Below are 57671 nucleotides of genomic sequence, written 5' to 3'. Positions count from 1 at the left end.
GCCTGCGCGATGATGGTTTGGCTGACCCGCACTTCCTGAAAGTCGAAATCCAACAAATCACCTTCGGTATCCAGGGCAGAGCATCCAATGATCGCATGGTCGAACTTGAACTGCTCTATCGTCGAAATGGTCAGGTTGCCGACCAAACCCCCATCCGAGCGGCGCAGAACACCGCCAGCCACAACGATCTGGCAGTTTGGGTTTTCGAGCAGAATATTGGCGACGTTCATATTATTGGTCACCACCATCAGGTCCTTGTGGGACAACAATTGCCGAGCGACGGCTTCGGTCGATGTGCCGATATTCATGAACACTGACGCCCCGTCAGGAATATCCCGCGCGCATTTTTGAGCAATCAGCGCCTTGGTTTCCGCGTTCAGGGCGCGGCGGTCTTCGTAGCCGATGTTGGACACGCCAGACCGCAGAACAGCACCACCATGCACACGATCAAGCTTACCCATATCCGCCAGTTCTGACAGGTCACGGCGAATGGTTTGGACCGTCACGTCGAACCGCGTCGCCAAACCGTCGACCGTCACACGACCGTCCTGCTTGGCGATGCTTAGGATGTCAGACTGGCGAAAGGATAGGGACACTGTTGGCTCCAACCGGGTTGTATTCGTTTTTGTTCTATTTTTCAGGTTTTGCAAGTGATCCATGCCGAATTCAGCAAAACAGTCATAACAAATGTGTTCCTCGGATGCAAAAAGCGAAAATAAACGAAAACAGACATTGACGAAACGAGGGGTCGCGCGGTTAATGAGCGCGCGTTTTCCACAACGGGGAATCACTGGGATATGGACCAGAAGAACACGCAGGTCACAGACCTGTTCATCATAGGCGGCGGGATCAACGGATGCGGTATCGCACGTGACGCAGCGGGGCGTGGTTTGACTGTCACGCTGGCTGAAATGCATGACCTTGCCTCGGCAACGTCCTCTTCCTCGACCAAACTGTTTCACGGCGGCCTTCGCTATCTTGAATATTTCGAATTCCGCCTTGTCCGCGAAGCGCTGATCGAGCGTGAGACGTTGTTGCGCGCAATGCCCCATATCAGCTGGCCCATGCGCTTTGTGCTGCCCTATCACAAAGATATGCGGTTCGATTCCGAAACGCCGACGTCGCGTTTGCTAAGCTTCTTCATGCCGTGGATGCGCGGTCGTCGCCCTGCGTGGCTTATCCGTCTGGGGTTGTTTCTGTACGACAACCTGGGCGGCCGCAAAATCCTGCCGGGAACGTCGTCGTTGAACCTTGCATCCTCGCCCGAAGGTACGCCTCTGCAGGACAAGTTTCAGACGGCCTATGAATACTCCGACTGTTGGGTTGAAGACTCCCGTCTGGTCGTTCTCAATGCCCGTGACGCCGAGGCGCGCGGGGCCAATATTCTGGTGCAGACCGAAGTGCTGTCCGCCAAGCGTATTGAAGGGTTGTGGGAGGTCACGATCCGTGACCGAGAGTCCGACGAAACCCGGGTTGTGTGGTCAAAGATGCTGATCAATGCGGGCGGTCCCTGGGTGGGCGATATCATCCAGACCAAAATTCATGTGAACTCACGCGAGGGCGTGCGGTTGGTGCGGGGCAGTCATATCGTGACCCCCCGGCTGTTCGATCATGAAAAATGCTATTTCTTTCAGGGTGAAGACGGGCGCATCATCTTTGCCATCCCGTACGAGCGCGATTACACCCTGATCGGCACAACGGACCTGGAACACGCCGACCCGTCCGAACCCCCGATCTGTACAGAGGCCGAGCAGGATTATCTGTGCGCCTTTGCGTCGAAGTATTTCAAAAAGCCCGTGACGCGGGACCAGATCGTTTGGACCTATTCCGGTGTGCGCCCTCTGTACGATGACGGAGCCAGCAGCGCGACAGCCGCGACCCGGGATTACACGTTGAAAGTAGATTCTACCGACGGGGCACCGGTGCTGAACGTCTTTGGCGGTAAGATCACCACATACCGCCGGCTTGCAGAACACGCGCTGGAGAAAGTTGCCAATCACTTCCCTGACCTTCACGGCCCGTGGACGGCTGGCGTTGCTTTACCCGGCGGTGATTTCCCGGTCGACGGTGTGCAGGATCTGGTGGCGGGATTGGAGGCTGACTATGCCTTCTTGGATCGTGCCTGGGCCGAAAGGCTTGTTCGCGCCTATGGTACCGAAGCGCGCGTTATTCTGGGCGATGCGAATTCTGACAAGGCGTTGGGTGAGAACTTTGGCGCGTCTCTGACTGCGCGGGAGCTTGAATGGCTGATGGACAAGGAGTATGCGCGCAAGGCCGAGGATGTCGTCTGGCGCCGTAACAAACTGGGACTGAAGCTGAGCGCCGAGCAGATCGCCCACATTGACGCGTGGATGGATCAGCGTCGATCGTAGGCAGCAGCTTGACCGGGTAAAAACAAAGCCCCGCCATTGAGGCGGGGCTTTTTGATTCAGACGGGTTCTTCGGTAGGTCCAGGATCGTTTTTTGTTCCCTTGATCCACTCTCTAAGACTTTGCATCAGCGCATAGAGCACTGGCACCAGAATGACGCCAACCAGTGTGGCTGCCAGCATCCCGCCAAAGACGGCCACACCAATGGCTTTCTGACTGGCCGCGCCCGCACCATTCGCGGCCAACAGCGGCACAACACCCAGCAAGAAGGACAGGGCGGTCATCATCACAGCGCGGAACCGCTGAAACGCGGCTTCGGCAGCGGCATCTTTGATCGACAGTCCATTGGCCCTTTGCTCCATCGCAAATTCAACGATCAGAATGCCGTTTTTCGAGGCCAGCCCCACGAGCATGATCATCCCGATCTGCGTATACAGATTGATATCACTACCCACGATGGCCACGGCGGCCACCGCCCCGAACAGGGCAACAACCACCGAAAGCAGGATGGAAACCGGCAGTGACCAGCTTTCGTATTGCCCAACAAGGAACAAGTAGCCGAACAGAATTGCCAACCCAAGGATCACAACCACCAGGCTGCCCGAGGCCAGCTGCTGCTGTGCTGTGCCGGTCCATTCAAACGCATAGCCCGGGGGCAGGGCGTTTGCGGACTCTTCGGTCATGACATTGATCGCGTCTCCGCTGGACAGGCCCGGCGCAGGCACAGCGGTCACGGTCGCCGACCGGAACAGGTTGTGCCGTTTCAGCAAAACCGGACCCAGCACGTTTTCGACATCGATCAGCGTTCCCAGCGGCACCATATCGCCCTGCGTAGACCGCACATAGAGGTTCGAAATGTCTTCGACGTTGTCGCGATAAGTGCCGTCGGCCTGGATCATCACGCGGTAGACCCGACCGAACAGGTTGAAGTCGTTTACGTAATACGAGCCCAGCTGCGCCTGCATGGTTTGGAAAATCTCGGCCACGGACACTTGCAACGTCTTGGCCTTTTCCCGATCCAGATCGACAAACAGCTGCGGGACGTTGGCGCGGAAGGTGGTATAGGCCTGACCGATCTCGGGCCGCTGGTTCGCTGCATAGACAAACGATCCCACGGCCGAGGCCAGATCCTGTGGCGTACCGCCTCCGGTTTGCTGGACCTCCATTTCAACCCCGGCAGACAGGCCGAGACCCTGAATGGGCGGCGGGTTGAAAGCCACGATCGAGGCCGCGGATTCACCATTGGCGATGGCAAGGACCTTGGCCAGAATGGCATTCGCGCTCAGATTCTCTTCCTGGCGATCATCCCAGTTTTCCAGGTTCACAAAAACCGTAGCGCCGTTGGTGGTCGTGCCGTTGAGAATAGAAAACCCATTGACCAGAACCGTGCTGGCCACGCCCGGAATCTCTCGTATTTGATCATCAACCCGTGCGGAAACCGTTTCTGTCCGTTCAAGGGTTGCGGCATCGGGCAGTTGAATGTCAACGAACAGGTATCCGTTATCCTCAAGCGGAATAAACCCGCTGGACGTATTGGACATGATCGTGCCGGTTCCCATGGCGAGGGCCACGATGATCCCCAGTGCAACCACCGGCAGGATCAGCATCTTGCGCACGATCGCGACATACCCGCTGCGCACTGTTCCGATGAGGTTTTCGAACATGGCCAGCACCCCTTTGGGAGGGCCAGAGCGCGCGCGCAGCACCAGCCCACACAGGGCGGGTGACAAGGTCAGCGCGTTGATCGACGAGATCACCACAGCGGTTGAGATGGTAACAGCGAACTGCGAATATAATCGCCCGGAAATACCGGGCATGAAGGTTACCGGCACGAACACCGCCAGCAGAACCAGTGTGGTTGCGATGACAGGGCCGGTGATTTGTCCCATCGCTTTGCGAGTCGCCTCGGCTGGGGGAAGGCCTTCGTCCGCGATGATGCGTTCAACGTTTTCAACAACCACAATGGCGTCGTCCACCACGATCCCGATAGCCAGCACAAGCGCGAACAATGAGATCGTGTTCAGGGACATCCCAAACGCCAGCAAAAAGGCAAACGTTCCGATCAGGGATACCGGAATCGCAACGGCAGGAATGATCGTGGCTCGCCAGCTGCCCAGAAAGACAAACACAACCGAGATCACCAAAATGAAGGTTAGCATCAGGGTTGTGACCACGTCATTCAGGGATTGCTCGACAAAGTCGGTGGTGTTGAATGGTACCTGGAATTCGACATCCGTCGGGAAGGAACGGGACAGGCGGTCCAACTCTGCCTGAACCCGTTCGGACACGGCCAGCGCGTTCGCGCCAGGGGCCTGATAGATGCCCAGAACCGTTGCCGGAACGGCTTGGAAATAGCCCGATGCGGAATAGAACTCGGCGCCCAGTTCAACGCGCGCGATATCCTTGACCCGCACGATTGATCCCGCGTCACCGGTCCGTATGACGATGTCGCCAAATTCGGCGGCCGAGGTCAGACGGCCTTTGGTCTTGATAGTATATTGAAACGTCTGCCCCTCTGGCACAGGTGGCGAACCGATAGAGCCGGCGGAAACTTCGATGTTCTGCTCTTGGATCGCGCTGATGACGTCACCGGGCGTGATGGACAAAGCCGCCATCTGATCCGGGTCCATCCAGATCCGCATGGCGTATTCCAGATTGGTCAGAACTTCGGCTTTACCAACACCCTGAACCCGGGCCAGCGCGTCTTTCAGGTTGATTGACGCGTAGTTGGACAGAAACACGCTGTCATACGTGCCTTCAGGTGAGGTCAGCGTCACCAGCAGCAGCATGTTGGTTGACGCTTTTTGCGTGACCACGCCGGACGATGTCACTTCGGCGGGCAGTGACGACATGGCCTGCGCCACACGGTTTTGCACGTTGACCGAGGCAATATCAGGATCAGTGCCGACCTCGAATGTAATGTTCAGCGAATATGAACCGTTATCTGACGACGTTGACGTCATATAGATCATATCGTCCACACCGTTTACCTGCGCCTCAATGGGCGCGGCGACGGTGTTTTCCACCGTCTCGGCATTGGCACCGGTATAGGTGGCCGTGACGCTTACAACCGGCGGCGTGATATCCGGGAATTGGGCCACTGGCAGAACCAGATAGCCGATGCCGCCCATGATGGTCAGGACAAGCGAAATGACAAGCGCCAGCTTGGGCCGGCTAATGAACAGGGCGGAGAACATCAGTTATTCTCCCGGCTGTTCAGATGCGACGACCGCATCTACGGCAACACCCGGACGCACGCGTTGCAGACCCTCGACGATGACACTTTCGCCTTCGCGCAGGCCATCTTTGACGATGATGGCAGTATCTACGGTATCTCCGGTGGTGATATAGCGCTGTTCGACCATTTGCTGGTCGTTAACCACTAAGACGAACTCGCCCCGCTGATCCCGCTGAAGCGCGGCTTGAGGGATAAGCACCTCTAGCGTCGGCTCCAGCGCTTCGATGCGCACGTTCAGAAACGCCCCGTCGATGATCAGTCGGTCTGTGTTATCGAACTCGGCGCGCATTGTGATGGTACCAGTCAGGGGATCAATCCGGTTGTCGACAAAGACGATGGTCCCGGACTCGTCCAGTTCTGTTCCGTTGGGCAATGTCACGCGAACAACCGGGCTCTTGTCGCTTTCGGACAGCGACGAAGCACTTTCGCCAATGGTTTCAAGAACGGTCGTAAACTGTTTCTCGTTCAGGGAAAAATTGACGTAGATCGGTGCCTCGCTGACGATATTGACCAGCGGAGGGTTGGTTGGACCGACAATATCCCCGACACTAATTGCGACCCGCCCGATACGACCCGTGAAAGGGGCGTGGATTTCAGTATAGCTAAGGTCCAATTCGGCCTGCTGGATCGCTGCTTTGGCGGCCTTGACCTCAGCTTCAGCCACCAGTTCGTTGGCGCGCGCGATATCACGCTCAGATTCTGGCGTGGCGTCGCGTTTATAGAGCTCTTCCTTTCGGGCCAGATCAACCTTGGCCAGTTCCAAATTGGCTTCGGCCCGATCCAAATCGGCGTTTCTCGCCTCTAGCGTCGCCTGATATAGGTCAGGTTCGATGGTGAACAGCACGTCGCCTTCTTTTACCAACGCACCGTCTTCAACGTTCTGGGTTTCCAGGAAACCGCTAACGCGGGCCACGATATCGACCTTGTCCAGCGCTTCGGCCCGTCCGATGAACACGGCCTCTTCGGTGATTTCCTGCGAATAGGCGGCTGCGATGGAAACTTTTGGCGGCGGCGCGTCGCTTTGGTCCTGGGCTGAGGCGGTTTGTGTCAGTCCCATGCAGAATACTGCGGCAGCAGGCCAAAGAAACCGGGTGACCGAGGGGCTGTGACGGAAGCAGGAAAACGTCGATGCAAGGGACATAGAAATTGCCTCGTTGAAGTAAATTTTACCCGGCCCAGACCACCGATCGAGACCCGAGTCGCCGGAACTTTGGATCAGGATGGCGGGTTTAGACGTGTTTCTCAACCTTGTTTACACTGTAGGCCTGAATACGAAGGCTGAAATTATTCTGACATCGCGCAGGTTTATCCACGTATCCGCGCAAGATGAGTGTGCGAATTGGAACCAGACGGCGATTGAGATTCAACCGGATGGTGCTACAAAAAAGGGGGGCAAACTGCCCCCCGAATTTCGACTGTAAAGCGGTGTGTCAGTCGCGTGTGCCTGCGAACCGCGTCTGCCAATCCTCACGCTGGTCATCGGTGATCTTGGCGAACAGAACCTCTGGCACTGAAAATTCATGACCAGAGGGCAGGGCGTCCAGCGCAGCGGCGACGTCCTCGGGCCAGCTGGTGTCCAGCGTGTTCATTGCGCTCAGCATCCGGGCCGAGGTTTCCGGGATGAACGGCGCACTGAGCACTGCATAAAGCCGGATCAGGTTCAGGCCCAGACGTACCTGAGCCGCTGCCTGTTCGGGGTCTTCCTTGAATACCGACCACGGTGCTGCGGCTTGCAGGTATTCGTTGCCCGCAACCCAGATCGCCCGCAGTTCCTGAGCGGATTTGCGGACTTCCATCGCCTCCATGTGGCCTTCATAGGCGCGGACGCGTTTGGTCAACTCGTCGATCAGTGCCTGTTCGCGTTCGCCATAGGTGCCGCCTTGAGGTACGGCCTCAGAGAATTTCGAACGACAGAACTTGGTGATCCGGCTGACAAAGTTGCCCAGAACATCAGCCAGGTCCTTGTTCACCGATTGCTGGAAGTTCTCCCACGTGAATTCGCTGTCACTGCTTTCGGGCGCGTGGCTCAGAAGCCACCACCGCCAGTAGTCAGCGGGCAGGATGTCCAGCGCCTGATCCATGAACACGCCGCGCCCCTGAGAGGTCGAGAACTGGCCGCCATCATAGTTCAGGTAGTTAAACGATTTCAGGTGGTCGACCATCTTCCACGGCTCGCCCGAGCCCAGAATGGTCGCTGGGAAGCTGAGTGTATGGAACGGCACGTTGTCCTTGCCCATGAACTGCACATAGCGCACGTCTTCGGCACCCTTGTCGGTGCGCCACCAGCGTTCCCACTCGGTATCGGGCTTGCCGGAGGCGTCGGCCCATTCCTTGGCGCAGGCGATGTATTCAATCGGAGCGTCGAACCAGACGTAAAAGACCTTGCCCTCCATGCCCGGCCAGTCCTGATCGCCTTTCTTGACTGGCACACCCCAATCCAGATCACGGGTGATGCCGCGATCCTGCAGCCCGTCACCGTCATGCAGCCACTTCTTGGCAATTGATGTGGTTAGGATCGGCCAATCGGTTTTGCTGTCGATCCAGGCATCCAGCTGATCCTTCATCGAAGACTGGCGCAGATACAGGTGCTTGGTCTCGCGTACTTCCAAATCTGTTGAGCCCGAAATAGCCGAGCGCGGCTCAATCAGGTCGGTTGGGTCCAGCTGTTTGGTACAGTTTTCGCATTGATCGCCACGAGCGCGGTCATATCCGCAATTGGGGCAAGTCCCTTCGATATAGCGGTCCGGCAGAAAGCGGCCATCGGCGTGGGAATAGACCTGCTTCTCGCTGACTTCTCGGATCAGGTCCGCCTCGTCCAGCCTGCCAGCAAAGTGCTGCGTCAAGGCTTTGTTCTGGTCGCTGGACGAGCGGCCAAAATGATCAAAGCTCAGGCCAAAGCGTTTTGCGATATCCGCCTGCACGCCGTGCATTTCGGTGCAATATTCAGCGACGGGTTTGCCCGCCTTGGCCGCCGCAAGCTCGGCCGGGGTGCCGTGTTCGTCAGTGGCACACAGGAACATGACCTCATTCCCCCGGCCACGCTGATAACGTGCGTACAAATCAGCAGGCAATTGCGAGCCGATCAGATTGCCGAGGTGCTTGATCCCATTGATATAGGGGATCGCCGAGGTGATGAGAATCCGAGCCATTTTGCGTTTCCACGTATCTGTCTGCGCGCCCATCTACCTTATGTCACGGGCCAGCAAAAGCCCGGCTTTTATCGGGATGTCATTTTAGACACGCAAAGACCCAAAACGCGTCGCGACGCAGGGTCGTGGATTGCAGGCGTCTTCTGCGCTGCAATACCCTTGGGTTGTATTTTGGGATCACAACCACTTGAATATTTGGGACGACTTCCCATATTGAATGTATACCAATGTATACTAAAATGAGGGCCGCTATTTGATGTTCAACTTCTTACTCGAGGGTGCATTTGCGCCTTTTACCCTGGCGCTTGCGCTTCTGTTCGGCCTCTTGGCGCTGGAACTGATCGCTTTGGTCCTGGGAGGCAGCCTTTTGGCTGGCGAGGGAGAGGTTGATCTGGATGTGATGGATGCCCCCGATCTGGACATTGGTGATTTGGGTCTGGACATAGACGCAGATGTCGATCTGGGCGATTTTGAGCTGGCCGAAGTTGAAAGCGACGTGCCTGACGCGGCAGCGGCGGGACCATTGGCGTGGCTGGGGATTGGCAAAATCCCTTTCATGATCTGGCTGGTGGTGCTGCTTGCGGGGTTCGGCCTGTCGGGTATGGGCTTGCAAATGGCGCTGCGCGATTTGCTGGGCTTTGACCTGACGCCCTGGATGGCTGCAATCCCCGCCGGTGCCTTTGGCCTGTGGTTTGCCCGTGGCTTTGGCAGTGTCTTTACCCGCCTGTTGCCCAAGACCGAAACCGAGGCGATTTCCGAACGGATGCTGGCCCGCCGCCGGGGTGTAATCACCCAAGGCACTGCCTCACGCGGTCGCCCGGCCGAGGTTCGGGTCATGGATCGCTTTGGCAATACCCATTACCTGCGCGCGGAACCGCTGCAGGACAAGGATGCGCTGAATCAGGGCACAGATGTGCTGGTTCTGCGCGACCGACGACGCGACCGGTTCGTTCTGGTCGGCCTGTCAAACTAACCAAAACTAACCCCAATTCGGAGGAATTTGCATGGAACTTACATTCCTGATCACTGCAGTTGTGACCATTTTAGCGGTAATTGTGTTCATCGGCCTTGTGCTTGGCCGTCTATACCGCCGCGCGACCCGAGAGGTCAGCCTGGTGAAGACCGGCGCAGGCGGCAAGAAAATCATCATGGATGGTGGTGTCATCATTGTGCCCCTGTTGCACGAGGTAAGCCCTGTCAACATGAAGACCCTGCGCCTTGAAGTGCAGCGCAGTGACGAGGCTGCCCTGATCACCAAAGACCGGATGCGTGTGGACGTTGGCGTGGAATTCTACGTCTCGGTCATGGCCACGGACGAGGGCATCGCACGTGCGGCGCAAACGCTGGGTGATCGCACCTTTGATGTCGAGCAACTGCGTGAAATGATCGAAGGCAAGCTGATCGACGGTCTGCGCGCCGTGGCCGCCCAGATGACCATGGATGGTCTGCATGAAAACCGCGCCGATTTTGTGCAAGAGGTGCAGAATGCCGTGTCCGAGGACCTGCTGAAAAACGGCCTGTCGCTGGAATCGGTGTCGCTGACCGCGCTGGACCAGACACCGTTTGAGGCTCTGGACGAAAACAATGCGTTTAACGCCGTGGGTATGCGCAAGCTGGCCGAAGTGATCGCGGTGTCCAAAAAAGAACGCGCGCAGATAGATGCCGAGGCAGAAGTTGAAGTGCGTCGGGCTGCAATGGAGGCCCAACTTCAGAAACTGCTGATCGAGCAGGACGAGGCTCAGGCACGCATTGAACAGACGCAAAAAGTGGAAACCTTGCGTGTGGCGCAAGAGGCCGAGATCGCTGCGCGGACCGAGGACTCAGTGCGTGAAACCGAGCGTGCACGTATAGCGCGTGAAGAAGCCATCCGCGCCGCCGAAATTGAGCGCGAGCGCAAGATCCGCGACGCGGAGATTTCGAAAGAGCGTGAGCTAGAAGTGGCGGAACAAGAGCGCCAGATCATCATCGCGCAGAAATCCGAGGAGGAAAGCCGTGCGCGTGCATCAGCCGACCTGGCCCGGGCCGAGGCGACCAAAGCCACCGAGGCCGTCGTAACTGCGCGTGAAGTGTCCGAGGCTGAGCGTCAGAAGCAGATCGTTCTGATCGAAGCCACCCGTGAGGCCGAGCGTCAGGCAACCGCGATCCGGCTGTCTGCGCAGGCCGAGAAGGAGGCCGCCGCTGACCGTGCCGAAGCCCGCCGAGAAGAGGCGCAGGCCGAGGCAGACGCGCTGAACATCCGCGCAGAGGCCAAGAAGAACGACATGCTGGCCGAAGCCGAAGGTAAGCGCGCGATTGTCGAGGCCGACAACGCTCTGTCCGCGGCGCAAATCCGCATGAAGGTCGATATGGCGCGGATTGAGACCATGCCGTCGATCATTTCGGAAATGGTCAAGCCGGCCGAAAAGATCGAATCGATCAAGATCCATCAGGTGGGTGGCATCGGGGGTGGTGCAGGTGGCACCGCGTCAAACGGCGACAAGCCGGTGGTCAATCAGGCGCTGGATTCCATCATGGGTATGGCCGTTCAGATGCCGGCGCTCAAGAAGCTGGGCGAAGAGCTGGGCTTGTCGATGGAAAATGGGGTCGGTGGTGTCGTCAACGGCGCGTTGGAATCGACTTTCGAATCCCCTCAGATCGTCGAGGAAGAAACGCCTCCGACACAGCAATAAAAGACAGGGCCGGGATTTACCGGCCCTTTTTTCTTTAATCTTCGCGCGATCGTTTCAGCAGCCGCCCGATGGTAAACGATGTCCGCGGTGCGTAGACATAGTTCGTGCGTTCTTCGGGTGTCGGGCGCGACCGCATCCGCGCCAGCCCAAATACGATCAGGCCCAGATGACCAAGGGCCACAAAGGCAAACAAAGCTCCGGGTCCGAACTGCTGGATCAATGTCGACGAAATGTAGGGCGAGGCGATCGCCCCCAAGGCGTACCAGAACATCAATGCCGCTGACAGCTCGACCCGTTGCTCGGTTGTGGCGAAATCATTTGCGTGCGCTGATGAGACAGAAAAGATCGGAAAAGTGGTGAACCCGAACACCCATGCGGCCAGCATGACGCCGACGGTTCCTGTTCCACTGGCGACCATGGTTATCCCACAACTGAGTACTGCCGCTGCCGACAGCCAAATCAGGACCCAGCGCCGGTCATATTTATCTGCAAGCCAACCCATCGGGTACTGCGCCATCGCGCCACCCAGCACGAACGCGGCTAGAAAGAACGCGATCTGGTCCACGCCCAGTCCGACCTCTTGCCCATAGACCGGTCCGACCATCCGGAATGAGGCCGAGCTGAGGGCCGCCACGATCACCCCTGCAACGGCAAGCGGTGAGCTGCTCCATGCCAGTTTTGGCTTCAGGCGGGGTGCGTCGGGCGTTTCGGGCTGGCTGGCCCTGGTCAGTGTCAAAGGTAGCAACGCGGCGCAGCACAGGATGGCCAAAAGGTTGTACGAAACGTATGAGGCCGGCGGCAGAACCGCGATGATCAGCTGCGCGCAGAGGGACCCGCCCATATCGACGATGCGATAGGTGCCCATGGCGCGTCCTCGGGATTCGTTGGTGACCTTGGCGTTCAACCAGGCTTCAATCACCGTATAGGCTCCGGCAACACAGGTGCCCGAAGCAATCCGCAACCCCGCCCAAGCATAGGGATTGTCTGTCAACGTATGCCCGATCAATCCCATCGCACCCAAAGCTGTGCAAACTGCAAATGCACGAGAGTGACCAACACTGCCCATCAGGCGCGGAGCCCACCAGCAGCCGATAAAGAACCCGACGAAGTGGGCCGAACCCAGCAGACCGATTTGTTCGGTTGTGAAATCCAGCGTCAGGCCCGAGATGGCATCCAATGGGCCGACACCGCCCGTCGAGAGCTGCAGCAGAATGACCGAAAGAAAAAGGGCGGCAAATGAAATGATCGTGCGCATGATGCTCTGAACTTGACTGACCTGATGTACGATGCGCGCGACTATTCGACTCTGTCACGTCGTTTTTTGTCTATTCGGCCCGTTTGATTTCTGCCTGTATATCCAACCCAACCGTATCCTGCACCAGATCAGCATAACCTGAGGCGCCAAAGTCATGGCGGTTCAACGCGCCGGTCAGGCGAATGGACAATTCGTCCAGATTGTTGGTGTCACTGCCTGGCGGGCGAAACAGGTCGGCTTGCAATGTAATCGGACGGGTCACGTCCCGCAGGGTCAAATCACCGATGATCTTGGCCCCACGTGATATCCGCCCACCATCGCCCAGCTGTACTCGGGTCGAGACAAACTGGATGGTGGGGTAACTCGCGGCATCCAGCACATCTTTGCTAAGCATAGGGTTGCGGGCAAATGGCAATCTGGTGCGGGCTTCGGCCACGTTCAGGACAACATCTACCCGGCTGTTGGTCAGATCGGCGAGGTTGATCTGAATGTTTGCGGACTTGATCGGCATGGTCCCGGACTGGGCGATGCCGGACAGGTTGAAAGTAAAGTCTACGGATGTTCCTTCCGGTACCAGCACATAGGGCCGCAGGGCCGCTTGCGCCGGATGGGCCAGGGGCAGAGCCACCAGCCCGGCCATTAGGGTGCGCCGCGTCAATTGGGTCATGCCAGAACCTCTTGCCGGCGGGGGCGTGAGCGGTGCAGCAAAACCAGCAGAATGGCGATGTTCAGCCCGTTCCACAGGATGCCGTTGATAAAGGCCAGTTGGTAGTTTCCGGTGACGTCATAGATCCAACCCGACATCCAACCGCCCAGTGCCATCCCCATTATGGTCATCATCATGACGAACCCGACCCGCGCCCCTGCCTCTTGCGGGGGCATGTATTCCCGCACGACCAGCGCATAGCTGGGCACGATGCCACCCTGCGCCAGACCGAACAGCAGGCTGACGACGTAAAGCGAGGCCATCCCGTCATAGGGCAGGAACAAAAACAGCGCGATGCATTGCAGGACCGAGCCGATCAGCAATGTCATGACCCCACCCAGCTTGTCCGCCACGAGCCCCGAGATCACGCGGCTGACCACGCCGCCCAGCAGCATCAGCGACAGCATCTCGGCCCCAACGGCGGGGCCGTAGCCCAGCCCGACACAGTAGGACACGATATGCACCTGCGGCATCGACATCGCCACGCAACAGCCTATCCCGGCCAGACCCAGAATGTATTGCAAAGCCCGTGGAGAAATCCTCACACTGCGCGCATTAAGCTGCGCATTGGCAGCGGCGGTGCTGTGGGCCTCGACCGGGACCTGACGGCGCAGCAACAAAGACATCGGGATCACTACGACCAACGTGATCACCGCGAGGGTCAGGTAGACCTGTTGCCACCCGTCGCGCGCCAGAATGCCCGACAGCAGGGTGGGCCAGATCGCCCCGGATAGGTAATTGCCGCTTGCCACCAGCGCCACAGCGATCCCGCGCCGCCGCATAAACCAGTGCGAGATATCGGCGATCAGTGGCCCAAAGCCGATTGAAGTGCCCAACCCCAGTAAAAGATGCGCCGCCGAAAGCAGCATTATATTCGGCGCCATGGTCGCCAGCAGGTAACTGACCGCGCTCAGCACGGCGGCCCCGATCAACGCTTTGGTCACGCCCAGCCGGTCCACCATCTGCCCCAGCCACATATTCCCCAGTGCAAAACCGATCATCGACAGGACATAAGGCAACGAAGCCTCGGCCCGGCTCGCTCCGAATTGCGCCTCGACCTCAGGCATCACCACAATCACCGCCCACATTCCCACATTCGCCACCATCGCGATGCCAAGCGTGATCAGAAGGCGGAGCCAGGAATAGCGACTGTCGTGTATTGGGTGGCTCATACCGGGAACGCTAGGGCGGGGGGCGGGCTTTTGCCAGTCACAAGTTTTGTTAACCGCGTGAGGTGTCACACCAAAACATCTTCGGTTTCGATCCGCGTCAGGGTCAGCCCGGCGCGCGGTTTGGTCTGACTGGCCTGCCAGCTGACCGGGGGCAAGGCGCGGGCGCGACGGCGGGTCAGGGTCCAGCGTCGGGTATCCGCGTGATGGTTGGCAGCCATATGCCAGCGGGTCTCAACCCCCTGCGCGCCGCCATCGCCGGGCGTCAGCAACAGCCCCAGCGGCGCGCGACCCATCGCGCCGCCCTGTTCGGCGGCCAGATGCATCCGCCGCACCGGCGTCAGCCCCGGCGCGCCGGGCAGGTCGCCAATCACCAGCGGGATGGCCCCGTTGCGCAAGGCCTCTTCCATGCACCACAGCAGGTCCTCGGCACGGGTGGGGCGCACGAACAGGAACCGGGCGGGGTCGGCAAAGGGCATCATCCCGTCGGGGTTTAGCTGGCCGGGCTCCCACGCGGGGGAAATCCACAAGACCGGCCCTTGTGTCTGACCGGCCAGCCACATGGCAAAGCTGCGCCGGGCGGGGCCGCAGGCCTCGTGCACGCGGGACAGTTGCAGGGTAAGCTGCGGGTGAAGGTTTATTCCCGGCGCCTCGCGCGCGGGTTTACGGCCAAGAAGCTGTGCAGACATGCTGATAGGATAACATGTTCTTACTTTGTTCTCAATTCAGAAATGCCACCGCCAGCGCTCTTAGCGCGCAAGGATCAGGCGGCCATCCGTGAACTGGATGTTTGAGAACCGGTGCAGGTAATCCATACCCAGCAGCGACTTGTCCAGCTCACCCTCATTGATCCAGGCAGATACATTATGGTCGGTGATCGGCCCCAGTTCCAGACTGTCCAGACGCACGGGGGCAGTTCGGACCTCTCCGTTTGCCGTGGCGGCGCGCCCCAGGTAATTCAACTGGTCGGGATCAATGCCCACGCGCCTGGCATCCTGCGCGCTTAGCACAATCTGGCTGGCGCCGGTGTCGACGAGAAAAGTGATCGGCTCTCCGTTCACTATAACCGGCAGGTAGTAGTGCCCGTCATACGCGCGGGGCACCTGTATCGTCTCACCGGTCACAGTCATCTGCGTGGTGGAGCCCAAATCGGTTCGGATGTCTTCCCACAACCCGACAATGGCAATCACGCCTACAAATATAAACACCCAGGCCATCGCCTGTTGCAGCGTTTTGTTCATCGACTGGCGGTTTTGCGCGAAAAACCACAACACCACGGCCGAGCCGAGAACAACGAGATAAACCAAACGCCCAATGTTGTCGCTGTCCATACCGTTACCTCAACAAGAAAACCTAGGGGTCATATGGGGATTTACGACGCAAAACCAAAGGCCTTGAGGCCATCCAGAATGAACTGAACAGACAAGGCGGCCAACAGCATGCCCAGCAGACGGGTCAGAACGTTCAGCCCGGTTTTGCCCAACAGCCGGGCGACGGCACCCGAAGACAGGTAAGTCACAAATACCATAGCCACCACGATCAGCATCATACCGATCACCACGGCCAAACCATCATAGCCTGGCTGTTGACCAGCCAGCAGGATCATCGTGGCAATCGCACCCGGGCCAGCAATCAGCGGAATTCCCAGCGGAAACACCGAGGGGTCAGGGTGCTCTTCTTCCTCGGCGCTGTTTTCACGCCGCTTGGTGCGGCGTTCGAACAGCATGTCCAGCGCGGTCAGAAACAACAGAACACCGCCCGCAACGCGGAACGCCTCCATCGAGATACCGACAAAGCCCAGCACCGCCTCACCAAAGGCGGCGAACATGGCCAGAATACCGGCCGCGGTTAGGCAGGCGCGGACGGCAATCGCGTGGCGCGCCTGACGGTCCATGCCCTGGGTTAAGGCCACAAAAATCGGTGTCTGCGCCGGCGGGTCGATGACCACAAACAGCGTTGTGAACGAAGTGATCAGAAAGGCCGCGTCCATCATGCTGCGCCCTCGGCCTGTTCAAGCCGCTCTGCTGCTGCCACCCAAAGAGATTCCGCTTTTTGCATGGCTTCGACTACCTCAGAAAATTTGCGGTTCCAGGATTCCAGATCGCGGACGCGATCATCCTCGTACAAGGCCGGATCTGCCAACTTGACTGACAGCTTTTCATGTATGTCAGTCAACTTTTCGATCCGGTCCTCGCATTTGCGGAGATCGGCGCGCAAGGCTTGCATAGTGTCGCGTGACGAGCGTTTGGGTTTGGCTGTTTGCGGCTTGGCTTTCACGGGTTTGTCGCGGGCCAGAAGCATGGTGCGATAGGCTTCCAAATCACCGTCAAACGGCTTGACCGTCGCATCCGAAACCAGCCACAGACGATCTGCCACCAGCGACAGCAGATGCATGTCGTGGCTGACCAGAACAACCGCCCCGGAATACGCTGTCAGCGCCTCGACCAGTGCCTCGCGGCTTTCGATGTCCAGGTGGTTGGTCGGTTCATCGAGGATCAGCATATGCGGCGCATCGATTGTGGCGATCAACAGTGAAAGGCGTGCTTTTTGACCGCCCGAGAGGCGGCCCACCTTGGTTTCCGCCTGATCCGCCCCCAACCCGAACCCGGCCAAACGCGACCGCCATTTGCCCGGCGCCTCGGTCGGGCGCAGACGGCGCAGGTGGTCCAGAGGGGTCTCGTCCACATACAGCTCATCCACCTGATGCTGGGCGAAATAACCGATGCGCAGCTTGTTGCTGCGGGTCATTTTGCCCGCCATCAGCGGCAGGCGGTCGGACAGCAGCTTGGACAGGGTCGACTTGCCCTGACCATTCTTGCCCAGCAGCGCGATGCGATCGTCTTGATCAATGCGCAGGTTCAGACGGCGCAGAACTTCGGTTTGACCATAACCGGTGACGCCGCCTTCGATCTGGATGATCGGAGGCGACAACTCCTCGGGTTCAGGGAAGGTGAACGCGCGCAGGGCGGCCTCTTGCGGGGTTGAAACCAGCTGAATGCGCTCAATCATCTTAAGGCGCGACTGGGCCTGCACGGCCTTGGACGCCTTATAGCGGAAACGGTCTACAAAACTCTGCAGATGAGCAATGCGAGCCTTGGAGCGGGCATTTTCGGATTCAGCCTGCGCCAGCCGTTCGGCCCGGCGTTCGGCGAACTTGTCATAGGGTACCGCGTAATAGGTCAGCTTGCGGTCTTCCAGATGCAGGATCGAGCCGACCGCGCGGTTCAACAGCCCGCGATCATGGCTGATAATGATCACCGTGTGCGGGTATTTCGCCAGATAGCTTTCCAGCCAAAGCGCGCCTTCGAGGTCCAGATAGTTGGTCGGTTCGTCCAACAGCAGCAGATCGGGCTGCGAAAACAGCACCGCCGCCAGTGCCACCCGCATCCGCCATCCGCCCGAGAAATCCGAACAGGGGCGCAGCTGGTCCTGATCATCGAACCCCAAACCTTTGAGGATCGAGGCTGCACGGGCCTCGGCTGACCAGGCGTCGATATCCACCAGACGGGTCTGAATCTCGGCTATGCGCGAAGGGTCAGTGGCGCTGTCGGCTTCGGCCATAAGCGCGCTGCGTTCCTTGTCGGCTGCCAGAACCGTGTTGATCAGCGATACCTCCGAGGAGGGCACCTCTTGCGCGACGCCACCGATGCGAGCGCGTTTGGGCAGGGCGATGTTGCCCGATTCCAACGCCAGCTCACCCCGGATCAACCGGAACAAAGTGGTCTTGCCAGTTCCATTTCGCCCCACAAGGCCAACCTTGTGGCCATCGGGAATCGTTGCGCTGGCCCCGTCAAACAGAGGGCGGCCTTCGACGGCGTATGTGATGTTGTCGATCCGTAGCATGGGGCGCTCATAGCAGAGCATCCGGGACGCCGCCAGCGGGTTGGCATGTTCAATTCCCAAGCGTTGTGTTAGCGCTGATCCAGTTGGTTTTCAGACGGTTCTTACCCCATGCGCGCGGCCCAAACGCCCCCTTCCTTGGCTACGTTGATTTTTGCGACGGCCCTTTCGGTGCTAACGCTGAATATGTTCCTGCCGTCGCTGGCGCGGATGGCAGATGATTTTCAGGTCGACTACGCGTTGGTGAACCTGTCCGTGGCGGGATATCTGGCGATTTCCGCCGTGCTGCAATTGATCATGGGGCCCTTGTCGGATCGTTATGGGCGCAGGCCGATCCTGTTGATCTGCATGGCGATCTTTACCGTCGCGTCGGTCGGTTGCGTACTGGCAGATTCGATCTGGACCTTCCTTGGGTTTCGGCTGTTGCAGGCGGCGGTGGTCGCGGGGCCAGTTCTGTCCAGCGCGGCGATCCGCGACATGCATTCCCCAAACGAGGCAGCCAGTAAACTGGGCTATGTCGCTATGGCGATGGCACTGGCGCCGATGTTGGGGCCGATGCTGGGCGGGGCTCTGGATATGGTCCTTGGGTGGCGGGCCGGGTTTATTCTGTATTCCGGGTTTGGGGCCGGGATGCTGATCCTGTTATGGGCGGATATGGGTGAGACGAATACACATCGGTCCGCAACCTTCTCGGCCCAGTTGCGTGAATACCCACACCTGTTTCGTGCCCGCCGGTTTTGGGGCTACGCACTATGCGCGGCGTTTTCCATCGGCGGGTTTTTCAGTTTTATTACTGGCGCGCCGCTGGTTGCCGCTGCTTGGTTCGATCTGAGCCCCGCAATGCTGGGCCTTGGTATCGGGATCATCACCGGCGGATTCATGGTCGGCAATTTCATCACCGGACGTATCGCAGCCCATACGAAGCTGACCACCATGATCCTGGCGGGGCGGATCATCGCCTCAGCCGGTCCGTTCTGTGGGTTGTTGTTGTTTTCGGGCGGGCAGGGCTCGGTTTGGGTTTTCTTCGGGGCGGCGGTGTTTGTGGGCTTTGGCAACGGTTTGACCAATGCCAACGCGTCGGCCGGAGTGATGTCCGTTCGCCCGAAACTGGCGGGCAGCGCGGCTGGCCTGTCCGGCGCAATGATTGTGGCCCTGGGCGCTGTTCTTACGTCGTTGACAGGCGCATTGGTCACGGCGGAAAACGGCCCGTTTCTGGTACTTGGCATGATGTGCACCAGCAGCTTCGCCGGTCTTCTGGCCGTGCTTTATGTTCGTCGGGTCGACCGACAGGACCCGCTGCCTGACGCGATTTGAGCGGTCAGCTATCATAGTGCTTTTCATAAGGCACATACCGTGCTAGGCGGCGCGCGATGGATTTCGGCGCATGTCCTGCGCCTTACACGAAGGAGAGGCCGATATGGCACTGGAACGCACATTCTCGATCATCAAGCCCGATGCAACCCGCCGCAACCTGACTGGCAAGATCAATGCCAAGTTCGAAGATGCAGGTCTGCGCATCGTTGCACAAAAACGTATCCACATGACCAAGGCGCAAGCTGGCAAGTTCTACGACGTACATGCCGAGCGCCCGTTCTATGATGAACTGTGCGAATTCATGTCGTCCGAGCCGGTAATTGTTCAGGTACTGGAAGGCGAAGGCGCCATTGCCAAGAACCGTGAAGTCATGGGCGCAACCAACCCCGCAGACGCGGCCGCCGGCACCATCCGTGCTGAATTTGCTGAATCAGTTGGCGAAAACTCGGTCCACGGTTCGGATGCTCCGGAAACTGCAGCGGTTGAGATCGCGTATTTCTTCTCGGGTATCGAACTGGTCGGCTAAACTCTCGCCAGACGAAAAATTCAGGCCGCATCCGGAAACGGGCGCGGCTTTTTTTACTTTGGTTTGAGATCGTCAGTCGTCACGCGCACACCGATGGCATCCAGATCCGACATCATCTGCGTTTCCGGTGCCGCATTGACACCTGCTTTGATCGCGTCAAATCTTTGTCGCAACGCTTTCTTCTCATCGCCTTTGCAGTCGTTCCAGGGCCGCCCCTGTAGACCCATGACCAGAACGTAATACCCGATGAAATGCGGGCGTGAACCTGTCTGCAACAAACGTGTATAGGCCTCATCGGGGCCAATGTCGCGCAATTGCTGCGCCGAGCGGATACCTGCCTTGGCGCAGGCTTGCTCATAGGCTGGGCCAAGATTTCGGATTGATGAAACAGGATCGGACATGACCACCTTTTAACCCCGCGCACCGGTGCTGTCATCCGCCTGTTTTTTGTGCAGGCGAAACGTCTTGCGATCCTTGATTACCGACGGGATGTACGTTCTCATGGCGCCGAGCAGTCACGAGGTCACCGATGTCCGAAGATCTGGAGAACAGGAAATGATCGGCGACGCCTCGACCCTGCATATGTTTGTTTCCCCGCCGCTGGTGGGGTGCCAGTAATGGCGAACGACGACGGGTTCTTTGTGTTTTCTGGCAGGTTTGATCTGACACAGGTCTCAAAAGGTCTCAAAGGCTTCTCGTTGAAGATTGAGAACTCCATCCCCCGCCGCGCGTTTAATCTGCTGGATTGTTATGATCAGTCTGTCCGGGCAGGTGGGCGTCTGTTGATCCAAACAGATGACGTCTTGAGGTTGCTGAACTCCGATGGCTCAGTGGTAGAGCAAAGTGGCATCGGAACAGGCCGTTTCGTGCAGGACCTGCCCGAAGGTCCCGTTCGCACCGCTCTGACCGGGTTTTCCAGCTTGCGTGCGTTGATGGGCATCACCTCTGGCTGGTTCGAGAGCCATGACTTTGCGGTTTTGGACGATTTGCAGAAGACGCAAGTTCGGGGTTTCGCACAGTCATTGTCAACGCAAGGCGGGCAGGTGGTTCTGGTGTGCGTTCAGCCGATGCGCGGGTATGACCGCGCGTTTCAGACCGTGCGCGCAGCGTTTGCGGACCTGTCCAGTGGCCAACAGAGCATGGAAGCCGTTTTCCAGGCTTTGCTTCCCGGGATCTCCCCCTACAAGGCCAAGCCGGATATTGCGCTTGGCACCGATGAGCCGTCGGTTCAGGTGGCGACCGATATCATCCGTACTTACCTGCACGTGGCACGGCAGAATGAGGCCGGGGTGATCGCCGACATAGATACCGAATTCCTGCATGACTACAGAGTGTCCCTGCGCCGTATCCGTTCGGTTCTCAGCCTGTTCAAAGGGGTTTTTTCCCCCGACCAGACTGCAGAGTTTAAGCAAGTATTTTCCGATCTCATGGCTCCGACAGGACCGGTGCGGGACATGGATGTCTATCTTCTGGATAAAGATATGTATTTCAGTCTTTTGCCATCCAACCTTCACCTTGGACTTGAGGCTATGTTCGACCAGTTCAGAGCGGAACGTGCGCGTGCGTTTCAAGCGTTGACAAAACAGTTCCGAAGCACGGCGTATGAACAACAGATGAGTAAACTGACAACGCTGTTTTCCGAGGCAGGGGCGATTCAGCCCGGTCCCAATGCTGCTCGAGGGGCCTATGACTATGCGTGTGCATTGATCTGGAAACGCTACCGTAAAGTCTGCAAACTGGCGCGCAGGATTACAGAAGACACGCCGGATGAGGCCGTTCACGCCCTGCGCATCGATTGCAAGAAGCTGCGTTACTTGATGGAGTTCTTCGCGCCCTTGTTCGACAAGAAGGCATTCAAAGTGCTAATTAAGCCCCTGAAAAAGCTTCAAGATAACCTGGGCCTGTTCAATGATTACTCGGTGCAGCAAGATGCGCTACTTGGCTTTGTGTCTCGTCAAAGCAACGCGCAGGGCCGCGTGAATGCGCAGCTGGCCTTGGCGGCTGGCGGGTTGGTCGGCATCCTTGATCAGCGGCAAAGGGCCGAACGGCACCGCGTTATCGCCAGTTTCAAGCATTTCGACAGCCAGGACACTCAGCATCTGTTCTGCACCCTGTTTCACCACAAGGAGGTCAAAACGTGAAGATCATTGCCTGTTACAGCAATAAAGGCGGTGTAGGAAAAACCGCAACCTCGGTGAATCTGGCCTATTGTTATGCGCAGGCAGGGTACACGGTGTTGCTGTGTGATCTCGACCCGCAAGGGGCGTCGGGATTTTACCTGCGGGTCAAACCGTCAAAGAAACTCAAGGACGCGCGGTTTTTCGAGGATGTTGAACGCTTTACCGGCTCGATTCGGGCCAGTGACTATGACAGGTTTGATGTACTGCCGGCCAATCTGACCTTCCGCGATTTCGACGTGTTTTTGTCGCGGATGCGAAACAAAAGATCCCGGTTGAAAAAGGCACTTGCGGCAGCAGGTAGCGACTATGACGTGGTCCTTCTGGATTGTCCGCCGAATTTCTCGACCCTATCTGAAAACATCTTCAGAGCAGCCGACCAGATTGTGGTGCCGGTCATTCCAACGACCTTGTCTGAACGAACATTCGATCAACTCGTAACGTTTTTCGAAAAACAGGGACTACCCAAGAAAAAACTGCGGGCGTTCTTTTCAATGGTTCAACGACGCAAGACGCTGCACCTGGACACGATCGAGAGGATGCGAAAACTGTATCGCAAACGGTTCCTGAATGCCGAGATCCCATTTGCCGCCGATATCGAGCGGATGGGACAAAACCGCGCCCCGCTTGGGGTTTATGCCGGGCGTAGTGCGGCGGCGATTGCCTATCAAGAGCTGTTTGACGAGCTGGAAAACGGAGAGGTTTCAACCATATGAGCACCGAAATAGAACGCAAGTTCCTGGTTGCTGACCTGCCGGATTTAGGGCCAACTGAGAAAGCCTTGGTGCGGCAGGGATATCTGACCGCCCCTGACGATTCTACTGAACTGCGTCTGCGCCAGAAGAATGACCGATACTATCTGACGCTGAAAGGCGGTGGTACGATGGTCCGGGTCGAGCGCGAGGCCGAGATCTCGGCCGAGCAGTTCGAGACTTTCTGGCCCGAAACCGAAGGACGTCGGGTGGAAAAAGAGCGCTATACTGGGGAATTGCCGGATGGACGTGTGTTCGAACTGGACGTGTTTGTGGGTGATCTGGCCCCGCTGCGTCTGGTCGAGGTGGAGTTTCTATCCGAGCCCGAGGCGCAGGCCTACACCCCGCCAAAGTGGTTCGGCACAGATGTAACCGCGGATAAACGATATAAAAACAAGACGATGGCCATCGACGGTTTGCCAGCTTAGGGCTATCGCGCCAGTTTGATCGTGGCATCAAGCCCTGGATCGCAATTGTGCGCTTCAAATGCACCGCCATGCATGTGGGAAATCGCGGCCACCAGTGCCAGGCCCAGCCCGGAATTGCGTTCGGTACGGGCCGGATCAAGCGTCACAAAGGGCATTTGCAAGCGTGGCAGGTCTTCTTGCGGGACACCGGGGCCGCGGTCGCGAACGCTCAGAAAGGTGAACGGGCCGTCTTCGGTAAGGCTGATCGTGATTGTCGTGTCGTCCGGGGCGTAACGCATCGCGTTTTCCAACAGGTTCGACAAAGCCTGCGACAGCAGCGGGCGGTGACCGGGGATCGCCGCGGCTGTTCCGGTGATTTCCAGTTGAATGCCCTGATCGGCGGCCACGGGTTCATACAATTCAGCTACATTGGCCACCAAGTCCTGAAGGTCGACGGGTTCAAATTGTTCGCGCCCGACGCCAGCCTCGGCGCGCGAGATTTCGGTCAGCTGGCCCAGGACGCGCAGAACATGGTCGATTTCTGCCGATGCCCGAGCGATGTCAATTTCGCGATCTTGTTCGGACTTGTCCGGATCAGACAGCGCATCAACCCGTTGCCGCAACCGAGACAAGGGAGAGCGCAGATCATGCGCGATAGAGTTCGACGTGGTGCGCAGATTACTGACCAGCTCTTCGATCCGATCCAGCATGGTGTTCAACGTTCCAGCGACCTGATCAAACTCATCGCCAGTGCCGCGCAGCGGCATTCGGCGGGACAGATCGCCCGATACGATGTTTTCGGCAGTGCTGGCGATATCGGACAGGCGCGAGAAAACAAGCCGGGTGAACAGCCAGCCAGTCAGGACGCTTAGCGCCAGAGCAATACCCAGGGCAATTCCGACTGAACGCAACAAGACGCGGTCAAACTGCTGCCGCGCCAACGCGTCGCGCCCCACCAACAGACGTTCACCGCCGGGCAGGCGGATGGAGGCAGCCGAAATGGGCACCAGTTGATCATTATCCGCGCGGCGTAATTCAAGATCGACCCAACCGCCGCCTGCGGCGATACCCTCGGGCCATTGTTTAAGGTTGCCAACCAGCTTGGCGCCAAATCGATCCGTCAGCAGGTACAAAGCATCCCGTTCGGACGCCGAGGGAATGCGCCGTTCGATCGCTGCCATCAGACCGATCAGCCCGCGACGTTCATATTCGTCCGCCAACCCAGTCAGTTCGGCCGACACGACCGACCGGGTTTCGCTTTCGATGCTGCGATTCGCGGTTACGTAAACCAATGCCAGAACCGTGGCTGTCAACAAAGTGCTCAGGACCATGCTGGCCAGGACTAGGCGGGTACGGGAATTGTTGAAGGAAAGTCGCAAGTTATCCATCGGATATCATGTAACCTGCACCTCGGACGGTTTCAATCAATGGTGGCTCTCCGCCTTCGTCCAACTGACGTCGCAGCTTTGAGATATGGACGTCGACCACATTGGTATTTGGGTCGAAATGGTAATCCCACACGCCCTCCAACAGCATGGTGCGTGACACCACGCGGTTCTTGCGGCGCAAAAAGAACTCAAGGATCTGAAATTCGCGAGGGGTGAGGCTGATTTCTCGCTCGTCGCGGGTGACCTTGCGGGTCAGCAGGTCCATCTCGAGGTCTTTGCAAGTCAGCGTGGGGCTTTCCTCGGACTCTTGCGGGCGGCGCAGCAGGGCCTCGATCCGGGCGTGCAGCTCCTGAAAGGAAAACGGTTTGACCAGATAGTCATCGGCCCCCGCACGCAGTCCCTTGACCCGCTCGTCAACGGCGCTCATCGCGGTCAGCATCAGCACCGGTGTTTTCAACCCCGCCGCACGCATTGATTTAATCAGAGACAAGCCGTCCAATCCGGGCAACATCCGATCCAGAACAACGGCGTCAAATCCGCCATCGGTGGCGTGATACAGGCCCTCGCGGCCGTCAGTGGCCATTTCTACCACATAGCCTTCTTCACCAAATCCTTTGGCGATGAAGTCCCGGGTATCTTCGTCGTCTTCTACGATTAGCAGGCGGCGGCTCATGATCGGACCTCCCTTCTATCCGGATTTAAACATAATTTGCGGGTAAAGCACATGGTTTGAAGTGTTTACGTGCCGGGTGCGTCCTTGCGCACCCGGCAGCCCCAGCGGTTTGCGGACAATTCAAACCCGCCGAGGAGGCGCCCGCCAGATATCCCCATCTTGTGGCGCGCGCTGGTGTTTGATCAGGCGATTTCCACCGCAACAAAGATCTGGTTGCCGCCGCGATTGATCAGGACAAGCGCGGGGTCGGTCTTTTCGCTGTCCAACGCGGCTTTCAAAGCGTCCGGTGTCGCGGTGTCCTGACCGCCCAACTTGACGATTACATCACCGGGCTGAAGTCCGGCCTTGGCAGCGGGGCTGTCAGGGGCCATGTCGGTGACAACGACGCCGTCGACATTTTCAGCCACGCCCATCTGGCTGCGGTTGCTGTCGGTCAGTGGGGCAACTGTCACGCCCAGAGCGGTGCCCGAGACGGTTTCGTCCACCGACTTGTCGATCTCGGCCGAAGCGCTTTGGTGCTGTCCGATCGTCAGCTCAAGCTGCTGTTCGGCCCCATCACGCAGAACGGTCAGAACACTGTCGGTGCCCACCTTGGTGGTTCCGACCAAAAGCGGCAGATCACTGCTGGAATCGACTGGTTCGTTGTTGAAGGTCAGGATGACATCGCCCTGTTTCAGAATGCCTTCAGCCGGGCTGCCGTCGACTACGTCCGACACCAGTGCGCCAGCGGATGCGTCGATACCCATGGCAGCCGCGATTTCGGGGCTGACATTCTGGATCGATACGCCCAGCCAGCCGCGGCTGACCTGACCATCATCGCGCAGGTCAGCGGCGATGTGTTCGACAATGTTCGAGGTCACGGCAAAGCCCAGACCCACGGACCCTCCGGTTGGTGAATAGATGGCCGAGTTTACGCCAACCACTTCGCCTTCCATATTAAACAGCGGGCCGCCCGAATTGCCCTTGTTTATGGCGGCATCGGTCTGGATGAACTCGGCGTAGGGTCCTTGCGAGATGTTGCGACCCTTGGCCGAAACGATCCCGGTGGTCACGGTGGAATGCAGGCCGAACGGGTTGCCAATGGCCACCACATCTTCGCCCACGCGAATGACATCGCTGTTGCCCAGATCCACGGCCTGCAGGCTTTCACCCGCGTCGATTTTCAGAATGGCGATATCGGTCAGCGGGTCGGTACCGATCACTTCGGCCTCAAAGCTGCGCTCGTCGCTCAGGCGCACTGTCACGGTCGCGGCGTTGTCGACGACGTGGTGATTGGTAACAATGTATCCGGCTTCATCCAGCACAAACCCTGATCCCAGCCCCTGTGCAGGTCCACGTTGCGGTGCATTGAATCCTTCGGGCGTGCCAAAGCGTTTAAAGAATTCCCCGAACGGGTGGTCTTCAAGATCCTGGCCCTGCGCGGGCATTGGGGCCGTGTTTTGCTCTGCGATGATTGTGACCACCGAGGGCGAAACGTTTTCGACGAGATCGGCCAGCGCCTCATCGGCCATTGAGGGCAGGGCGGTGGTTGCCAGCAGTGCAGCGCCTAATGCGCCAACGCCGACCCAATTGTTTGTCCCGGGAAGAAGGGAGGATTTGCGGATGCTCATTGTTGTCTCCTGTATATACCACGCGATTGCGACCGCGCGTTGAAACAGGAGATGCGCCTTCAGTCTGAGTGTTTCCTGATTGGATTGTTAAGAAATCTTAATTCTGCCACAAAAGAACGGTTCCATGCCGCTGCATCTGAGGCGGCGATCGGAGGATTCGCGCGAATCATTCTTGGCGAATCGGTGGATTGTTGCCGATTTGACCAGCAAAGCGCGAAAAGAGTTGAATTGACTCAGTTTTGTTAACAAAACACCCATTGATTTTCACTGTTTTCGAGCGATCCTCTTTTGGTTGTGGCGCTGCGCGTTGATCGCTGGCGTAAACGGGAACAATTCTCGACATAATTGCTAGATAGCTCACTGGACGTAGACATAACCAAAATCGACGTCACTTCGGGTGGGGGCGACGCTCAACGTTAGGTAGAATGACCTCGAAAGAATGTTGCGGAAAAACCATTCTGATACCCTTAAAATTAACCATCCCGTCCAATTTTAGATTGTTTGAATCCTTCGGATCGGTGACGATGAAAAGGCCCAAGCGAGGGGGAGCCGATGGCACTAGGGGGTGCCAAAGGCTTGTCACAGTTACTGGAAGCGCTGAGCGGCATGTTAACGAGGGGGTCTTGTTTAGGTTCAGCGGCACAATAGCCAGATTGCCAATAGGCAGTTTTGGCCGCGCTTCTGGGATTGATGAAAAGTGGTAGTCCTGTTTTGGGCAACCGGCCCGGTCGACAACGACCGGGCCGTGTTCATTTTGGGCCGGTGCGTTCAGGACCGGCGATTTCCCGCCCATATCTCCCAGTCTTCCGGCGTGTCCAAATCCAGTAATGCGTTGCTTGCCGGCAGAGCGTGCAAATGCACCTGATCTGAATGCGCCCGCACAACAGATTGCGCACCCTCATCGCCGGTCAAGGTTGTAAGTTGGTCAAACAGGCTGCGGTCAAAAACCACCGGGTGACCGGCTTTGCCTGAAGCTGTCTCACCCCGCCAGATCAGGTTGTCCGGGTGGATTTTGACGGCACCCAGAACGGCCGTCAGATCGTCAGCAGTGATGTCAGGCAGGTCAGCCAGAAGAACCATCGCGGCCGGAGCATCAGACGGCACATGAGCCAAGGCACCACGCAAGCTGGCGTTCATGCCCTCACTGGCATCGGGGATTTCGATCATTCGCAGATCCAATCCCTCGAGCGCTGTGTATCTGGGGTGCGGAGACGCGGGCAGGGCCACGATAACCGGCGCCGCTTGTAATGCGATCTGTGCTGCGCGTCGCAGCAAGGGCAAGTCATCGACGATTTGTAACAGCTTGTCCCTGCCGCCCATGCGGCTGGACTGTCCGGCGGCCAGTAGAATGATTGGTATCTGAGTCATACCGCCACCATGCCGCCGGAGCGCGGGCGAGTCATCCCCGCATACGCGCACCGTCCGCATCAAACAGCGGCCGAGAAATCACACGGGCATTGCGCATCTGTCCCAGGATTTCGATCTGAACCTGCGATCCGTCGGCCGCGCGGTCGGCAGGGAGGAAACCCAAGGCGACGGATTTCCGGGCGTGGTGAGAGTAGCCGCCCGAGGTGCAGAAACCCACGACCTCGCCTTCCAGCCAGATCGGCTCATAAGCGTTGACATCCGCATCGTCGGCGTCGACCTCAAAAGCCACCAGCTTGCGTGCGGGACCCTCAGCCTGTTCAAGCTCGGCAGCTGCGCGACCAATGAAGTCGGCGTTTTTCGAGTAAGAGATGAACCGATCCAGCCCCGTCTCGGCAGCTGTGTAATCTGGTGAAAATTCCGACATCCAGGACCCAAAGAACTTGTCCAGACGCAGGCTCATCATCGCGCGCATGCCAAAGGGCACCATGTCGTGGGATTGACCGGCCTGCCACAAGGTCCACCAGAGCTGCCGTTGGGCCATCGGATCGCAGTAAATCTCATACCCCAGATCTCCGGTATAGCTGACCCGTTGGACAATGCAGTCGGCCATTCCGACCGTCATGCGCCGCACATCGAGAAAGCAGAAATCTGACAGGTCGTCGCGGGTGCAGGCGGCCAGCACCTGTGTGGCGTTGGGCCCCGCAATCTGGAACCCGTTCAAACGGTCACTGATGTTTTCGATGCTAACGCCGTCGATCTGATGTTGCAGGAACCACCGCATGTGAAAGGCCTGACTGCCATAAGACGCGGTCAGTTGGAATTCGGCCTCGCCCAGGCACGAGACAGTGAAATCCCCGATCAGCTTGCCCTTTTGGGACAGCATCGGCGTCAACGATAGCCGCCCCGGCTTGGGTATACGCCCGGCCATGATCCGGTCCAGCCAGTCCCGCGCGCCCGGTCCCGTGATGCGGTATTTGCCAAAATTGTGAACTTCGTTGATGCCGACGCCGGTGCGAACGGCACGTACCTCGCGCCCGGTTGCGTCAAACGCATCTGATCGCCGGAACGAGGGCGTCTCATATCCGGGCTCGCCGTCCTTAGCGAAATAATTCGGAACTTCCAGCCCATATTGCTGTCCCCAAACCGCGCCCAGATCGGTGAAGATGTCGTACATCGGGGTGGTTCGGTTTGGCCGGGCGGCGGGCAATTCTTCGTTCGGGTAGGATACGCTGAACCGTTTTTGATAGTTTTCGACCACTTTGGGGCGGGTGTAGCCGGGGTTGATCCAGTCGCCAAACCTGGCCACATCCATGGCAAAGACATCGCGCTCGGGCTCACCCTCGATCATCCACTGCGCCAGTGTCAGACCGACGCCGCCACCTTGGCTGAACCCTGCCATCACACCGCAGGCCGACCAGTAATTGCGCATCCCCGGCACCGGTCCGACCAGAGGGTTGCCGTCCGGTGCGAAAGTGAACGGCCCGTGGATCACTGATTTCACTCCGGCCTCGGCCAAAACCGGAAAACGTTCATAGGCGAACTCGATACTGTCGGTGATCTTGTCATAGTCATCGGGCAAAAGTTCGTGGCCGAATTCCCACGGGGTGCCGTCCACAGCCCAGGGTTTGCAGGGTTGTTCGTAGAACCCGATGCACAAGCCGCGGCCTTCCTGGCGCAGATAGCTTTCTCCAGCGGGGTCCATCACATGCGGGTGCTCGCCCCCGGCGTCGATGATCGCCTCAATCTGAGGGATTGCATCCGTGACCAGATACTGGTGTTCCATCGGGTGTAACGGGAAATAGACACCGGCCATGGCGCCAACTTCCCGGGCCCAAAGGCCGCCGGCATTGACCACATGTTCGGCGTGGATGGTGCCTTTGTCAGTGACCACATCCCAAGTGCCATCCGCGCGCTGCAATGTTTCGCGCACCATACAGTGGGTTTCGATCGTGGCTCCGCCCATCCGCGCGGCCTTGGCGTAGGCGTGGGTTGTACCAGAGGGATCCAGATGGCCGTCCAACGGATCGTAAAGGGCGCCGATAATGCCATCTGTTTTGGTGATCGGGGCGATCTTGCGGATTTCATCGGGACCTACGATTTCAGTCTCAAGCCCCATGAACCGGTGCTTGGCCCGTTCGGCCAGCAACATGTCGAACCGATCCTGATTGTCAGCCAGAGTAATGCCACCCACATGGTGCAGGCCGCAGGACATTCCGGTAATCTCTTCCAGCTCTTTATACAGGCGGATCGTATAGCCCTGCAGCGCAGCCATATTGGTGTCGCCGTTCAGCGTGTGAAACCCGCCCGCCGCGTGCCACGTTGACCCGCTGGTCAGTTCGGACCGCTCTAGCAGCATTACGTCCGACCAGCCCAATTCTGTCAGGTGATATAGAACCGAACACCCGACGACGCCGCCGCCAATCACTGCTACCTGAGTTGTGGTCTTCACGACTTGCCTCCCTTGGATTTAGCCAAAGCCTGCAAGTACCGTTTGGGGTTTACTGTTCCGTTTCCGACATGGATTGTCGCTGATCTGGTGTCACAGGGGGCGGATTTTCAACTCGGTGATGCGGTTGCCTTCGCGGGCCGTGACCTCAAACCGGAACCCGTGGAACGAGAAGACCTGCCCGGAAATAGGGATCATCTGCGCCTCGTGAATAACCAGACCTGCGACGGTGTTGGCTTCGTCATCGGGCAGGGACCAATCCATCGCGCGGTTCACATCGCGGATCGTCATGGCACCCTCAACCAGAAACTGACCATCCTCAGTCCTGGTCACGGGAACATCCTCGTCGATGTCGAACTCATCTGCGATTTCGCCGACGATTTCTTCCAGGATATCCTCAAGCGTAATCAGGCCGCGCAATGATCCGTATTCGTCGACCACCAGCGCAAAGTGGCTGTGCATCCGCAGGAATTCCCGCATCTGATCGTCCAGCGTGGTGGTTTCCGGCACGAAATACGGATTGTTCGCCACCTTCGAGACGTCGAATTCCTTAAGCCGATTGGTCTCGCTTTCGCTGGCCCCGGCATGGGCGTACATGGCGCGGAACAGGTCTTTGGCATGGACCACACCGACGATGTTCTCGGGTTCATCTCGAAACACAGGCAGGCGGGTGTGCGAGCTTTCAAGGCATTGCTGCAAGATGGCTTCCGGGGCGTCATCCGCGTCGATCATTTGGATGTTAGAGCGGTGCAACATGATCTCTTCCACGGTTCGATCGCCTAGATCCAGTGCGCCGAGGATACGATCGCGGTCTTCTTTTTCGACTACGCCTTCGGAATGGCCCAACTGTAGCGCTCCGGCGATTTCCTCACGCACGGCCAGGATGTTGCTGTCTGGGTCAATTTTCACGCCGAACAGACGCAAGACACCGCGCACCAACAGGCGCACGGCCGCCACGACAGGCGAGAAAACCGTCACAACTACACTGATGATGGGGGCCACCAGCGCGGCCGCTTTTTCCGCATTGGTGATGGCATAGGTCTTGGGCAGCACCTCGGCAAAGATCAGCACCAGCAGTGTCATGACCAACGTCGCCAGCGCCACGCCGCTTTCGCCAAACAGCCGCGTGAACATCGCCGTCGCCAGCGATGCCGCAAGGATGTTTACCAGGTTATTGCCCAGCAGGACCGAGCCGATCAGGCGTTCATTGTCATCGGTGATGTCCAGCGCCTTTTGCGCCCCGCGCGAGCCTTTGTCGGCCTGCGCCCGCAGCTTTCCGCGTGACGATGCGGTCAATGCTGTTTCAGAACCCGAGAAAAAGCCCGACAGGATAAGCAAAAGCAGAATAGCGCCAGTGGTAAACCAGAATGCGCCGTCGATCAGAGAAGAAGAGGGTTCCATCGGTCCTTGATTGTTTGTGGTGTTGCATTGGTTATGGGGGCGCGGTCCCGGCGGATCAAGGGGTTAGCCCTTGTTGCTGGGGTCTTTCGCCAGCGGGTGATGCTCCAACACCAGTTCTGACAGGCGTTCGTCCAGTACATGGGTGTATATCTCGGTCGTTGCGACGTCGGCGTGGCCCAGCAGGGTCTGGATCGACCGCAGATCGGCGCCATTGGCCAGCAGATGTGTCGCAAAAGCATGGCGCAGCGTGTGCGGCGTGACCTTTTCCGGCGCAACGCCGCCTTGAACGGCCAGTTCCTTGACCAGAAGAAAAAACATGTGCCGCGTCAGGTGGCCAGATTTGCCGCGGGACGGAAACAAGAACTTGGATCGCTGCCCTCCATCGGCCACCAGTTGATCCTCGGCCTCATCCCGCACGCGGAGCCAGACCGCCAATGCATCCCGTGCGGGTGGGGACAGCGGCACCATTCGTTCCTTGCCGCCTTTACCCAGGACCAGCAGCATTCGCGGATCGCCACGCGCCGAAGATACGGGCAGGGATACCAGTTCGGTCACCCGCATGCCGGTGGCGTAAAGAACCTCCATCAGGCACGTGTTGCGCAGACGGTCGGTTGGCGTGCGCCCGGTTTCGCGGGCCGCTTGCAGTAACCGGTCAACTTCGGGCACATCCAGCGTTTTGGGCAGGCGTTTCTGCCGACCGGGACCTTTGATCTGAATGGCAGGATTGGCCTCGCGCCATCCTTCTTCAAAGGCGAAACGGAAAATCTGCTTGATGGCCGAAAGCCGCCGTGCCCGGGTGGACTTTGCCAATCCCTGTGCGTCACAATTGATCAGATAGGCTTCGATCTGATCCCGATCCGCCTCGGCAAATCCGACCTTGCGATGGTCGAGCCAGGCCGCGAAGTCCTTCAGATCGCGGCCATACGCCAGCAGCGTGTTTGTTGCGGCCCCCAGTTCGGCTGCTTGCGCCTGTAGAAAAGTCGAGATCCAAAGCTCCTGAGTGGCTGGGGCGGTCATGGTCAGGTGCCTTGCAGGATCAGCAGGTTCAGCGCCGCGCGCCGGGCGGTATCCTCAAGCCCCACGCGGCGTAATGTTGCGATAGCAGCAGTCAGATCGACAAGATTGCCGCGCGCACCATGAGCGAACAGTTCCATGGTTTCCAGAATGGCCTCACCCAGCTGACCGTTGGCCAGCATCGTGTCGATATCCGACGGCACCGGAGCCGCCCAGGCAAAGCCTTGAGCCACCGCATCAGCCAGTGGCGAAGGTGAGCGCGCGCGCCCTGGATCGCCCTGCGCCAATGCGGCCAGAAACTGCGATTTCTCGGACTGGTCTGGTGCAGACAGGGCTGCGGTTTCATAAAGTTCGGACAGCAACAGAACGCGCCAGCGCAGGCTTTCAGCGCCTGGATTCGTTAGCGTTACCTGCGATAATCGGCCCGCGAACAATTCGGAAAACGGAACTTCCAAACCGACTTTTTGCATTTGCGCCCACACGATCGGCAGCGTTTTGGCTATGGCAGTGGGCTTGCCTGTCTGCAGTGCGCTTTCGAACCGTTGCACCGCCGCGACCCGATCCCAGACTGCGCCGGATGCTGCGGGATCGCGTTCAGAATAAAGCCCCAGCAACTGATTGGGTGTAAGCGCACCAATTCGTGTCAATCGTTCAGCTGCTTCGATCTGCGCCTTCCAGCCCGCTACGTCCCGCAAATCGGCATTGGCAAAAGCCCGCGGCAAAGGGGTCGAGGGCAGACGCTCGCCAATAGCCTCAAACAGACGGAAGCTTAACGGGTCGGGGTGATCAGGTTGCGGCAGGTATTCTGCATCTTCGTATAATTCAGGGCTGAGGAACCGATCCAGAACCGCCAAATCTTCGGACGGTAGAACCTGCAGCGCATGGGCGGCCTCAAGCGTCAGGGCGGCTGACGCCCAATCACCCCGGCGGGCCTTGCAGAAGATTTGCGCCGCATAGTCCTGCGACAGGTGAGGTTGCGCGATCAACGCGGTGCAGCTGCGATCTTCGTCCCCGGTCAGCAATGTCGCATCGAACCAGCGCTGAAATCGCGCACGGCTGTCGGTGGGGCCGGCCAGTTGCACCAGCGACTGCACCGGATCTGCTGCGCCCAACTGCATCAATCGGTCCAGGCGAGCCAACAATAGCGTCTCTTGCGCGCCTGGTTCCGCTGGCGCACGTGCCTCGGAAAGCAGCAGGGTAAACAAAAGGCGCTGCATGGCCGGGTTGTACTTAACCGGGACGTGTCCGATCAGCTTGGCCAAACGGTCAGGATCGCTGCCTTGCCACATGTCTACGGGCAGCCCGGTCACCGAGGACGACACCAGCCCCAGCGGCTGCGACAGCGCCTCAAGCGGCGTGACGACGATATCGGGTTGATTGCCGCTCTGTGTTACAGGCGGTTCCAGCAGGACAGTGCCCGGCAGGTTCTCGGGTGGATCGTTTAACCAGTCGATGACTGAGAGTGGTTCCTGTTGTGCCTGAGCCGACCCGGCCAGAAACAGCATGAACACTGCGACCTTATTCGACATTCAGTATTACCGGTTCTCGAACCTCATCCTGCGGTGCCGAAAAGTCGGCCCCGAAGAACGGCCCAAGATAGGCGTACGCCACCAGCCCGATAAAACACAGGCAAATCAGATATATCAGGAATTTGATCAGACGGCCCATTGCTCAACGCTGCCCCAATTTTCTCTTTTGTCATAGTTATAGCTAGCATTTTTCCTAAGATCACGTCATTCACGGTGAAATGAGCGAAATTAAGCATAACACCTACAGCTCGGACGCGGATACAGGCTTTGAACTGCACAAAACGGTGGTTCTTGTAGGTATGATGGGGGCAGGAAAGACGGCAGTGGGCCGGGGTTTGGCCGCAAGACTGGGCGTTCCGTTCCTCGACAGCGACGCCGAGATCGAATCAGCAGCCAATATGACCATCCCCGAGATATTCGAACGCGACGGAGAGCCGTTTTTCCGGACCAAGGAAAGTCAGGTCATCGGCCGTCTACTGGACGAAGAAAAAGGCATCCTTTCGACCGGCGGCGGCGCTTTTTTGGCCGACGCCAACCGGATGATGATCACCGAACGCGGTGTCTCTGTCTGGTTGCGGGCCGACCTAAACGTTCTGTGGAACCGGGTTAAGCATAAGGACACGCGCCCCTTGCTGCGCACGTCGGACCCATATGCGACGTTGCGCGCCTTGTACGAGGCGCGTGTGCCGGTCTATGCGCAGGCTGATCTGACGGCTCAGTCCGATGGTGAAACGGCGATCGAGACTATGGTGGACCGGGTGGTGGCTGCTTTGCTGACACGCCCCGATGTTTTGGAACGAAAATAGATGCTCCAAAGTGTACATGTAGAGTTGGGCGAACGCTCATATGACGTGGAAATCGGCCCCGAATTGCTAGCCCAATCCGGAGCCAGGATCGCGCCTTTGTTGCATCGCCCCAAGGTCGCCGTTCTGACAGATGAGAACGTGGCTGCATTGCATTTGGGCGCGCTGCGCGACGGATTGGCCACGGCCGGAATCGAGATGTCGTCGCTGGCCTTGCCCGCCGGTGAAGCAACCAAAAGCTGGCCGCATTTCGAACGTGCCGTCGAGTGGCTTTTGGCCGAAAAGGTTGAACGCCGCGACGTTGTCATTGCCCTTGGCGGCGGTGTCATCGGTGATCTGGCCGGTTTTGCGGCCGCCGTGTTGCGGCGCGGGGTGCGGTTCGTGCAGATCCCGACCTCGCTGCTGGCACAAGTCGACAGCTCGGTTGGTGGTAAAACCGGGATCAACGCGCCGCAGGGCAAAAACCTGATCGGTGCTTTTCATCAGCCGTCGCTGGTGCTGGCCGATACATCGGTATTGGCGACCATGACCCAGCGGGATTTCCTGTCCGGGTATGGCGAGGTCGTGAAATATGGCCTGCTGGGCGATGCTGCGTTTTTCGAATGGCTAGAGGTCAACGGTCCCGATGTCGCGGGCGGTGACATGGCCGCAAGGGTGCGGGCCGTCACACGTTCGGTGCAGATGAAGGCCGAGATCGTAGCGCGGGATGAAACCGAACAGGGCGACCGTGCGCTGTTGAATCTTGGGCATACCTTCTGTCACGCGCTTGAGGCCGCCACCGGATATTCCGACCGGCTGTTGCATGGCGAAGGCGTGGCCATCGGGTGCGCGCTCGCGTTCGAGCTGTCCTCCCGGCTTGGCCTGTGTTCGCAGGAAGACCCCAGCCGTGTGCGGGCGCATCTGCGCGATATGGGCATGAAGACCGATCTGGGGGATATTCCAGGTGAATTGCCCGGCGCTGGGGCTCTGGTCGATCTGATGGCGCAGGACAAAAAAGTGATCGACGGCCAGTTGCGGTTCATTCTGGCCCGAGGGATCGGGCAAGCGTTTGTCACCTCGGAAGTCCCGCGTGAGGCGGTTTTGTCGGTGCTAAAGGACGCATTGGCGACGGCCTGATCACCGACTGCGGATCACCATCAGCTCACCGATGTTTTCCCGGGTGATATAGCCAACCATGTTACCGGCCTGCGAGCAGACTGCGATGGCGGGGGCACCTTTGTGTAGCCCGTCCAAAACAGTCTCTAACCCGCTGGTCAGTTGCACCTGCGGGATATCCGTCACCATGACCGAGGTTGCAGGATCAGACCGCGGATGGTCTCCGGCCAACGCGGCAAAAAGCCGTTCACGCGTCAGAAACCCCATCAGATGGCCATCTGCGCCCATCACAGGAAACTCGTGCTGGGTGGTGTGAATGACGGCCTGCGCAGCGGTGGCTAGTGTATCGCTGGGGGACAGGGCGTGGAACTCGGTGATCATCGCATCACGCGCCAGAACCCGCCGCGCGACCGAGCGCATCGCAACATCCTGGCTTTCCGAATTGGCAGCGACAAAGACAAAAACGGCGATCAAAACCAGCAGCGGGTTCCCTGTGCTCAACCCCCAAAAGCCAAACGCTACGGCAACCATCTGGCCGCCAATGGCGGCGACCTTGGTGGCCTTCACCCGGTCCATTTTCAGACAGAGCAGTGCGCGGAACACGCGACCTCCATCCATCGGAAAGGCGGGGATCATGTTAAATGCGGCCAGCAACAGGTTCACATAGGCCAGACGGTTTAACAAAGCAGGCCCGGTCGAGTCGATTTGCGCTATCGTTTCGAACGGCATTCCGGCGCCCAAAGCAACCAGAACGATCCAGATCGCGATATTCACGGCAGGTCCTGCCAGTGCAACTGCCACCTCTTGCATCGGCTTTTCCGGCATCCGTTCCAACCGCGCCAGCCCGCCGATAGGCAGCAGAGTGATATCGGGGGTTTTGATCCCATAGCGCCGGGCCATCAGGGCGTGGCCGAACTCATGCGCCACAACGCAGGCAAACAGCGCCAGCACGAAAACCAAATTTTCGATTGCGGCTGGCAATCCACCGTTGGAATAGGCGGCAAAGCCCACCCAGGCCAGCAACAGAAAAAAGGTAACATGGACCCTCAGTTCCGACCCCAACAGTCGGCCCAGTGTGAAGGACCATGTCATGTCTAATCTCCGTCTGATTTAGAACGGGATCTCATCATCGTCGATGCCGCCGGATGCTGGAGCAGGAGCGCTGGAGGAGGGGGCACCATAAGGATCGCCGTATCCGCCACCGGCCTGACCGCCGCCATATCCTCCGGACTGGCCACCACCGCCGCCGCCACCTTCGCTGCGGCTGTCCAGCAGCGTCAGCTCACCACGATAGGGGCGCAGCACAACCTCGGTCGAATAGCGATCCTGACCGGACTGATCCTGCCATTTGCGGGTCTCCAACTGGCCTTCGATGTATACTTTGCTGCCCTTTCGCAGGTATTGCTCTGCAATGCGGGCCAATGGCTCTGAGAAGATCGCAACCGAGTGCCATTCCGTCCGTTCGCGACGCTCACCGGTGTTGCGGTCTTTCCAATTCTCAGAAGTAGCGATGCGCAGATTGCAAACTTTACCGCCGTTCTGGAACGACCGGACCTCGGGATCGCGGCCAAGATTTCCGACCAGAATGACTTTGTTGACAGAACCCGCCATGTATTTCCCCGTTCTTAACTGGTTTGTATGCGCCCGAATCTGGCGCCGTTTCTGTAAGCGACCCTATACGGCCTGCGTCAGGGTGAAAACATAGATGATGACGGCAACACTGGCCAAGAAATCGCCAAGGATTTGTTCACCATGCTTTCATCTTTAACTGGAATACCTATACTCGCGTAGATTCCTGAACGAGCTGGATTGGCTTGAATGCGTCTTTTGGTTGGTTGTTTTTCTGTTCTGTGCTTGACGCTGGTTTCGGTGCCAGTTTCGGCTGACTCGTTGTCTTCGAAAAGTCGCCGGGACATTTTTCTGAAACAATCCAAAGTATTGGATACGCGCGCAGCGACGCAATACCGGGATTCCGATCGCCTGAAACCCAAGGCAGCACAACCCACATTCAGCAAACGATATACTGGCAAGTACCGGGGTGAGTATATGGCGTTGGCGCGTCAGGCGGCGCGCAAGCACAGTGTTCCAGAAGAGCTTTTCCTGCGCTTGGTACAGCAGGAAAGCGGTTGGAACCCTCACGCCAAATCGCACAAGGGTGCATTGGGTCTGGCACAGCTGATGCCCGGCACAGCGCAGCTGTTGGGGGTAAATCCGCATGACCCGCAACAAAACCTGGAAGGCGGTGCGCGTTATCTGTCCTGGCAGTACCGCAAGTTCAAATCCTGGCGTTTGGCGCTGGCCGCTTACAATGCGGGTCCAAAAGCGGTCGAAAAGCATGGCGGAGTGCCGCCGTACAAAGAAACCCAAAACTACGTAAAAGTCATCTGGGGCGGCTGAGCTAAACTGACGCCTCCCCCTAAAAAAGAACCGGCGCTGTGGCCGGTTCTTTGCGTTTCAGCTCTTACTCAGCGGCAATTTTGATCACCGGCTCCATCCGGGCCAGAATGTCCTCGGCCAGATGACATTTGACCTGATGCCCGTCAGCCAGAGTTTTCACGGGCGGTATATCGCGTTCGCACAGCCCGTTCGGAACTTCGGATTTCCACCGGCATCGCGTTTGGAACGGACACCCCGGAGGCGGGTTCATCGCTGACGGAATATCGCCATCCAACACGATATGCTGCTTTTCAACGGATGTATCCGCAATCGGCACCGCGCTCAGCAGCGCCTCGGTATAGGGATGGTAGGGCGGCGCAAAAACCTGATCCGTTGTCCCAAGCTCGACCACATGGCCCAGGTACATCACCATGACCCGGTCGCTGAGATAACGCACGATCGACAGATCATGGCTTATGAACAGCAAGGTGGTCTTGTGTTCACGCTGGATCTCCATCAACAGATCGGTCACCGCCGCCTGTACCGATACATCCAACGCCGAGACCGGCTCGTCCGCGACCACAATCCGGGCATCGCCTGCAAAGGCTCGTGCGATACCAACGCGCTGTTTCTGGCCGCCGGACAACTGTCTTGGCATCCGGTCCGCAAAGGCGCGCGGTAATTTCACCAGATCCAGCAGTTCCAGCATTCGTTTCTTTCGCTCGGCCTCAGAATTGCCGACGCCAAAGATTTCCAGCGCGCGGATGATTTGGCGACCAACGGTCATTGACGGGTTCAGCGTATCGAACGGGTTCTGGAACACCATCTGAACTTCGCCAACGGTCTTGGCGTCGCGCTCTTCGATGGGCACGTCTTCGATATTCCGATTGTCCAGCAGAATCTGGCCGTCAGTCGCTGTTTCTAATCCCATTAGCACCTTGGCAAAGGTAGACTTGCCGCAACCGGATTCACCCACAATAGCCAGTGTCTCAGATTCATGGGCCTCGAAACTCAGCGTCTCGTTGGCCTTTACAACCTTCTTCTCACCCCCTCCAAACAGGGCGTTGGCGGCAACCTCGTAGTACTTCTTGAGGTTGTCCATTTTTAATACAACCCGGCCAATCTCACCTTTTTCCTTCTGTTCACCCAGAGTGATCGGCGCGTTCCAGTCGATCTCTTTGAACTTCAGACACCGCGTGTGATGGCGGTCATTGCCCGGCACGGCTTCCATAAGGATGTTCTGGGAGTCGCAACGACCTTCCTCGAAATAGTCGCAACGCGGTCCAAAGTTGCATCCCTGTGGGCGTTCATGGGGCAGGGGGAAATTCCCCGGAATGGCGACTAGTGGCCGCGCGTTCTTGTCCGCACCCGGCAACGGGATAGATCGGAACAACGCCTGCGTATAGGGGTGCTGCATCTCGTCGAATACATCATGGATCGAGCCGCGCTCGACCGCCTCACCGGAATACATAACGCACAACCGGTCACAGGTTTCTAGCACCAGCCCCAGATTGTGCGAAATGAACAGCATCGAGGTGCCGTATTTCTTGCCCAGATCCTTGACCAGCTCGACCACCGCAGCCTCGACGGTCACGTCCAGCGCGGTTGTCGGCTCATCCAGTATCAACAGGGCAGGTTTCGACATCAGCGCCATGGCGATCACAATGCGCTGCTGCTGCCCGCCCGATAGCTGGTGCGGGAAAGAATTGAGCATCCGCTCGGGATCGGGTAGGCGCACATCGGTTACCACCTCCAGGGCGCGGGCATAGGCCTCGTCCTTGCCGACGCCCTCGTGGATCATCGGCACTTCCATCAACTGCCTACCGATTTTCATCGCCGGGTTAAGTGAGGCCATTGGTTCCTGATAGATCATCGCGATTTCATTGCCGCGAATGTCCCGTAGCTCGTCCGAGCTTATTTCGGCCAGGTCCCGTCCCTTGAACTTGATCGATCCACCGACGATGCGGCCATTCTTGCCCAGATCCTGCATGACACCCAAGGCCACGGTGGATTTGCCACAACCGGATTCACCCACCAGACCAACGGCTTCCCCGGGTTGGACAGTAACCGAAAAGTCCATCACAGCCGGAATTTCCCGAAGGCGGGTAAAGAATGAAATCGACAGCTTGTCGATCTCAAGGATCGGGCCGTCATATTCCGCCAGTTTGCTCATCTTGTTTCTCCTCGCGAGAGTCAGGGAATCCCCGTCATCTGGCTAAAAATATCCCGGGGGGTTGCCATCTGTGGCGCCACTGGTTCGAGCCCAGATGGCGACGGGGCTGGCCCCCGGCCTTGGTCACATCAATCCTTCAGGCTTTCTTCGCGCAGTCCGTCGGCCAGCAGGTTCAAACCAAGAACCAGAGACAACAGCGCCAGCGCAGGCGGCAGGGCCGGGTGCAGATAGATCGACAACAGCTTGCGCCCTTCGTTGATCGTCGACCCCCAGTCGGGGCTTTCCGGAGGCAGGCCCAAGCCAAAGAAGCCCAACGTCCCTAAAAGGATGGTGGTGTATCCGATGCGCAGGCAAAAATCGACGATCAGCGGACCGCGTGCGTTGGGCAGGATCTCCCACAGCATGATGTACCATGGACCTTCACCGCGCGTTTGCGCCGCCGCCACATAGTCCCGAGTCTTGATGTCCAGCGCCAGGCCCCGCACGATACGGAACACAGTGGGTGAGTTCACGAAGACGACCGACACAAACACCACCAGAATACCTCCGGGGATGTTGAACAGATCAAGATATGTGGGCAGACCCCAGATGCGATAGGTCTCTGTTTCGATAATGTAGCCACCGGTCGAGATCATCGACAGATAGAACCACAGCGCAACCCCCAGAACCCCAATCAAAAGCGGCGTGCGAAAATTCGGGCGGGTGTAAAAGCGCGAGTTCAGAAGCACCGCAAGGAAAATGATGGGAAAGACGAACAGCACTGCGGCCATATAGTTCGGCACGCCGGTTGCGACGATCTCTGGCGTGACCAGCAGGTAGAACAACAAGATGACCGGGAAGGCCAGGATCAGGTTGGCCAGGAAGGACAGGAACGTATCCAGACGTCCGCCGTAATACCCGGCAGGCAGGCCCAGCGTAATGCCGACCATAAAGGCAAAGATGGTCGCAAAGGGCGCGATCTTGACCACTTCCCACGCGCCTCTGACCATACGGCTAAAGACATCCCGGGCTAGGTTGTCACCGCCCAGCAGGTACCAGGCATATTGACCTTCATCCGTTGACGGCACCGGTGTTCCAGGGACCTTATTCTTCATGCCCGAAAGCTGCGACAGCGGATCGTGTGTGATGATCAGGTCCATGGCACCAAAGATACCGGTGAATACCCAAAACATCACAAGGCCGAAACCGATCATCCCGATCGGGCTGTCAAACAGCTTGCCGTACAGACCAAGGCGCCGTTTGAACGCAATGGACATGGCAAACAGAATGATCAGCGACAACCAGACTGGCAGGAACTGCCGTGATATCGCGCCGATGATCCCGGCGCTGGTCCCCATCAGGATGCCCAGCACCAGATAGGCCAGCGTAACGGCCACACTGGCCATGAAACTGTATCGCAAGGCTGATTGGGTAAGCCCCCGCAGCCCGGCATTGGCGTTTAGGGTTCCGTCGACATTGATGCTCAGCGGTGCCTCGGGCAGCACGATGCTGCCAAGGATCCAGACCACGATGGAAATCAACATCGCAGCCAGCGAGATCATCAGCAAAGGGTTCAGAAAGGCAATAGAGCCGGTCCAGGTAAGAGGTTCCATGTTCTATCCTTCCTTACGAAATACGGATGCGCGGGTTGAGGTAGACATAGCCGATATCCGAGATCAGCTGCGTCACCAGCACCACAAAGACCGACACGACTGAAATCGCCAGCAATAGCTGGATGTCGTTGTTGCCTGCCGCCTGTACCAGTGCCCATCCAAAGCCCTTGTAGTTGAACAGGGTCTCAACGATCACCACGCCATTCAGCAGCCATGGGAACTGCAGCATGATGACGGTAAAGGGCGCGATCAGCGCGTTGCGCAAAGCGTGCTTCATAACGATGTTGGGGAACGCGACACCTTTCAGGCGGGCGGTCCGAATATACTGCGCGGTCATCACTTCGGTCATCGAAGCGCGGGTCATCCGCGCGATGTACCCCATGCCATAAAGCGCGATGGTCAGCACCGGCAGGAAGAAATTTTCGAAGGTCGGGTTTTCCATCGCCTGTGTCGCGGTTCCCTTGAACCACTTTAAACCCACGGCGGATGAGGTGAAGATCGCAATAAAGATAACCCCAGAGACGTATTCCGGTGTCGCGGTTGTGGTGATTGCGATGGTCGACAGCGTACGGTCGGTAGCCGAGCCTTCGCGCATACCGGCCAAAATCCCTAGGATCAACGCAGAAGGCACCATCAGCAGCATCACCCAGAACATTAAGCGGCCGGTCAATGCCAGCCGGGTGCCAACAACGGTCGAGACCTCTTCTTTGAAAACGGACGAGTATCCCCAGTATCCCTGCAGGATGCCGCAGAAATTAGGCGACTCTTCCGCGGTTGTGCCCGGCAGGATGCATCTGCCCAGAACAGATCCGTCTTCGTTTGTATGCCGATAGGAAGGCAAAACGCCCAGCCATTCGCCGTACTTCACGGGCGTAGGTTGCAGATACCCGTTCTTTTCAAGGTAGCTTGCGACCTGTTCGTCCGACATGCGGAAGTTGCCTTGGGTTTTGGCAAGCTTTTCGAGGTTCGGATATAGGTTGGTGAGGAAAAAGACCAAGAATGTCAGACATAATGCTGTCAATAGCATGATGCCGACACGCTTTAGAATGAATAGTCCCATGTTAGCCCCTGTTGGTAGGCTAGCGCGTGTTTCAAGTTGAACCGCGCATCGCTGTTTTTTATTGCCGCCGCACTCAGGACGAAAAAGCCGCGCCAGTGGGGCGCGGCTTTGGTTTTGTCAGGTCAGGACACAATGCCGAACTTGTAGATCTGCGGCAGGTCCGCAATGTGTTTTTCGACCCCCACCATATTGTCGCGGTGGTGACGCATGGCCGTGCGCCAATACGGCTGAATGGTCACACCTTCGTCGATCATGATCGCCTGAAGCTTGGCCATCACTTCGCGACGCTGGTCCACATCCGCGATGGAATTCGCCTCGGCTAGCAGAGCGTCAAACTCATCATTGGCGAAACCGGATTCGTTCCAAGCCACGCCGGACTTGTATGCCAGTGCCAGAACCTGTGTGCCCAGCGGACGGTGGTTCCAGTTGGTCGACGAGAACGCGTATTTGGTCCAGTCGTTCCAGAAGGTCGAACCCGGCAGAACCGTGTGACGCGCCTTGATACCTGCGTCGTTCAACTGGGCAACGACTGCAGCTGTAGTGTTGCGGCGCCAGTCATCGTCGATCGACTGAACTTCGTGTTCAAAATCGGCCATGCCTGCTTCGTCCATAAGGGCTTTGGCGCCGGCAGGATCATAGGGCAGGCGGGTAACAGCCGAGTCGAATTCTGGGTGCATCGGGCCGACATGGCAGTTGTCAGCCGGAATGCCGTATCCTGACATACCCAATTCCAGACAGACCTCGTTATCGACGGCCATCGCCAGAGCCTGGCGAACACGCTTATCGGCATAGATCTTGTTGCCATCTGCGTCTTCGGCCAGTTGGTTGGGACGGATGACAATAGTAAAGCCCGACGGGATTTCCGATCGGGTCAGGCCGATGCCGTCAAAGATGTCGACAAATTCACCGACCGATTCCCAGTTCATGTCGATCTCTTCCGCCTCGTAGGCGGCCAGGAACGCAGCGGGGTCGGTGCCGTAGTCGATGAATTCGATCCGGTCGATATAGCCGCCTTTGCCAGCGGCATAGCCCCACCATTCGTGGTCTTCGTTACGGACCAGCACACCCTTTACGCCAACTTCATGGCTTTCCGGCAGCATAAAGCCCGTCCCGATTGGGTTGGCCAGCATGTTGGCGGGGTCGTGGCTGCTGTGCACGATGGAACCGGGGTAATCCGCCATGCCGGGGATAACAGTGATATCCGGCGAAAGACACTTCAGCTGGACGGTATGATCGTCAACCACAGTGATGGCGCCGTCTGCGGCCTTTTGGGTATCGGGGTCGACCAGAGAGGTCATCCGCGACGCCATCGAGTTGCCCTCGACCGTCGCATCACACCACATCTCGATGTTGCGGGCGACGTCTGCTGCCGTAAACGGTTCGCCGTTGTTCCAAGTGACACCCTTGCGCACGTTCAGCGTGTGCTCGGTCGCGTCGTCATTGGTTTCCCAGCTTTCCAACAGCATCGGCTTGAACGAACCGTCGTTGTTGTATTCGACCAGATATTCCAGCCAGCCAGCGGTAAAGGTGGCGATCTGGGTCCAGTCATAGGTGCGCGGGTCTTTGAGTGCGCGCACTTCCATCTGATAGCGGATGGTCCCACCGCGCTGCGCTTCTTGCGCTTTGGCGGGTGAAGCCAGGCCAATCATTCCGTAAGCTGCCGGTACGGTGACACCCAGAGCGGTGGCGCGGGCCATAAACTCGCGCCGGCTCAGTTTGCCGTCCCGATATTCCTGAGCATGCATTTCTGCCGCCCGATGAATCGGTGCTCCGGTCAAGGTTTGATTTCGCATTAATGTCTCTCCCTGTGACACTTTTATAATAGTGAAGAAGCTCTGAACCGCTCAGACGGGAATGACCCGGTCGGCAGGTTCGTAGGTTTTCTTTTGTTGGATCCTGAACATCCCCATGGGGTCATTCGGCCCCAGAAATTTGCTGAGGTCAACGTTCGAAATCGTCATTCATGGTACAAAAACGACATCAATGAGCCCCGGTTATCGGTAACAGAGACCACAGGTTATGGTGTTTGGGCTAGTTAAACCCGATGTAATGCTGTGGATTCGCTTGCTTAAAATGCCGGTGCAAAAAACCTGGGCACCTCTGGTTGAACTGCCCGAGGTATCATTTTGAGAAATCTATGTGATTCCAGCTTTTCATTCTGGCCCTAAACCATGTGCGCTGACGTTTTGCGAACTGGCGGGTTGCAATTGTGGCGCGTTCTCTGGCTTGATCCAAAGTCATGTGCCCGTCCAGGTATGCCAGAAGCTCGGGCACGCCGATGGCTTTGAATGCAGACAAAGACGGATTGTAAAGGTGGCGCATCGCTTCGACCTCGGGCAGGGCGCCGGTTTCCAGCATCTGATCGAAACGGCGAGTGATACGATCCAGAAGCCATTGTTTATCCACGTCAATCACAATCGGAACCGTGTCACAAAGCGCAAGCATCGGCGGCGGTGTGTTGTCCTGCCAGTCGCCCAGGCTGCGCCCGGTCGCTTGCTGTACCTCCCACGCGCGCTGAACGCGGGCGCGGTTGTGGGTGTCGATCCGCTGCAGGGTTCCGGGATCGACACCGTTGATCAGCTTAGACAGTTCCAACTGATCGGCCGCAGCCCGTATCCGGGGCGGGGTGGCGGGAATGTCTGCCATGCCCTCGGTCAGGGCCGTGAAATACAGCCCCGTACCACCAACGATGATCGGGCGTTGTTCACCCGATAACAGAGGCGTCACATCCCGCAGCCAGTGCCCGGTGGAATAATCCTGATCATAGGCGACATGGCCATACAGGCGATGCGGTGCGCTGGCCTCTTCCTCGGCGGATGGACGGGCCGAGATCACCCGCCAGCAGTCATAGACCTGGCTGGCATCGGCGTTGACGATGACGCCGCCGAATTCTTCCGCGATCCGCAAGGCCAGAGCCGATTTGCCCGATGCTGTCGGGCCAGCGATCAGGACAGGTTTGTCATCCGGAATGGGTGGCAGACGATCCCAGAATTGCGAAGTTTTGACAGTGCTCATGCGCGGTCGCCTCATTCCTAACCAACCGCATTGAACCTGCGGAGCTTTTGCTTCATTTTGCGCCTGAAAATAAACCCGTGCCAGCCCGGAGCGCAACATGAGCCTTTCCTCGACAAATGAGACCACCGCCACCCCCAAGGCGACGTATAAACGCGTGATGCTGAAAATCTCGGGCGAGGCGTTGATGGGGGATCAGGGGTTTGGCCTGCACCCGCCAACCGTTCAGCGCATCGCGCAAGAGGTCAAATCGGTGCACGATTTGGGCGTCGAGATATGCATGGTGATCGGGGGCGGTAACATCTTCCGCGGGCTCAGCGGCTCGGCCCAGGGAATGGAGCGGACGACAGCTGATTATATGGGTATGTTGGCGACAGTGATGAATGCGCTGGGGATGCAATCGGCCCTGGAAGAAGTTGGCGTGTTCACCCGCGTCATCTCAGCCATTCGAATGGATGAAGTGTGCGAGCCGTATATTCGCCGGCGCGCCGTGCGGCACCTGGAAAAGAAACGTGTTTGCATCTTTGCCGCCGGAACGGGCAACCCGTATTTCACCACCGACACTGCGGCAACGCTGCGCGCCAATGAAATGGCGTGTGAGGCGATCTTTATGGGTAAGAATGGCGTCGACGGTGTCTATGACAAAGACCCCAAGGTTCATGCGGACGCGGTGCGGTATGACTCGGTCAGCTATGACGACGTGCTGGCCAAGCGTCTGCGGGTCATGGACGCCTCGGCAATCGCGCTGGCACGTGACAACAACCTACCACTGATTGTCTTTGGGCTGGATGAACCCGGTGGGTTCCGGGGCATTCTGGCGGGTGAGGGCACGTATACCAAAGTTCAGGGCTGAACCTCCTCCAGTTCTATCAGTCAAAGCCGGGCCGTTTCGCCCGGCTTTTTCAGTTCCACACCCTGTTGTGCGCTTGACGACAGCTGGACCTCTGGGCAACGTGTCGGTGTTCTTGCGTGCTACACGTGCAGGGGCTGCGGGCGTCTGTGCGGCGTCGGCTGGGCTGGAAGACCTGCCATGGTTTCTGAGGGTTCCGGAATCATGCTCGGACACCTTTTGGAATGACGAGCATAAACAAGGAGGCACGTGCCATGAGCACTCTGGATATCAATTTCGTTCGATCGCAGTTTCCGGCGTTTCAGGAACCCAGCCTGCAAGGACAGGCGTTTTTTGAAAATGCTGGCGGTTCGTATACATGCAAACCGGTGCTGGATCGGCTGACACGGTTTTATACTCAACGCAAGGTGCAACCCTATGCGCCGTATCAGGCCAGCCGCCTGGCCGGAGAAGAGATGGATGAGGCCCGCACCCGCATGGCTGCCATTCTGGGTGTAGACACAGACGAGCTGAGCTTTGGGCCGTCGACCACCCAAAACACCTATGTTCTGGCGCAGGCATTTCGTCAGTGGATGCAGCCCGGTGATGCAATCATTGTCACCAACCAGGATCACGAGGCGAATTCCGGTCCCTGGCGGCGTCTGGCAGAGGAAGGGATAGACGTCCGCGAATGGCAGATCGATCCCCAGACCGGATCTCTGAACCCTCAGGATCTGGAAAACATGCTGGATGAAAAGGTGCGTCTGGTCTGTTTTCCGCACTGCTCCAACGTTATCGGAGAGATCAATCCGGTCACCGAAATCACCGCAATCGCCCACGCCGCCGGTGCGTTTGTCTGTGTGGACGGAGTGTCTTATGCACCGCACGGATTCCCGAATGTGGGGGAGCTTGGCCCCGATATCTATTTGTTTTCAGCCTATAAAACTTACGGCCCGCATCAGGGTTGTATGGTGATCCGCCGCGCAATCGGAGAGTTGCTGCCGAACCAGGCACATTATTTCAATGGTGACGTTCTGCACAAACGTTTCACCCCGGCGGGTCCCGATCACGCGCAGATCGCGGCCAGCGCAGGCATGGCGGATTATGTTGATCTGCTGTGCGATCATCACAACGGCCCCGGGTCCGGTGCGGCTGCGCGCGCGGCATTTGTGCACGACCTGATGCGCGCGCACGAGGTTGCGCTTCTGCAGCCCGTTTTGGACGCGGTTAAAGACCGCAACAACGTACGGCTGATTGGCACGTCCGACGCCACCCAGCGCGCTCCTACGGTGGCCCTGTCCCTGAACACGGACGCCGAGGCCGTGGCCGCAGACCTGAACGATCATGGTATCATGGCAGGTGGCGGCGACTTTTATGCTGTGCGCCCGTTGCAGGCGATGGGGGTCGACCCCGAGCAAGGCGTACTGCGCGTTAGCTTTACGCATTATACCTCGCAGCAGGAAATTGATCAGTTGTTAGGGGCACTTGAGACCGTTTTGTGATCCAGTTCCAAGCCTGCCCCGTATCGATAATAAAACAACAGGGCGGTCATGGGTAACGAGCAGTCACCGGTCATTGTGTGGTTCCGACGGGATTTGCGTCTGTCGGACCACCCGGCATTAAACGCAGCAGCCCGAACAGGCCGTCCGATCATCCCGCTGTTCGTTCTGGACGATGCCGTGCACGTGCTGGGGGCTGCACCGAAGTGGCGGCTGGGACAGGGGCTTGAGGTTTTTGCGCAATCTTTGACACGGATCGGAAGTCGGCTGACCATTCGGCGTGGGGATGCGCTGACAGTGATACAGGCTTTGATCGCTGAGGTCGGGGCTTGCGCTGTCTATTGGTCCCGTGCCTATGACCCGGCTGCAATTGCACGGGACAGCGCTTTGAAAGCCAGCCTTTCTGGGCAGGGGGTAGAGGCCAAGTCCTTTGCTGGCCACCTATTGTTCGAACCCTGGACTGTTGCCACCAAAACGGGACAGCCATTTCGTGTGTTCACACCGATGTGGCGGTCGGTGCAGGGGCGGGACGTCCCCGAGCCTCTGGCCTCACCATCTCGTTTACCTGCACCGTCCGAGTGGCCAGACACCGAGCAGCTTGAGACGTGGAAATTGGCGGCGGCCATGAACCGCGGCGCAGCTATCGTGTCGCCTTTTGTTCAACCCGGTGAAACTGCAGCGTTTGACACCCTGCATAGCTTTCTGGATCGCATTCCAAACTATGCAACCCTTCGCGACCGGCCAGATCTGGATGGAACTTCGGACCTGTCCGAGTACTTGTCGTTGGGCGAAATCAGCCCGCGCTGTACCTGGCATGCGGTCCAACGTGCTGCGATGAACGGTGTATCAGGTACCGAGCCCTACCTGCGGCAGCTGGTCTGGCGTGAATTTGCCTACCATCTGATGTACCACTCGCCCCAACTGCTGAGCAGGAACTGGAAGCCCGAGTGGGACAGCTTTCCTTGGAACACTGACGCAACCCATCCCGATGTGATAGCGTGGAAGCAGTCTCGCACTGGTATTCCCATGGTCGATGCAGGCCTACGCCAGATGTATGTGACCGGCCGGATGCACAACCGCGCGCGTATGATCGTGGCCAGCTATCTGACCAAACACTTGATGACCCATTGGAAGATCGGAATGGATTGGTTTGCCGACTGCCTGGTGGATTGGGATCCGGCTGCCAACGCGATGGGGTGGCAGTGGGTTGCGGGCTCGGGCCCCGATGCGTCGCCGTTCTTTCGCGTCTTCAATCCGCAGACCCAGCGTGAGAAGTTTGATCCAAATGCAGCCTATGTAAACCGGTGGATTGCCGAAGGTCAGCGTGATCCGCCAGATACAGCGCTGGCCTACTTTGAGGCTGTACCGCGATCCTGGGCGCTTGATCCAAGTAGAACCTATCCTGCTCCGGTTGTTGAATTGGCCCAGGGACGGGTGCGCGCGCTGACGGCATATGAAGGCCGAAAAATCCAGTAAGGAACTGAAAACTTGCCAGAAACACAAACTCGTCCTAGCCTGAACCCGCCAATGTACAAAGGAGAGGGGATGATCCTTACGACGACAGACGGGCAAAAAGACCTGCCCAGGTACTTTGCGCAAGTATTGAAGATGCTGAACCGGATGGGGTCCGGTCGGCTGGACATTGTGTTGCCGGATGGTCGTATCTTCCGGACCGAAGGGGCCAAAGCGGGGCCAGTGGCCCGCGTTGATATCCATAACCCAGACGTGTTCGCTCGTTTGATCCGAGAGGGTGAGCTGGGCTTCTCGGACGCCTATCTGGAAGGGGATTGGAGTACGCCTGACTTGCGCTCGTTCATGGATCTGGTGCACCTGGGCACGGAGACGGTCTATGACGACTTTACAGGTAAACTTTTGGTTCAGGCCTATGAGCGTTTGCGGTTCTGGCTGCATCGTAACAACCGCAGGCAGGCCAAAAAGAACATCTCGTACCATTATGATTTAGGTAATGATTTCTATGGCTTGTGGCTGGATGATACGATGACTTATTCCAGCGCGTTGTTCGAAACCGGACAAGAAAGCCTGGAAAACGCGCAAACTGCAAAATACGCTAGCCTTGTTGATGAAATGGGTGCGAAGCCCGGAGATCACATTTTGGAAATCGGCTCTGGCTGGGGCGGGTTTGCTGAATACGCCGCAAAAGAGCGTGGCCTTCGGGTCACAGGTTTGACCATCAGTCAAGAACAGTTGAACTTTGCCCGGCAACGGATTGAAAAAGCGGGGCTTTCCGACATGGTTGAGTTCAAGTTGCAAGACTACCGCGACGAACAAGGTCAATATGACGGCATCGCGTCAATCGAAATGTTCGAAGCCGTAGGGCAAAAATACTGGCCAGTCTATTTTGAGTCCGTGCGCGAGCGCTTGAAACCTGGGGCACAGGCGACGCTGCAGATCATCACCGTTGCTGATCACAGATGGGATGTATACCAGAATGGTGTTGATTTCATTCAGAAATATATCTTTCCGGGTGGTATGCTTCCGGCGCCTTCGGTTTTGAAAGAACACGTCGCGCAGGCGGGGCTGAACGTTGTGAAGTCGCGCGAGTTTGGAAAAAGCTACGACCTGACCTTGCGACGCTGGTACGAGACGTTCAACGCCAAATGGGACGAAATTGCCGCTCTGGGATTTGATGAGCGTTTCCGCCGCATGTGGAATTATTATTTGACTGCTTGCGGCGCAGCCTTTGACACCGGCAACTGCGATGTGACACAGATCACTATAGCAAAACCCGGTTAACAAACGGAAATTTCGAATGCCCACTGCCGCACGTCTCGTAGCATCCCTGTGTCTTTTGGTGATCGCGTTTCTGGTTTCAAGCATGATCATCGCAAATGGTGATGAGGGTAAGGATTACGGCTGGTTCACTTATGTGAATATGGTGATCGCAGTGGTTTGCGCTTGGAAGATCATGGGCAAACGGGTCGGCAGAGGCTGGACGGCGGCGGTTAACAATGGCTTGACCGGCGTCGCGTCGCTGGTGTTCTGGGGTCTGTTTGTTCAAGGCTGTTATGAGATGTTCCGGCTGGCAATGCGCAATCGCTATGATGGACCGTTTGAGGCGTTGATTGCCATTTTCCGGATCGGTGTTGAGTACGGTCAGTTGCTTTTGGTTCCAGAAATCCTGTGGACATTGGTGATCGGAGCTCTTATCGCCGGGTTGGCGGCCGAAGAAGCCAATCGCCGCTGGAACTAAAACCCAAAAATCAACGCGAGACTCATATCTGTGTCCGATTTGTTCTTTTACGGCACGCTCAGGTATCAGCCACTGCTGGAGCTTGTGCTTGGCCGTTCGCTATCTGATCTGGCCATCTCTCAGGCCTCTCTGAAGGATCATAGTGTGTACGGGGTGAAGGGGCAGGCCTTTCCCTTGATTGCTGCTGAATCCGGTAGTGTCGCAAAGGGGTTGCTGGTGCAAAACCTTTCCCCGAATGACCTTAAAAAGCTGGCTTTTTATGAGGGTGGTTTTGAATATGACCTCAGCTCGCGGACGGTCGATCTGGCAAATGGATCAACTGCCGAAGCGCTGGTGTTTTATCCCGAACCAAACCTGTGGACGCCGGACGTTCTTTGGTCTTTGCAGGATTGGGTGGATGGTTGGGGGGAACTGACTCTGATCGCTGCGCAAGAGGTGATGGCCTATTACGGCAAGGTCGACGCCAGTGTTATTGCCCGCAGCTTTCCCTCCATCCGGACCCGCGCGTGGGCCAAGCTGGCCGCCCGAAAACGCAAGACGGGCGATCCGCGCGATGCCCGCAAGGATGTTATCATTCACGATCATAAACGCGCCTATGTCGACTATTTCGGTATGGAAGAGGTCGCGCTGCAACATCGTAGGCACGATGGCTCGATGGGCGCTGTTCTGAACCGAAACGGGTTGATGCAGGGCAGTGCGGTTGTCGTTTTGCCCTATGATCCGGTGCGCGATGCTGTGCTGTTGGTTGAACAGTTCCGGACGCCGGTGTTTTTGATCGACGACCCCGAGCCCTGGATGTGGGAACCCGTGGCGGGGATGATCGACCCCGGCGAAACGCCAGAGCAAACAGCACTGCGAGAGACACAGGAAGAGGCGCAGGTTGCGCTCGACACGCTTGAGTTTGCGGGCGAGGCTTATTCCTCCAGCGGGTCGTCGACTGAATACGTGTATCTTTATGTCGGGCGGGCTGATCTGACCCGGACTATCGACAATGGCGGGTTGGCGTCCGAGGGTGAGGATATTCGGACTCAAATCCTGCCATTTGACGCGTTTATGGCTGCCGTGGACAGCAACGGCTTTAAGGACATGCCGCTGTTGACACTGGCCTATTGGCTGGCGCGTCATCGCGACCGGCTGCGCGCTTAGTTATCGCCGCTTGTGGTTGGGGCAGTGCATCTGTAAATCTTCGTTGAGACATAATGATATGAGGGCGCCATGCGCATTGCACGAGATCTTGCTGACGCAGTAGGAAAAACACCGTTGATCCGGCTGCGCCGCATCAGTGACGAGACCGGGTGCGAAATTCTTGGCAAAGCGGAGTTCATGAATCCGGGCCAGTCGGTCAAGGATCGCGCGGCGCTTTACATCATCCACGACGCCATCGCCCGTGGCGAGCTCAAGCCGGGTGGCACTATCGTCGAGGGTACAGCCGGGAACACTGGTATCGGCCTGGCATTGGTGGGTGCGTCGATGGGGTTCAAAACGGTGATCGTGATCCCGGAAACCCAGTCCGAAGAGAAGAAGGACATGCTGCGCCTTGCCGGTGCGCAACTGGTGCAGGTTCCCGCAGCCCCGTATCGCAACCCCAACAACTTTGTGCATTACTCGCGCCGTTTGGCCGAGCAGCTGGCGCAAACCGAACCAAATGGCGCAATCTGGGCCAATCAGTTCGACAACGTGGCCAACCGACAGGCGCATGTGGAAACAACCGGCCCCGAGATCTGGGAACAGACCGACGGCAAGGTCGACGGTTTTGTCTGCGCCGTTGGATCGGGCGGCACGCTGGCCGGTGTGGCCGACGCGCTGCAGCCCAAGGGCGTCAAGATCGGGCTGGTCGATCCGATGGGGGCAGGGCTCTATTCCTATTACACCACCGGTGAGATCGCGATGGAGGGCAGCTCGATCGCGGAAGGTATCGGTCAGGTCCGTATCACCAAGAACCTCGAAGGGTTCAAACCAGACTTCTCGTACCAGATGACAGACAATGAGGCACTGCCGCTGATCTTTGATCTGCTGCGCGATGAGGGTCTCGTCATGGGTGGCTCGACCGCGATCAACATGGCGGGCGCGGTGCGACTGGCCAAGGATCTGGGACCGGGCCACACTATTGTGACGATCCTGTGTGATTACGGTACGCGCTATCAGTCCAAACTGTTCAACCCTGAATTCCTGCGTGAAAAGGAATTGCCGGTTCCTGACTGGATGACAGAAGCACCCCGCAGCATCCCCGGCGTGTTCGAGGACGTATGATGCTGCGACAGGTCCGCCTGTTCCTGACACTTGTTGCGATTGTTCTGTTTGGGCTGGCGGGGATCGCATCCGCCACGCTGACAGATCGCCAAAGCGAGTATTACAAGGGGTGGATCAGTACGGCAGATCGCGCTGAATCGGTGATCGAGGCCGGGCGGGCCTCGGATGCCGCTCTGGAAAACCTGCGGGCCGAGATCAATGCCTACCGCGAGGATTTCAACCGGGCCCGTGGGGCGAATACCGAACGCATACATACGCTGGAAAGCCAGCTGAAAGCGCTAGGTCCCAAGCCCGGAGATGGAGAAAGCGAGCCCGATGACATTGCGCAGCTGCGGGCTCATCTTGAAGAGCAGCTGAACAGTCTCAGGGTACCGCAGATTATCTCGGAAGAGGCTTTTTCGCGCGCCAACGGTCTAATCAGCGAGATTGACCAGGTCATTCGGGCAAGACAGACGAAAGAGCTGCTGAAACGCGGCCCGTCACCGTTGAACCCCGCGTATTGGGGCCCGGCCCTGGAAGATTTTGAATCGGCGATTAGCGGTTTTATCAACGAAACCGTGACCAACCTCAATTCCGACGTTACGCACGAACAATTCCGCGATCGTGGCCCTGCCATTCTGGCGCTGGTTATTGCCTCGCTGATTTTGCTGAGCTTCGGTAAACGCTGGTCCGAAAAAGCCAGCGACTATCTGCGGCAGCTGGGTGGCTATGGTGGCGGTGTGTGGACATTCGTTGGTTCACTTTTACGGATCATCCTGCCCTGGTTGGGGGTCGTCGGGCTGGTCAAAGCGGTTGAGCTGACTGGTTTTGCCGGGCTTCGCGGCGAATTACTGCTTGATCAGATTCCATACTGGGCTGCCACTATTTTCTATTTCGACTGGCTGGGGCGGCAGCTTTACTTGATGGGTGCTGCGCAGAGTTTCCAGCGCCTGTCACAACGCCGGATCGCCGAACTACGCGTTTACCTCGATCTGCTGGCTCTGATGCTGGTCTTCAATGAATTTGCCAATGTCTTTGCGCAGATCGAATACGTCTCGGACACGACGCGCGCGGTTATCGGATTCCCGATAATCACAGCTACGGCACTGCTGCTGTTACGGGTGCGTCAAATCCGCAGTGCAGAGCCTGATCTGCCTGTGACGGATACCGCCACACCGGGGCGTACCGCCGGGTTCAGCCAGATGATCGAGATACTGCGGCGCGCAGTTTTCATTCTGGGAATTTCCAGCCCGATACTTGCGGCGCTGGGGTATGTGAACGCGGCCGAGGCGGTGGTGTTTCCCGCCGTCAAAACCTTGGGGCTGTTGGCTGCGTTGGTCATCTTCCAGCGCTTTATTGGCACGCTTTACGGATGGATCACGGGGCAGGGGGACGCGGCACGAGATTCGTTGTTTTCGGTCATGGTCGGATTTGTGCTGGCCATCCTGTCGATACCATTTCTGGCGATCATTTGGGGTGCGCGCCAATCCGACCTGAGTGAGGCTTGGTCGCGCCTGCTGCTGGGGTTCGATGTCGGTGGGGTGACCATTTCTCCTAGCAACTTCCTGACCTTTGCCGCGATCTTTGCCATCGGTTACATGCTGACCCGGTTGCTGCAAAGCGGGCTGCGCAACTCGTTGCTGCCTAAAACCCAGATTGATCCCGGCGGACAAAACGCCATCGTCTCGGGCACCGGATATATCGGTATCTTTCTGGCCGCTCTGTTGGCGATCATTGTAGCCGGTTTCGACCTGTCCTCGCTGGCGATTGTTGCCGGTGCGCTGTCGGTCGGTATTGGTTTCGGCCTGCAAACCATCGTGTCGAACTTTGTCTCGGGCATCATTTTGCTGGTCGAACGGCCGATATCCAAAGGCGACTGGATCGACGTGAACGGAATGATGGGTTATGTCCGCGACATCTCGGTTCGGTCGACACGAATTGAAACCTTTGACCGATCTGATGTGATCGTTCCGAACTCGGATCTGATCAGCGGTATGGTGACGAACTATACCCGTGGTAACACCGTCGGCCGAGTGATCGTTCCCGTTGGTGTGGCCTACGGCACTGACACCCGCAAGGTCGAGGGCATCCTGTCCGAAATCGCCAATGCGCACCCGATGGTGCTGGCAAACCCAGCGCCGAGCGTTGTGTTCCAGGGGTTTGGCGCGGATTCTCTGGATTTCGAAATCCGGGCCATCTTGCGCGACGTGAACTGGGTGTTGTCGGTGAAATCGGACATGAATCACGAGATCAACAGCCGCTTTGTGGAAGAGGGCATCGAAATCCCGTTTGCACAGCGCGATGTTTGGTTGCGCAACCCCGAGACGTTGCGGGCAGGTCCGCCTGCGCCGCAACCCGAACCAGAGACAAAGGTTGCCAAGCCGTCGAAACCGGTCAGTTCTGCACCCGTTGAGATGACCGAAGCCGACCTGTCTGACGGTGACGGGGACGAGTTGTAAGCCCACCTGTGTCACAAGCGCGGAAGGTTATAATTTCGCGGTATTCACCTCTTGCAAATCCTCCGGCGATGGTTCAAACAACGCCGGCACGGAGAGGTGGCCGAGTGGTCGAAGGCGCACGCCTGGAAAGTGTGTAGGCGGGAGACCGTCTCCAGGGTTCGAATCCCTGTCTCTCCGCCACTCATACCTGTCTCACTTCAGTTGTATTTTCTGACCCGGAATTGTGCCGCAATTCCCGCGAGTTGGCGCATGCGCTTTCAATCAGAGACAGAGCGGACCGTACATTCAGAGGACACTTAAGGCCCCAGTCTCAGTGCCGCATATTGGCGGGGT

47 protein-coding genes and 1 tRNA gene (1 of these 48 running past the window's edge) are annotated in these 57671 nt (G+C 57.9%); 20 read left to right on the top strand and 28 right to left on the bottom strand.

What is annotated here, in order from left to right:
* Positions 1 to 596 carry the 5' portion of a DeoR/GlpR family DNA-binding transcription regulator gene (locus RUM8411_RS05400; RefSeq protein WP_085822000.1) on the bottom strand. The gene continues 166 nt to the left of window position 1, outside the view, so only the first 596 of its 762 coding nucleotides appear in the window; it begins with the start codon at positions 594 to 596; the stop codon falls past the left edge of the window.
* Between the two features lie 201 nt (positions 597 to 797).
* On the opposite strand from RUM8411_RS05400, the gene glpD reads away from it, so the two are divergent.
* The gene (gene glpD / locus RUM8411_RS05395; protein WP_085821666.1) at positions 798 to 2372 is read left to right on the top strand and encodes a glycerol-3-phosphate dehydrogenase; all 1575 of its coding nucleotides are present in this window, start codon (positions 798 to 800) and stop codon (positions 2370 to 2372) included.
* A gap of 56 nt (positions 2373 to 2428) precedes the next feature.
* On the opposite strand, the gene RUM8411_RS05390 is transcribed toward glpD, so the two are convergent.
* From RUM8411_RS05390 to metG, 3 genes are all read right to left on the bottom strand, one after another.
* The gene (locus tag RUM8411_RS05390; RefSeq protein ID WP_085821664.1) at positions 2429 to 5566 is read right to left on the bottom strand and encodes an efflux RND transporter permease subunit; all 3138 of its coding nucleotides are present in this window, start codon (positions 5564 to 5566) and stop codon (positions 2429 to 2431) included.
* 3 nt (positions 5567 to 5569) lie between these two features.
* Complete coding sequence (locus RUM8411_RS05385; RefSeq protein ID WP_234995155.1) at positions 5570 to 6664, bottom strand: efflux RND transporter periplasmic adaptor subunit; 1095 nt, start codon at positions 6662 to 6664, stop codon at positions 5570 to 5572.
* 373 nt (positions 6665 to 7037) lie between these two features.
* On the bottom strand, positions 7038 to 8756 hold the full coding sequence (gene metG / locus RUM8411_RS05375) for a methionine--tRNA ligase (RefSeq protein WP_085821659.1): 1719 nt from the start codon (positions 8754 to 8756) through the stop codon (positions 7038 to 7040).
* A 256-nt stretch (positions 8757 to 9012) separates the two neighbouring features.
* Here metG and RUM8411_RS05370 point away from each other — a divergent pair, with 256 nt between their 5' ends.
* Positions 9013 to 9729: an OB-fold-containig protein gene (locus tag RUM8411_RS05370; protein ID WP_085821657.1), complete on the top strand. Its 717-nt coding sequence runs from the start codon at positions 9013 to 9015 to the stop codon at positions 9727 to 9729.
* Between the two features lie 31 nt (positions 9730 to 9760).
* Positions 9761 to 11425, top strand: coding sequence for a flotillin family protein (locus tag RUM8411_RS05365; RefSeq protein WP_085821655.1), 1665 nt, complete (start codon positions 9761 to 9763; stop codon positions 11423 to 11425).
* Between the two features lie 34 nt (positions 11426 to 11459).
* Here RUM8411_RS05365 and RUM8411_RS05360 read toward each other — a convergent pair whose 3' ends face one another.
* From RUM8411_RS05360 to RUM8411_RS05330, 7 genes are all read right to left on the bottom strand, one after another.
* On the bottom strand, positions 11460 to 12680 hold the full coding sequence (locus RUM8411_RS05360) for an MFS transporter (protein WP_085821653.1): 1221 nt from the start codon (positions 12678 to 12680) through the stop codon (positions 11460 to 11462).
* 70 nt (positions 12681 to 12750) lie between these two features.
* Positions 12751 to 13347 (bottom strand): YceI family protein, encoded by a 597-nt coding sequence (locus RUM8411_RS05355; protein ID WP_085821652.1) that lies wholly within the window; start codon positions 13345 to 13347, stop codon positions 12751 to 12753.
* Entirely contained in the window at positions 13344 to 14558 is a 1215-nt protein-coding gene (locus RUM8411_RS05350) for an MFS transporter (RefSeq protein WP_085821650.1), read from the bottom strand. Before RUM8411_RS05350 ends, RUM8411_RS05355 begins: the two co-directional genes overlap by 4 nt.
* Positions 14559 to 14623: 65 nt before the next feature.
* Entirely contained in the window at positions 14624 to 15244 is a 621-nt protein-coding gene (locus RUM8411_RS05345; RefSeq protein ID WP_085821649.1) for an ImuA family protein, read from the bottom strand.
* 60 nt (positions 15245 to 15304) lie between these two features.
* Positions 15305 to 15886: a retropepsin-like aspartic protease family protein gene (locus RUM8411_RS05340; protein ID WP_085821648.1), complete on the bottom strand. Its 582-nt coding sequence runs from the start codon at positions 15884 to 15886 to the stop codon at positions 15305 to 15307.
* A 41-nt stretch (positions 15887 to 15927) separates the two neighbouring features.
* Entirely contained in the window at positions 15928 to 16548 is a 621-nt protein-coding gene (locus tag RUM8411_RS05335; protein ID WP_085821647.1) for a MarC family protein, read from the bottom strand.
* Positions 16545 to 18398, bottom strand: coding sequence for an ABC-F family ATP-binding cassette domain-containing protein (locus RUM8411_RS05330; RefSeq protein ID WP_085821999.1), 1854 nt, complete (start codon positions 18396 to 18398; stop codon positions 16545 to 16547). The genes RUM8411_RS05335 and RUM8411_RS05330 overlap by 4 nt, the downstream gene beginning before the upstream one ends.
* Positions 18399 to 18506: 108 nt before the next feature.
* On the opposite strand from RUM8411_RS05330, the gene RUM8411_RS05325 reads away from it, so the two are divergent.
* Positions 18507 to 19709: a multidrug effflux MFS transporter gene (locus RUM8411_RS05325; RefSeq protein WP_085821645.1), complete on the top strand. Its 1203-nt coding sequence runs from the start codon at positions 18507 to 18509 to the stop codon at positions 19707 to 19709.
* Positions 19710 to 19812: 103 nt separating this feature from the next.
* On the top strand, positions 19813 to 20235 hold the full coding sequence (gene ndk, locus RUM8411_RS05320) for a nucleoside-diphosphate kinase (RefSeq protein ID WP_085821644.1): 423 nt from the start codon (positions 19813 to 19815) through the stop codon (positions 20233 to 20235).
* Between the two features lie 53 nt (positions 20236 to 20288).
* On the opposite strand, the gene RUM8411_RS05315 is transcribed toward ndk, so the two are convergent.
* The gene (locus RUM8411_RS05315; RefSeq protein WP_085821643.1) at positions 20289 to 20636 is read right to left on the bottom strand and encodes a TfoX/Sxy family protein; all 348 of its coding nucleotides are present in this window, start codon (positions 20634 to 20636) and stop codon (positions 20289 to 20291) included.
* 216 nt (positions 20637 to 20852) lie between these two features.
* On the opposite strand from RUM8411_RS05315, the gene RUM8411_RS05310 reads away from it, so the two are divergent.
* Genes RUM8411_RS05310 through RUM8411_RS05300 form a run of 3 tightly spaced genes read left to right on the top strand, consistent with a single transcriptional unit; the run spans position 20853 to position 23592 of the window.
* Positions 20853 to 22376 carry a CHAD domain-containing protein gene (locus RUM8411_RS05310; RefSeq protein WP_085821642.1) on the top strand — a complete coding sequence of 508 codons (1524 nt, stop codon included), beginning with the start codon at positions 20853 to 20855 and terminating at the stop codon, positions 22374 to 22376.
* Complete coding sequence (locus tag RUM8411_RS05305; RefSeq protein ID WP_085821641.1) at positions 22373 to 23128, top strand: ParA family protein; 756 nt, start codon at positions 22373 to 22375, stop codon at positions 23126 to 23128. The genes RUM8411_RS05310 and RUM8411_RS05305 overlap by 4 nt, the downstream gene beginning before the upstream one ends.
* Positions 23125 to 23592 carry a CYTH domain-containing protein gene (locus tag RUM8411_RS05300; RefSeq protein WP_085821640.1) on the top strand — a complete coding sequence of 156 codons (468 nt, stop codon included), beginning with the start codon at positions 23125 to 23127 and terminating at the stop codon, positions 23590 to 23592. Before RUM8411_RS05305 ends, RUM8411_RS05300 begins: the two co-directional genes overlap by 4 nt.
* Before the next feature lie 2 nt (positions 23593 to 23594).
* On the opposite strand, the gene RUM8411_RS05295 is transcribed toward RUM8411_RS05300, so the two are convergent.
* The 9 genes from RUM8411_RS05295 to RUM8411_RS22815 all read right to left on the bottom strand — a co-directional run bounded on the left by RUM8411_RS05295 (position 23595) and on the right by RUM8411_RS22815 (position 35139).
* The gene (locus RUM8411_RS05295) at positions 23595 to 24959 is read right to left on the bottom strand and encodes a sensor histidine kinase (protein ID WP_085821639.1); all 1365 of its coding nucleotides are present in this window, start codon (positions 24957 to 24959) and stop codon (positions 23595 to 23597) included.
* Positions 24952 to 25632 carry a response regulator transcription factor gene (locus RUM8411_RS05290; RefSeq protein WP_085821638.1) on the bottom strand — a complete coding sequence of 227 codons (681 nt, stop codon included), beginning with the start codon at positions 25630 to 25632 and terminating at the stop codon, positions 24952 to 24954. Before RUM8411_RS05290 ends, RUM8411_RS05295 begins: the two co-directional genes overlap by 8 nt.
* Before the next feature lie 182 nt (positions 25633 to 25814).
* Entirely contained in the window at positions 25815 to 27242 is a 1428-nt protein-coding gene (locus tag RUM8411_RS05285) for a Do family serine endopeptidase (protein ID WP_085821636.1), read from the bottom strand.
* A 768-nt stretch (positions 27243 to 28010) separates the two neighbouring features.
* Entirely contained in the window at positions 28011 to 28610 is a 600-nt protein-coding gene (locus RUM8411_RS05280; RefSeq protein WP_085821634.1) for a nucleotidyltransferase family protein, read from the bottom strand.
* Between the two features lie 31 nt (positions 28611 to 28641).
* Positions 28642 to 31059 carry a GcvT family protein gene (locus RUM8411_RS05275; protein ID WP_085821633.1) on the bottom strand — a complete coding sequence of 806 codons (2418 nt, stop codon included), beginning with the start codon at positions 31057 to 31059 and terminating at the stop codon, positions 28642 to 28644.
* Between the two features lie 90 nt (positions 31060 to 31149).
* Positions 31150 to 32457 carry an HlyC/CorC family transporter gene (locus RUM8411_RS05270; RefSeq protein ID WP_085821632.1) on the bottom strand — a complete coding sequence of 436 codons (1308 nt, stop codon included), beginning with the start codon at positions 32455 to 32457 and terminating at the stop codon, positions 31150 to 31152.
* A gap of 63 nt (positions 32458 to 32520) precedes the next feature.
* Positions 32521 to 33474 (bottom strand): site-specific tyrosine recombinase XerD, encoded by a 954-nt coding sequence (locus RUM8411_RS05265; RefSeq protein WP_085821631.1) that lies wholly within the window; start codon positions 33472 to 33474, stop codon positions 32521 to 32523.
* 2 nt (positions 33475 to 33476) lie between these two features.
* Complete coding sequence (locus tag RUM8411_RS05260; protein ID WP_085821630.1) at positions 33477 to 35000, bottom strand: hypothetical protein; 1524 nt, start codon at positions 34998 to 35000, stop codon at positions 33477 to 33479.
* Positions 34990 to 35139: a hypothetical protein gene (locus RUM8411_RS22815; protein ID WP_200818536.1), complete on the bottom strand. Its 150-nt coding sequence runs from the start codon at positions 35137 to 35139 to the stop codon at positions 34990 to 34992. Before RUM8411_RS22815 ends, RUM8411_RS05260 begins: the two co-directional genes overlap by 11 nt.
* A gap of 79 nt (positions 35140 to 35218) precedes the next feature.
* Here RUM8411_RS22815 and RUM8411_RS05255 point away from each other — a divergent pair, with 79 nt between their 5' ends.
* Both RUM8411_RS05255 and aroB read left to right on the top strand, forming a co-directional pair.
* Positions 35219 to 35806 carry a shikimate kinase gene (locus RUM8411_RS05255; protein ID WP_085821628.1) on the top strand — a complete coding sequence of 196 codons (588 nt, stop codon included), beginning with the start codon at positions 35219 to 35221 and terminating at the stop codon, positions 35804 to 35806.
* Positions 35807 to 36919, top strand: coding sequence for a 3-dehydroquinate synthase (aroB, locus tag RUM8411_RS05250; protein WP_085821626.1), 1113 nt, complete (start codon positions 35807 to 35809; stop codon positions 36917 to 36919).
* Here the strand turns inward: aroB and RUM8411_RS05245 are convergent, their stop codons facing one another.
* Both RUM8411_RS05245 and ssb read right to left on the bottom strand, forming a co-directional pair.
* Entirely contained in the window at positions 36920 to 37990 is a 1071-nt protein-coding gene (locus RUM8411_RS05245; protein WP_085821625.1) for a site-2 protease family protein, read from the bottom strand.
* An 18-nt stretch (positions 37991 to 38008) separates the two neighbouring features.
* A complete protein-coding gene (ssb, locus tag RUM8411_RS05240; RefSeq protein WP_085821624.1) occupies positions 38009 to 38509 on the bottom strand; it encodes a single-stranded DNA-binding protein in 501 nt (166 codons plus the stop codon).
* Between the two features lie 207 nt (positions 38510 to 38716).
* Here ssb and RUM8411_RS05235 point away from each other — a divergent pair, with 207 nt between their 5' ends.
* Complete coding sequence (locus tag RUM8411_RS05235; protein WP_085821623.1) at positions 38717 to 39295, top strand: lytic transglycosylase domain-containing protein; 579 nt, start codon at positions 38717 to 38719, stop codon at positions 39293 to 39295.
* Positions 39296 to 39359: 64 nt separating this feature from the next.
* Here RUM8411_RS05235 and RUM8411_RS05230 read toward each other — a convergent pair whose 3' ends face one another.
* The 5 genes from RUM8411_RS05230 to miaA form a co-directional block, all read right to left on the bottom strand.
* Complete coding sequence (locus RUM8411_RS05230; RefSeq protein WP_085821622.1) at positions 39360 to 41447, bottom strand: dipeptide ABC transporter ATP-binding protein; 2088 nt, start codon at positions 41445 to 41447, stop codon at positions 39360 to 39362.
* A gap of 128 nt (positions 41448 to 41575) precedes the next feature.
* Positions 41576 to 43039, bottom strand: a complete 1464-nt coding sequence (locus RUM8411_RS05225; protein ID WP_085821621.1) for an ABC transporter permease — start codon at positions 43037 to 43039, stop codon at positions 41576 to 41578.
* Between the two features lie 13 nt (positions 43040 to 43052).
* Complete coding sequence (locus RUM8411_RS05220; RefSeq protein ID WP_085821620.1) at positions 43053 to 44099, bottom strand: ABC transporter permease; 1047 nt, start codon at positions 44097 to 44099, stop codon at positions 43053 to 43055.
* 122 nt (positions 44100 to 44221) lie between these two features.
* Positions 44222 to 45892, bottom strand: a complete 1671-nt coding sequence (locus RUM8411_RS05215) for an ABC transporter substrate-binding protein (protein WP_085821619.1) — start codon at positions 45890 to 45892, stop codon at positions 44222 to 44224.
* Positions 45893 to 46220: 328 nt separating this feature from the next.
* On the bottom strand, positions 46221 to 47114 hold the full coding sequence (gene miaA / locus RUM8411_RS05210) for a tRNA (adenosine(37)-N6)-dimethylallyltransferase MiaA (RefSeq protein WP_234995136.1): 894 nt from the start codon (positions 47112 to 47114) through the stop codon (positions 46221 to 46223).
* Positions 47115 to 47211: 97 nt separating this feature from the next.
* Between miaA and pyrH the strand changes: the two genes are divergently transcribed.
* The 9 genes from pyrH (at position 47212) to RUM8411_RS05165 (ending at position 57518) form a co-directional block, all read left to right on the top strand.
* On the top strand, positions 47212 to 47964 hold the full coding sequence (gene pyrH, locus RUM8411_RS05205) for a UMP kinase (protein WP_085821617.1): 753 nt from the start codon (positions 47212 to 47214) through the stop codon (positions 47962 to 47964).
* A 251-nt stretch (positions 47965 to 48215) separates the two neighbouring features.
* Entirely contained in the window at positions 48216 to 49442 is a 1227-nt protein-coding gene (locus RUM8411_RS05200; protein ID WP_085821616.1) for an aminotransferase class V-fold PLP-dependent enzyme, read from the top strand.
* A gap of 48 nt (positions 49443 to 49490) precedes the next feature.
* Positions 49491 to 50915 (top strand): cryptochrome/photolyase family protein, encoded by a 1425-nt coding sequence (locus RUM8411_RS05195; RefSeq protein ID WP_085821615.1) that lies wholly within the window; start codon positions 49491 to 49493, stop codon positions 50913 to 50915.
* 69 nt (positions 50916 to 50984) lie between these two features.
* Positions 50985 to 52193: an SAM-dependent methyltransferase gene (locus RUM8411_RS05190; protein WP_085821614.1), complete on the top strand. Its 1209-nt coding sequence runs from the start codon at positions 50985 to 50987 to the stop codon at positions 52191 to 52193.
* Positions 52194 to 52209: 16 nt separating this feature from the next.
* A complete protein-coding gene (locus RUM8411_RS05185) occupies positions 52210 to 52650 on the top strand; it encodes a TrgA family protein (protein ID WP_085821613.1) in 441 nt (146 codons plus the stop codon).
* A gap of 30 nt (positions 52651 to 52680) precedes the next feature.
* The gene (locus RUM8411_RS05180) at positions 52681 to 53796 is read left to right on the top strand and encodes an NUDIX domain-containing protein (RefSeq protein ID WP_085821612.1); all 1116 of its coding nucleotides are present in this window, start codon (positions 52681 to 52683) and stop codon (positions 53794 to 53796) included.
* Between the two features lie 69 nt (positions 53797 to 53865).
* On the top strand, positions 53866 to 54900 hold the full coding sequence (locus RUM8411_RS05175) for a cysteine synthase A (protein ID WP_085821610.1): 1035 nt from the start codon (positions 53866 to 53868) through the stop codon (positions 54898 to 54900).
* Positions 54900 to 57338 (top strand): DUF3772 domain-containing protein, encoded by a 2439-nt coding sequence (locus tag RUM8411_RS05170; protein ID WP_085821998.1) that lies wholly within the window; start codon positions 54900 to 54902, stop codon positions 57336 to 57338. The genes RUM8411_RS05175 and RUM8411_RS05170 overlap by 1 nt, the downstream gene beginning before the upstream one ends.
* A 90-nt stretch (positions 57339 to 57428) precedes the next feature.
* A tRNA-Ser gene (locus tag RUM8411_RS05165) sits at positions 57429 to 57518 on the top strand.
* Positions 57519 to 57671: the final 153 nt, after the last annotated feature.

Source organism: Ruegeria meonggei (assembly GCF_900172215.1).
In the GTDB taxonomy this organism is placed as follows: domain Bacteria; phylum Pseudomonadota; class Alphaproteobacteria; order Rhodobacterales; family Rhodobacteraceae; genus Ruegeria; species Ruegeria meonggei.
The sequence above is the reverse complement of the archived record's forward strand: the minus strand, read 5'-3'. Positions and strand labels throughout refer to the sequence as shown.

Coding starts and splice junctions, on each gene's coding strand:
- RUM8411_RS05230 (WP_085821622.1), bottom strand. CDS start 41,447: ATGAGCAAACTGGCGGAATATGACGGCCCGATCCTTGAGATCGACAAG.
- ndk (WP_085821644.1), top strand. CDS start 19,813: ATGGCACTGGAACGCACATTCTCGATCATCAAGCCCGATGCAACCCGC.
- RUM8411_RS05185 (WP_085821613.1), top strand. CDS start 52,210: ATGCCCACTGCCGCACGTCTCGTAGCATCCCTGTGTCTTTTGGTGATC.
- RUM8411_RS05390 (WP_085821664.1), bottom strand. CDS start 5,566: ATGTTCTCCGCCCTGTTCATTAGCCGGCCCAAGCTGGCGCTTGTCATT.
- RUM8411_RS05200 (WP_085821616.1), top strand. CDS start 48,216: ATGAGCACTCTGGATATCAATTTCGTTCGATCGCAGTTTCCGGCGTTT.
- pyrH (WP_085821617.1), top strand. CDS start 47,212: ATGAGCCTTTCCTCGACAAATGAGACCACCGCCACCCCCAAGGCGACG.
- RUM8411_RS05280 (WP_085821634.1), bottom strand. CDS start 28,610: ATGACTCAGATACCAATCATTCTACTGGCCGCCGGACAGTCCAGCCGC.
- RUM8411_RS05335 (WP_085821647.1), bottom strand. CDS start 16,548: ATGATGGACGCGGCCTTTCTGATCACTTCGTTCACAACGCTGTTTGTG.
- RUM8411_RS05300 (WP_085821640.1), top strand. CDS start 23,125: ATGAGCACCGAAATAGAACGCAAGTTCCTGGTTGCTGACCTGCCGGAT.
- RUM8411_RS05385 (WP_234995155.1), bottom strand. CDS start 6,664: ATGGGACTGACACAAACCGCCTCAGCCCAGGACCAAAGCGACGCGCCG.
- RUM8411_RS05330 (WP_085821999.1), bottom strand. CDS start 18,398: ATGCTACGGATCGACAACATCACATACGCCGTCGAAGGCCGCCCTCTG.
- RUM8411_RS05195 (WP_085821615.1), top strand. CDS start 49,491: ATGGGTAACGAGCAGTCACCGGTCATTGTGTGGTTCCGACGGGATTTG.
- RUM8411_RS05290 (WP_085821638.1), bottom strand. CDS start 25,632: ATGAGCCGCCGCCTGCTAATCGTAGAAGACGACGAAGATACCCGGGAC.
- RUM8411_RS05370 (WP_085821657.1), top strand. CDS start 9,013: ATGTTCAACTTCTTACTCGAGGGTGCATTTGCGCCTTTTACCCTGGCG.
- RUM8411_RS05175 (WP_085821610.1), top strand. CDS start 53,866: ATGCGCATTGCACGAGATCTTGCTGACGCAGTAGGAAAAACACCGTTG.
- RUM8411_RS05315 (WP_085821643.1), bottom strand. CDS start 20,636: ATGTCCGATCCTGTTTCATCAATCCGAAATCTTGGCCCAGCCTATGAG.
- RUM8411_RS05215 (WP_085821619.1), bottom strand. CDS start 45,892: ATGCGAAATCAAACCTTGACCGGAGCACCGATTCATCGGGCGGCAGAA.
- RUM8411_RS05170 (WP_085821998.1), top strand. CDS start 54,900: ATGCTGCGACAGGTCCGCCTGTTCCTGACACTTGTTGCGATTGTTCTG.
- RUM8411_RS05340 (WP_085821648.1), bottom strand. CDS start 15,886: ATGGACAGCGACAACATTGGGCGTTTGGTTTATCTCGTTGTTCTCGGC.
- RUM8411_RS05355 (WP_085821652.1), bottom strand. CDS start 13,347: ATGACCCAATTGACGCGGCGCACCCTAATGGCCGGGCTGGTGGCTCTG.
- RUM8411_RS05265 (WP_085821631.1), bottom strand. CDS start 33,474: ATGACCGCCCCAGCCACTCAGGAGCTTTGGATCTCGACTTTTCTACAG.
- aroB (WP_085821626.1), top strand. CDS start 35,807: ATGCTCCAAAGTGTACATGTAGAGTTGGGCGAACGCTCATATGACGTG.
- metG (WP_085821659.1), bottom strand. CDS start 8,756: ATGGCTCGGATTCTCATCACCTCGGCGATCCCCTATATCAATGGGATC.
- RUM8411_RS05350 (WP_085821650.1), bottom strand. CDS start 14,558: ATGAGCCACCCAATACACGACAGTCGCTATTCCTGGCTCCGCCTTCTG.
- RUM8411_RS05325 (WP_085821645.1), top strand. CDS start 18,507: ATGCGCGCGGCCCAAACGCCCCCTTCCTTGGCTACGTTGATTTTTGCG.
- RUM8411_RS22815 (WP_200818536.1), bottom strand. CDS start 35,139: ATGGGCCGTCTGATCAAATTCCTGATATATCTGATTTGCCTGTGTTTT.
- RUM8411_RS05245 (WP_085821625.1), bottom strand. CDS start 37,990: ATGACATGGTCCTTCACACTGGGCCGACTGTTGGGGTCGGAACTGAGG.
- RUM8411_RS05225 (WP_085821621.1), bottom strand. CDS start 43,039: ATGGAACCTCTTACCTGGACCGGCTCTATTGCCTTTCTGAACCCTTTG.
- RUM8411_RS05365 (WP_085821655.1), top strand. CDS start 9,761: ATGGAACTTACATTCCTGATCACTGCAGTTGTGACCATTTTAGCGGTA.
- glpD (WP_085821666.1), top strand. CDS start 798: ATGGACCAGAAGAACACGCAGGTCACAGACCTGTTCATCATAGGCGGC.
- RUM8411_RS05345 (WP_085821649.1), bottom strand. CDS start 15,244: ATGTCTGCACAGCTTCTTGGCCGTAAACCCGCGCGCGAGGCGCCGGGA.
- RUM8411_RS05255 (WP_085821628.1), top strand. CDS start 35,219: ATGAGCGAAATTAAGCATAACACCTACAGCTCGGACGCGGATACAGGC.
- RUM8411_RS05190 (WP_085821614.1), top strand. CDS start 50,985: ATGATCCTTACGACGACAGACGGGCAAAAAGACCTGCCCAGGTACTTT.
- RUM8411_RS05360 (WP_085821653.1), bottom strand. CDS start 12,680: ATGCGCACGATCATTTCATTTGCCGCCCTTTTTCTTTCGGTCATTCTG.
- RUM8411_RS05270 (WP_085821632.1), bottom strand. CDS start 32,457: ATGGAACCCTCTTCTTCTCTGATCGACGGCGCATTCTGGTTTACCACT.
- RUM8411_RS05295 (WP_085821639.1), bottom strand. CDS start 24,959: ATGGATAACTTGCGACTTTCCTTCAACAATTCCCGTACCCGCCTAGTC.
- RUM8411_RS05235 (WP_085821623.1), top strand. CDS start 38,717: ATGCGTCTTTTGGTTGGTTGTTTTTCTGTTCTGTGCTTGACGCTGGTT.
- RUM8411_RS05285 (WP_085821636.1), bottom strand. CDS start 27,242: ATGAGCATCCGCAAATCCTCCCTTCTTCCCGGGACAAACAATTGGGTC.
- miaA (WP_234995136.1), bottom strand. CDS start 47,114: ATGAGCACTGTCAAAACTTCGCAATTCTGGGATCGTCTGCCACCCATT.
- RUM8411_RS05220 (WP_085821620.1), bottom strand. CDS start 44,099: ATGGGACTATTCATTCTAAAGCGTGTCGGCATCATGCTATTGACAGCA.
- RUM8411_RS05260 (WP_085821630.1), bottom strand. CDS start 35,000: ATGTCGAATAAGGTCGCAGTGTTCATGCTGTTTCTGGCCGGGTCGGCT.
- RUM8411_RS05310 (WP_085821642.1), top strand. CDS start 20,853: ATGGCGAACGACGACGGGTTCTTTGTGTTTTCTGGCAGGTTTGATCTG.
- ssb (WP_085821624.1), bottom strand. CDS start 38,509: ATGGCGGGTTCTGTCAACAAAGTCATTCTGGTCGGAAATCTTGGCCGC.